This window comes from Clostridium sp. chh4-2 (assembly GCF_002899675.1).
Taxonomy (GTDB): domain Bacteria; phylum Bacillota; class Clostridia; order Lachnospirales; family Lachnospiraceae; genus CHH4-2.
Map to the genome: position 1 here is coordinate 56,666 of NZ_PKUU01000007.1, position 57,671 is coordinate 114,336.

57 protein-coding genes and 1 riboswitch (2 of these 58 running past the window's edge) are annotated in these 57,671 nt (G+C 46.4%); of the genes, 15 read left to right on the plus strand and 42 right to left on the minus strand.

Translation table 11 applies throughout. The features are described from left to right. On the plus strand, positions 1-447 hold the 3' portion of the coding sequence (locus C0033_RS09105) for a hypothetical protein (protein WP_103227546.1). 285 nt of this gene lie to the left of the window's left edge; only the last 447 of its 732 coding nucleotides appear in the window; the start codon falls outside the window, past its left edge; its stop codon occupies positions 445-447. A gap of 128 nt (positions 448-575) precedes the next feature. Here C0033_RS09105 and C0033_RS09110 read toward each other — a convergent pair whose 3' ends face one another. The 8 genes from C0033_RS09110 to C0033_RS09145 all read right to left on the minus strand — a co-directional run bounded on the left by C0033_RS09110 (position 576) and on the right by C0033_RS09145 (position 9,217). Continuing rightward, a complete protein-coding gene (locus tag C0033_RS09110; RefSeq protein WP_103227547.1) occupies positions 576-845 on the minus strand; it encodes a DUF4176 domain-containing protein in 270 nt (89 codons plus the stop codon). Between the two features lie 25 nt (positions 846-870). Next, complete coding sequence (locus C0033_RS09115; RefSeq protein WP_103227548.1) at positions 871-2,028, minus strand: hypothetical protein; 1,158 nt, start codon at positions 2,026-2,028, stop codon at positions 871-873. Between the two features lie 71 nt (positions 2,029-2,099). Next, the gene (locus tag C0033_RS09120) at positions 2,100-2,855 is read right to left on the minus strand and encodes a 5-oxoprolinase subunit PxpA (protein ID WP_103227549.1); all 756 of its coding nucleotides are present in this window, start codon (positions 2,853-2,855) and stop codon (positions 2,100-2,102) included. Positions 2,856-2,870: 15 nt separating this feature from the next. Continuing rightward, positions 2,871-3,836: a biotin-dependent carboxyltransferase family protein gene (locus C0033_RS09125; RefSeq protein ID WP_180994653.1), complete on the minus strand. Its 966-nt coding sequence runs from the start codon at positions 3,834-3,836 to the stop codon at positions 2,871-2,873. 2 nt (positions 3,837-3,838) lie between these two features. Continuing rightward, entirely contained in the window at positions 3,839-4,582 is a 744-nt protein-coding gene (pxpB, locus tag C0033_RS09130) for a 5-oxoprolinase subunit PxpB (protein ID WP_103227551.1), read from the minus strand. A 141-nt stretch (positions 4,583-4,723) separates the two neighbouring features. Beyond that, positions 4,724-5,638 (minus strand): mechanosensitive ion channel domain-containing protein, encoded by a 915-nt coding sequence (locus tag C0033_RS09135; RefSeq protein ID WP_103227552.1) that lies wholly within the window; start codon positions 5,636-5,638, stop codon positions 4,724-4,726. Continuing rightward, the gene (glgB, locus tag C0033_RS09140; protein ID WP_103227553.1) at positions 5,635-8,007 is read right to left on the minus strand and encodes a 1,4-alpha-glucan branching protein GlgB; all 2,373 of its coding nucleotides are present in this window, start codon (positions 8,005-8,007) and stop codon (positions 5,635-5,637) included. Before glgB ends, C0033_RS09135 begins: the two co-directional genes overlap by 4 nt. Before the next feature lie 145 nt (positions 8,008-8,152). Further along, positions 8,153-9,217: a DUF3810 domain-containing protein gene (locus C0033_RS09145; RefSeq protein WP_103227554.1), complete on the minus strand. Its 1,065-nt coding sequence runs from the start codon at positions 9,215-9,217 to the stop codon at positions 8,153-8,155. Between the two features lie 171 nt (positions 9,218-9,388). Between C0033_RS09145 and lepB the strand changes: the two genes are divergently transcribed. Continuing rightward, positions 9,389-9,961 carry a signal peptidase I gene (gene lepB, locus C0033_RS09150; RefSeq protein WP_103227555.1) on the plus strand — a complete coding sequence of 191 codons (573 nt, stop codon included), beginning with the start codon at positions 9,389-9,391 and terminating at the stop codon, positions 9,959-9,961. 124 nt (positions 9,962-10,085) lie between these two features. On the opposite strand, the gene C0033_RS09155 is transcribed toward lepB, so the two are convergent. The 18 genes from C0033_RS09155 to C0033_RS09245 form a co-directional block, all read right to left on the minus strand. Continuing rightward, positions 10,086-11,759 (minus strand): ATP-binding protein, encoded by a 1,674-nt coding sequence (locus C0033_RS09155; protein WP_103227556.1) that lies wholly within the window; start codon positions 11,757-11,759, stop codon positions 10,086-10,088. After that, positions 11,759-12,430 carry a response regulator transcription factor gene (locus tag C0033_RS09160; protein ID WP_103227557.1) on the minus strand — a complete coding sequence of 224 codons (672 nt, stop codon included), beginning with the start codon at positions 12,428-12,430 and terminating at the stop codon, positions 11,759-11,761. The genes C0033_RS09155 and C0033_RS09160 overlap by 1 nt, the downstream gene beginning before the upstream one ends. Positions 12,431-12,434: 4 nt before the next feature. Next, entirely contained in the window at positions 12,435-13,079 is a 645-nt protein-coding gene (phoU, locus tag C0033_RS09165; RefSeq protein ID WP_103227558.1) for a phosphate signaling complex protein PhoU, read from the minus strand. Position 13,080: 1 nt separating this feature from the next. Continuing rightward, the gene (gene pstB, locus C0033_RS09170) at positions 13,081-13,830 is read right to left on the minus strand and encodes a phosphate ABC transporter ATP-binding protein PstB (protein WP_103227559.1); all 750 of its coding nucleotides are present in this window, start codon (positions 13,828-13,830) and stop codon (positions 13,081-13,083) included. A gap of 11 nt (positions 13,831-13,841) precedes the next feature. After that, complete coding sequence (gene pstA / locus C0033_RS09175) at positions 13,842-14,708, minus strand: phosphate ABC transporter permease PstA (RefSeq protein WP_103227560.1); 867 nt, start codon at positions 14,706-14,708, stop codon at positions 13,842-13,844. Further along, complete coding sequence (gene pstC, locus C0033_RS09180; RefSeq protein ID WP_103227561.1) at positions 14,708-15,556, minus strand: phosphate ABC transporter permease subunit PstC; 849 nt, start codon at positions 15,554-15,556, stop codon at positions 14,708-14,710. Before pstC ends, pstA begins: the two co-directional genes overlap by 1 nt. A gap of 180 nt (positions 15,557-15,736) precedes the next feature. Beyond that, positions 15,737-16,711 (minus strand): substrate-binding domain-containing protein, encoded by a 975-nt coding sequence (locus tag C0033_RS09185; RefSeq protein ID WP_103227562.1) that lies wholly within the window; start codon positions 16,709-16,711, stop codon positions 15,737-15,739. A 249-nt stretch (positions 16,712-16,960) separates the two neighbouring features. Next, positions 16,961-17,272 carry a thioredoxin gene (trxA, locus tag C0033_RS09190; protein ID WP_103227563.1) on the minus strand — a complete coding sequence of 104 codons (312 nt, stop codon included), beginning with the start codon at positions 17,270-17,272 and terminating at the stop codon, positions 16,961-16,963. Between the two features lie 3 nt (positions 17,273-17,275). Continuing rightward, the gene (locus C0033_RS09195; protein WP_103227564.1) at positions 17,276-17,713 is read right to left on the minus strand and encodes an Rrf2 family transcriptional regulator; all 438 of its coding nucleotides are present in this window, start codon (positions 17,711-17,713) and stop codon (positions 17,276-17,278) included. Between the two features lie 29 nt (positions 17,714-17,742). Then, complete coding sequence (locus C0033_RS09200; RefSeq protein WP_103227565.1) at positions 17,743-19,332, minus strand: VanW family protein; 1,590 nt, start codon at positions 19,330-19,332, stop codon at positions 17,743-17,745. Between the two features lies 1 nt (position 19,333). Continuing rightward, positions 19,334-20,683, minus strand: a complete 1,350-nt coding sequence (locus C0033_RS09205; protein WP_103227566.1) for a cytochrome c biogenesis protein/redoxin — start codon at positions 20,681-20,683, stop codon at positions 19,334-19,336. 18 nt (positions 20,684-20,701) lie between these two features. Next, positions 20,702-22,075, minus strand: coding sequence for an FAD-dependent oxidoreductase (locus C0033_RS09210; RefSeq protein ID WP_103227567.1), 1,374 nt, complete (start codon positions 22,073-22,075; stop codon positions 20,702-20,704). A gap of 252 nt (positions 22,076-22,327) precedes the next feature. Then, positions 22,328-23,191: an NAD(P)-dependent oxidoreductase gene (locus tag C0033_RS09220; RefSeq protein ID WP_103227569.1), complete on the minus strand. Its 864-nt coding sequence runs from the start codon at positions 23,189-23,191 to the stop codon at positions 22,328-22,330. 73 nt (positions 23,192-23,264) lie between these two features. Beyond that, entirely contained in the window at positions 23,265-24,230 is a 966-nt protein-coding gene (locus C0033_RS09225) for a D-2-hydroxyacid dehydrogenase (RefSeq protein WP_103227570.1), read from the minus strand. Next, positions 24,227-24,667, minus strand: a complete 441-nt coding sequence (rpiB, locus tag C0033_RS09230; protein ID WP_103227719.1) for a ribose 5-phosphate isomerase B — start codon at positions 24,665-24,667, stop codon at positions 24,227-24,229. Before rpiB ends, C0033_RS09225 begins: the two co-directional genes overlap by 4 nt. Positions 24,668-24,782: 115 nt before the next feature. After that, positions 24,783-25,595, minus strand: coding sequence for a MerR family transcriptional regulator (locus tag C0033_RS09235; protein WP_103227571.1), 813 nt, complete (start codon positions 25,593-25,595; stop codon positions 24,783-24,785). Further along, positions 25,592-26,932, minus strand: a complete 1,341-nt coding sequence (locus C0033_RS09240) for an MATE family efflux transporter (protein WP_103227572.1) — start codon at positions 26,930-26,932, stop codon at positions 25,592-25,594. The genes C0033_RS09235 and C0033_RS09240 overlap by 4 nt, the downstream gene beginning before the upstream one ends. A 24-nt stretch (positions 26,933-26,956) precedes the next feature. Continuing rightward, the gene (locus C0033_RS09245; protein ID WP_347501069.1) at positions 26,957-28,396 is read right to left on the minus strand and encodes a cell wall-binding protein; all 1,440 of its coding nucleotides are present in this window, start codon (positions 28,394-28,396) and stop codon (positions 26,957-26,959) included. A gap of 525 nt (positions 28,397-28,921) precedes the next feature. Here C0033_RS09245 and C0033_RS09250 point away from each other — a divergent pair. Next, complete coding sequence (locus C0033_RS09250) at positions 28,922-29,935, plus strand: nucleoid-associated protein (RefSeq protein WP_103227573.1); 1,014 nt, start codon at positions 28,922-28,924, stop codon at positions 29,933-29,935. 197 nt (positions 29,936-30,132) lie between these two features. Here the strand turns inward: C0033_RS09250 and aroC are convergent, their stop codons facing one another. Together aroC and C0033_RS09260 are read right to left on the minus strand one after the other, a co-directional pair. Beyond that, positions 30,133-31,209, minus strand: coding sequence for a chorismate synthase (gene aroC / locus C0033_RS09255; protein WP_103227574.1), 1,077 nt, complete (start codon positions 31,207-31,209; stop codon positions 30,133-30,135). Between the two features lie 3 nt (positions 31,210-31,212). Continuing rightward, positions 31,213-32,277, minus strand: a complete 1,065-nt coding sequence (locus C0033_RS09260; RefSeq protein ID WP_103227575.1) for a beta-propeller fold lactonase family protein — start codon at positions 32,275-32,277, stop codon at positions 31,213-31,215. Between the two features lie 235 nt (positions 32,278-32,512). Here C0033_RS09260 and C0033_RS09265 point away from each other — a divergent pair, with 235 nt between their 5' ends. The 6 genes from C0033_RS09265 to C0033_RS09290 are packed head-to-tail and all read left to right on the plus strand — an operon-like array spanning position 32,513 to position 37,941. After that, positions 32,513-33,046: a helix-turn-helix domain-containing protein gene (locus C0033_RS09265; protein ID WP_103227576.1), complete on the plus strand. Its 534-nt coding sequence runs from the start codon at positions 32,513-32,515 to the stop codon at positions 33,044-33,046. 24 nt (positions 33,047-33,070) lie between these two features. Continuing rightward, on the plus strand, positions 33,071-34,147 hold the full coding sequence (locus tag C0033_RS09270; RefSeq protein ID WP_103227577.1) for an ABC transporter ATP-binding protein: 1,077 nt from the start codon (positions 33,071-33,073) through the stop codon (positions 34,145-34,147). Next, positions 34,140-34,952 carry an ABC transporter permease gene (locus C0033_RS09275; protein ID WP_103227578.1) on the plus strand — a complete coding sequence of 271 codons (813 nt, stop codon included), beginning with the start codon at positions 34,140-34,142 and terminating at the stop codon, positions 34,950-34,952. The genes C0033_RS09270 and C0033_RS09275 overlap by 8 nt, the downstream gene beginning before the upstream one ends. Further along, entirely contained in the window at positions 34,952-35,755 is an 804-nt protein-coding gene (locus C0033_RS09280) for an ABC transporter permease (protein WP_103227579.1), read from the plus strand. The genes C0033_RS09275 and C0033_RS09280 overlap by 1 nt, the downstream gene beginning before the upstream one ends. 28 nt (positions 35,756-35,783) lie before the next feature. Beyond that, a complete protein-coding gene (locus C0033_RS09285; RefSeq protein ID WP_103227580.1) occupies positions 35,784-36,797 on the plus strand; it encodes a hypothetical protein in 1,014 nt (337 codons plus the stop codon). A 31-nt stretch (positions 36,798-36,828) separates the two neighbouring features. Then, on the plus strand, positions 36,829-37,941 hold the full coding sequence (locus C0033_RS09290; RefSeq protein ID WP_103227581.1) for an ABC transporter substrate-binding protein: 1,113 nt from the start codon (positions 36,829-36,831) through the stop codon (positions 37,939-37,941). Positions 37,942-37,978: 37 nt separating this feature from the next. Here C0033_RS09290 and C0033_RS09295 read toward each other — a convergent pair whose 3' ends face one another. The 12 genes from C0033_RS09295 to C0033_RS09345 all read right to left on the minus strand — a co-directional run bounded on the left by C0033_RS09295 (position 37,979) and on the right by C0033_RS09345 (position 47,881). Next, positions 37,979-38,674 (minus strand): LytTR family DNA-binding domain-containing protein, encoded by a 696-nt coding sequence (locus C0033_RS09295; RefSeq protein ID WP_103227582.1) that lies wholly within the window; start codon positions 38,672-38,674, stop codon positions 37,979-37,981. 123 nt (positions 38,675-38,797) lie between these two features. Next, a complete protein-coding gene (locus tag C0033_RS09300; RefSeq protein ID WP_103227721.1) occupies positions 38,798-39,289 on the minus strand; it encodes a tRNA (cytidine(34)-2'-O)-methyltransferase in 492 nt (163 codons plus the stop codon). A 16-nt stretch (positions 39,290-39,305) separates the two neighbouring features. Continuing rightward, positions 39,306-40,475: an aminotransferase class I/II-fold pyridoxal phosphate-dependent enzyme gene (locus tag C0033_RS09305; protein ID WP_103227583.1), complete on the minus strand. Its 1,170-nt coding sequence runs from the start codon at positions 40,473-40,475 to the stop codon at positions 39,306-39,308. After that, entirely contained in the window at positions 40,472-40,954 is a 483-nt protein-coding gene (locus C0033_RS09310; protein WP_103227584.1) for an Lrp/AsnC family transcriptional regulator, read from the minus strand. The genes C0033_RS09305 and C0033_RS09310 overlap by 4 nt, the downstream gene beginning before the upstream one ends. A 15-nt stretch (positions 40,955-40,969) precedes the next feature. Then, complete coding sequence (locus C0033_RS09315; protein ID WP_103227585.1) at positions 40,970-41,542, minus strand: AIR synthase-related protein; 573 nt, start codon at positions 41,540-41,542, stop codon at positions 40,970-40,972. Next, positions 41,539-43,041, minus strand: a complete 1,503-nt coding sequence (locus C0033_RS09320; RefSeq protein ID WP_103227586.1) for a VanW family protein — start codon at positions 43,039-43,041, stop codon at positions 41,539-41,541. Before C0033_RS09320 ends, C0033_RS09315 begins: the two co-directional genes overlap by 4 nt. A 15-nt stretch (positions 43,042-43,056) precedes the next feature. Then, entirely contained in the window at positions 43,057-43,173 is a 117-nt protein-coding gene (locus C0033_RS27775) for a synaptobrevin-B (RefSeq protein ID WP_347501072.1), read from the minus strand. Next, positions 43,166-43,894: a 3'-5' exonuclease gene (locus tag C0033_RS09325; protein ID WP_103227587.1), complete on the minus strand. Its 729-nt coding sequence runs from the start codon at positions 43,892-43,894 to the stop codon at positions 43,166-43,168. The genes C0033_RS27775 and C0033_RS09325 overlap by 8 nt, the downstream gene beginning before the upstream one ends. A 1-nt stretch (position 43,895) precedes the next feature. Continuing rightward, entirely contained in the window at positions 43,896-44,561 is a 666-nt protein-coding gene (nth, locus tag C0033_RS09330) for an endonuclease III (protein WP_103227588.1), read from the minus strand. A 10-nt stretch (positions 44,562-44,571) separates the two neighbouring features. After that, complete coding sequence (locus C0033_RS09335) at positions 44,572-46,311, minus strand: B12-binding domain-containing radical SAM protein (protein ID WP_103227589.1); 1,740 nt, start codon at positions 46,309-46,311, stop codon at positions 44,572-44,574. A gap of 3 nt (positions 46,312-46,314) precedes the next feature. Further along, positions 46,315-46,809 carry a dCMP deaminase family protein gene (locus C0033_RS09340; RefSeq protein ID WP_103227590.1) on the minus strand — a complete coding sequence of 165 codons (495 nt, stop codon included), beginning with the start codon at positions 46,807-46,809 and terminating at the stop codon, positions 46,315-46,317. A gap of 16 nt (positions 46,810-46,825) precedes the next feature. Continuing rightward, complete coding sequence (locus tag C0033_RS09345; RefSeq protein WP_103227591.1) at positions 46,826-47,881, minus strand: L-threonylcarbamoyladenylate synthase; 1,056 nt, start codon at positions 47,879-47,881, stop codon at positions 46,826-46,828. Positions 47,882-48,358: 477 nt separating this feature from the next. On the opposite strand from C0033_RS09345, the gene asnA reads away from it, so the two are divergent. Next, positions 48,359-49,366: an aspartate--ammonia ligase gene (gene asnA / locus C0033_RS09350; protein WP_103227592.1), complete on the plus strand. Its 1,008-nt coding sequence runs from the start codon at positions 48,359-48,361 to the stop codon at positions 49,364-49,366. On the opposite strand, the gene C0033_RS09355 is transcribed toward asnA, so the two are convergent. Together C0033_RS09355 and C0033_RS09360 are read right to left on the minus strand one after the other, a co-directional pair. After that, positions 49,358-49,999 carry an ECF transporter S component gene (locus C0033_RS09355; protein ID WP_103227593.1) on the minus strand — a complete coding sequence of 214 codons (642 nt, stop codon included), beginning with the start codon at positions 49,997-49,999 and terminating at the stop codon, positions 49,358-49,360. The two genes, asnA and C0033_RS09355, sit on opposite strands and share 9 nt — an antisense overlap. Before the next feature lie 152 nt (positions 50,000-50,151). After that, positions 50,152-50,271: riboswitch (FMN riboswitch) on the minus strand. A 973-nt stretch (positions 50,272-51,244) separates the two neighbouring features. Further along, complete coding sequence (locus tag C0033_RS09360; protein ID WP_103227594.1) at positions 51,245-51,577, minus strand: Lar family restriction alleviation protein; 333 nt, start codon at positions 51,575-51,577, stop codon at positions 51,245-51,247. Between the two features lie 604 nt (positions 51,578-52,181). Here C0033_RS09360 and C0033_RS09365 point away from each other — a divergent pair. From C0033_RS09365 to C0033_RS09385, 5 genes are all read left to right on the plus strand, one after another. Then, positions 52,182-53,243: a sugar ABC transporter substrate-binding protein gene (locus C0033_RS09365; protein WP_103227595.1), complete on the plus strand. Its 1,062-nt coding sequence runs from the start codon at positions 52,182-52,184 to the stop codon at positions 53,241-53,243. Between the two features lie 202 nt (positions 53,244-53,445). Beyond that, entirely contained in the window at positions 53,446-54,381 is a 936-nt protein-coding gene (locus C0033_RS09370) for an ABC transporter permease (RefSeq protein WP_347501085.1), read from the plus strand. Beyond that, the gene (locus C0033_RS09375; RefSeq protein WP_103227597.1) at positions 54,378-55,901 is read left to right on the plus strand and encodes a sugar ABC transporter ATP-binding protein; all 1,524 of its coding nucleotides are present in this window, start codon (positions 54,378-54,380) and stop codon (positions 55,899-55,901) included. The genes C0033_RS09370 and C0033_RS09375 overlap by 4 nt, the downstream gene beginning before the upstream one ends. Next, complete coding sequence (locus C0033_RS09380; RefSeq protein WP_242984461.1) at positions 55,894-56,901, plus strand: ABC transporter permease; 1,008 nt, start codon at positions 55,894-55,896, stop codon at positions 56,899-56,901. Before C0033_RS09375 ends, C0033_RS09380 begins: the two co-directional genes overlap by 8 nt. Continuing rightward, positions 56,898-57,671: the 5' portion of an amidohydrolase family protein gene (locus tag C0033_RS09385; RefSeq protein ID WP_103227598.1), read on the plus strand. 129 nt of this gene lie beyond the right edge of the window; only the first 774 of its 903 coding nucleotides appear in the window; its start codon is at positions 56,898-56,900; its stop codon lies beyond the right edge, outside the window. The genes C0033_RS09380 and C0033_RS09385 overlap by 4 nt, the downstream gene beginning before the upstream one ends.

Below are 57,671 nucleotides of genomic sequence, written 5' to 3' on the forward strand. Positions count from 1 at the left end.
GTTAAGGGGAAAAACGGCATCTACACAGCCACCGTCACCAAAAACGGCGCGTTGGAGATTTCCGTGAAAAGCATAAACGGAATGGCCGCTTCCAGTTATGAATATATCAGCGTTTTGGATGATAATCCACCGGCAGTAAGCAGTTCTGCGTTTGAAGACGGCATTCTGACTTTTACCTTGGAAGACAGCCAGTCAGGAGTTAATTACGACTCCATTTACGCCACAGATTCCGTAGGAATCACAATCTACCCAACGTCGATTGATAAGAACACAGCTACCATCACCTTCCCTATGGACGCAGATGGTTTAACCGTATTCATCAGTGATATGTCCGGCAATCAGGGGCAGATCACCTTCACGCCTCAGTCCGTTTCCGACGGCAGTTCCGAAGAGACTTCCGGCTCCGTTTCTGAGTCCGAGGCAGAGACAAATCTTCAGGTCAACTAATCAAAAAGAGATTTTAAAGCTGCGGGAACGGCCTCCCCATTCCCACAAGCTTTAAAATCTCTTTTCCGACATCCAGCTCTGCTGTTATAAGCTTTCCCAAATCCTGACAATTCTATTCCCCATATTCGTTATTCATGGTAAGCTTTTGCGATTTCCTGTATAAATGTTTCCCGCTCCTGCGTATTATATCCTTCAAAATAAACGGTATCAATATCCTCGTGGTTAAACAGGAACTGGTAATCAGGTCCCATATTTCCCTCCGGATAAAATACACCGATATAATCATATTCGATCTCAGGATTCTTGCTGTCCAATTGTTTAATTCCGTAAATCATCAATTTTTTCTTCGCATTCTTCAGTAAAATCACTGAACCAATGGGCAATAAATCTTTTATCATATCTGCTTCTCCTCTATCTCTCATTTTATCCAAAGGACCACTTCCACTTGGGAAGGATATTCCCTATACTCCGGACCGCACCTGTAAATGTATCCTTAACCGCATTTCCCACGTTAGACACCACTTCCCTGGCCCCATTAATCACAGCTTCTCCAACATCTAAAATGGTATCCGAAACCAGTTCCGTCACCGCTTTCCCGGTAATCTGTTTACAAGCATAATCAAGTACCGCAGATGCCGCAACCGCTACGCCGCCCACTACAACTGCCGGCGCAGCAATTCCGAGGGCCGCTGCCCCAGCCGCCACGCCTGCTGCCAGGGCAGCTCCTTTTGCAATATCGACGCCTGTTTCCATCACAGTTTCAGCCACCGCTCTTCCTGCGGTAATTTCGCCTTTCGAATACTCCTCATAATTGCTGAAACCGTTGGCGACCAGGGCCAGCGTCCAGCCCGCTATCTTCGTGCCTTTTAAAACCTTTCCAGCAGTATCCCCGGTCATTTCGTATTTGAACGCCTGGCCGAACGTATCCTTGGCAGACTCCAGTCTTCCCATCCAGCCCGCAGTCTGGCTGAATGATGCCGCTTTATATGCATTAAGGCCTAATGCCTCGATCCAATCCACAGAACCGTTTCCGATCAACTTCTCTGAGCTCATAATAGTCTTTCCAAGACCTTTAATAATGCTGCCCGCGTCCTTATAGGACATTCCGTCATTGTCCATGAGCACTTTAATAACAGCATTGACAACCGCAGTGGCGCCACCTATATCACCGGCTTTTTCCACGATTCCCAGAATCATCTTGATTGTTTCTTTCGGCAGGTCTGCATACCACGGCTTTTCATCATCCGCACCGCCGCTGCCACCGCCGTTTCCAGGCGGTTCGGCCGTTCCTGTATTGGTTTCCTGAGCCCTGCCTGTGATACTGTCTTCACAGTCTATGTACAATTTATTTACCGCCTGCAGCGAGGTATACATAGCCCCCATCTTACGCTTTTCTTCCTCAAGCTCGCTTGCCAAAGCTTTAATTCTCCACTGAATCGAAGAATAGGAGGATGTGCTGATTCCCTCTGCATTTCTCACATTGCCCACTTCAGAGCTTAAATCGTCCAGCTTGCCTGAATATCCGTTTAAGTCTTCCGCTAAAGCGGACACTTTTTCCGGTTTAATATGAAAACCTGACACTCATCTGCCCCCTTATCTACATAAAGCCCGTATTTTCACATCTTTCTCCCCAAATTATAGCAATGGCCACATCAAAAAGCAACCACTTCCACACCTGCACTTTCCAGCCCTTTCCTTATCTTAGCCACAAATTCAAGCGCCTTAGGGCTGTCCCCATGAACACAGATCGAATCTGGTTTCAGAAAGATTTCTTTTCCGGTAACCGCCTCTGTTTTCCCCTCTTTTACCATTCGTATCACACGACTGACAGCCAGGTCTTCATCTTGAATTACCGCGCCCGGCTTCTTTCTGTCCACCAGCGAACCGTCCTCTTCATAGGCTCTGTCCGCAAATACTTCCTGCGCGCAGGAGAGGCCTGTATCCATGGCCGCCTCTATCATACGGCTTCCCGACAGACCCAGAAGCTTTAACTGTGGATCAAACTCATAGACCGCCTCACAGACGGCTTTTGCCAGACGGTAATCCCGTCCCGCCATGTTATAAAGGGCGCCATGGGGTTTTACATGAACCATCGGGACGCCTATAGCGCGGCAGAATCCATAGAGGGCGCCCAGCTGATAAGTCATATAAGCCTTTACCTCTTCCGAAGAAACACTCATTTCCCGTCTCCCGAATCCCATTAGATCAGGAAAGCCCGGATGTGCGCCGATACCCACGCCATATTTTTCAGCCAGCCTCACCGTCTTTTCCATAACCACCGGATCGGATGCATGAAAACCGCAGGCAATGTTAACGGAAGACACGTAAGGAATCACCTCTTCGTCTAAACCTATGGTGTATCTTCCAAAGCTCTCTCCCAAATCACAGTTTAAATCTATCCTATTCATGGCACTCTCCTGTAATTATCCAAATCTTTCATTTTTAATCCGTTCAAATTCCTCCTGCTGCGCCCTGTAAAGCCGTTGGCCCACTTCCACGGAACAGGCTGTAAATTTCACTTTTTCATTGGTTCGAAGCTGTACCAGTCTTGGAATGTCCACGGATATCACGTTGGCGATCTTGGCATATCCGCCCGTCGTCTGCCTGTCGGCCAGCATGATGATCGGCTGCCCCTCCGGCGTAATCTGAACCGCACCGAATGCGATTCCGTCAGAGAGAATATCAACTCCCTGCTTCGCCTCAACCGGTTCGCCGCTCAGCCGGTAACCCATGCGGTCTGAATCCACATCAACCTTGTATTCCGCATTCAGAAATGTAACCATTCCCTCTTTTGTAAAATAATCATCCTGCGGCCCCAGTATTACCCGCAGCAGTTCCGATGAAGCCTTCACCGCCCCATCCTTATATGTTTCGCTCCAATCGGACAGATCCCTCTTATTCATCCTTCTCAAACGTTTTCTGGGGTTTCTCAGCCGGATCAGCGCGCCCGCTTCCAGCCTTCCGCCCCGAAATCCTCCCATAAGCGATTTGGTGTGAGTGGAGCGGCTTCCCATAACCATCTGAATATCCAACCCTCCGGCAAAGGCGATATATGCATACCGGCCCGTCTTTGGATATCCAAATTTCAAAATATCTCCCCGCTTTACCTGTAGGGCCCGGTTCATTGAAACAGGCCGTTCATTAATACGCGGATCTACGGGTGCCCCTGTGACCGCAATTACCTCATCTTCTCCAAATTCAATGGACGGTCCCAGCATCATAATCTCCAGAACCGCTTCATCTGCATCGTTATCCACCAGCAAATTGGCGATGCGGTAGGAACGGGTATCCATAACCCCTGCCGGAGAAAAACCGGAACTCTGGTATCCTTTTCGTCCTCCATCCTGAACCGTTGTGAACATGCCCGGCGTTAATATCTTTATTCCCATCCTTACACCTCCACTTCTGATGTTTTGCATTTATACAGCCCAATGGACAGGTCCCTCTTGATCTGTTCGTACTCTCCTCTGCTGACCGGAACAAAACGGATGTAATCACCGGTTTGATAGAGAAGCGGACTTTTTCTTCGGAGTCTGAATGGGCGGACCGGGGTTTTTCCTATGAGATTCCATCCCCCCGGAGAGTCCAAAGGATAGATTCCGGTCTGCTTACCGCCGATTCCCACACTTCCGGACGGTATCCTGGGTCTCGGCACCGGAAGTCTCGGTATCTCCAATCTGGGGTCCAGCCCTCCAAGATAAGCAAAGCCCGGCAGAAATCCCATCATATAGATCAGGTAATCTCTGCCGGAATGAAGCTTAATTACCTCTTCTTCCGTAATTCCCGCATGTTCCGCAACATTTTTCAAATCCGGTCCCAATTCGCCTCCATAGCAAACCGGAACTTCGATCAACCGGCGTATTCCTCCCGCTTGGGCCGTTAAATCACGGTCCAAAAGGCTGCGAATCTGCTCTTCCAACTCCTCATACCAGACCACTTCCGGATCATAGCAGATCATAATGGAGCAAAATGCAGGAATCGTTTCTATAATTCCTTTCAGATGTCCGGCTTTCATCTCCTCCTCAATTACCTTTTGAAAACCGCTTACCTTGTTATTTACCTCCACACTGATTTCATTGCCAAACTCCACGCTTAATGCCGAATCTCCATTTAGTAATATTCGGGGATAGCTCATACCAGATCACCTCACTCTTCTGAAAACAAACGGCCAGCGCGCTTCGCGGGCCGGTCTTATGTTCAATCAAGGCGCAATATCACACGATATTACGCCTTTGTCCTATAGTTCCTATATACTCTTCCCCCTGTATACCTACCGTTATTTCATATGAACATCCAGCTGCTTGAATGGAATCTCAATGCCGGCATCGTCGAACGCCAGCTTGATCTGTTCCAGAATGTCCCATCTGACGGTCCAGTAGTCTTCCGTAGCCGCCCATCCCCGTCCGCATAATACGACGGAGCTGTCCGCTAAGTCATCTACAAATACAACCACATCCTCCTCTTTTAAAACCAGCGGATGATTCTCATAAACGCTTTCTATAATCGACTTGGCTCTTTTTAAATCCGAAGTATATCCGATTCCGATCCTGATATCCACCCGGCGTTTTTCCTGTGCCGTTACATTGGTCAGAGAATCGTTGGACAATGTGCCGTTTGGAATCACAATCAGCTTATTATCCACGGTCTTCAGCGTGGTGTAAACAAGGCCGATCACAGCGACGGTTCCCTCTCCGTCTTTGCTGATAATATAATCGCCCACCTTAAATGGCCTCATGAGCAGAATCAGGACACCTCCGGCAAAGTTTGCCAGGCTTCCCTGAAGCGCAAGACCGAGAGCGATACCGGCGGAACCTAATATTGCCACAATCGAAGCGGAATTAAAGCCGATCTTTTCGATAGCCATAAATACCAGAATTGCATACAGAATCGCATTGATCAGAGAGAGGAGAAATTTCCTCAAACTGATCTCCATCTCCATCCTCTGAAAGGAACGGTCCAAAATCCTTCTGACCAACCGGATAATTCTGCTGCCGACAGCCAGAATCAACGCTGCAATCAACAGCTTATATCCAAAAGCCAGCAGACCGGGCAGCCAGCTTTTTATCGTCTCCAACATCACATTGGGATTCAGCTGGGCCAAATCAGACTGTACTTCTTCTGCAATCGGAAGCGTCTCCGATGCAGTTTCCGCCAATGTTTCCGCCAGGGTTTCTACTGTATTCCAAATCATGATTTACTTCTCCTGGATCCAGTTTTCTTTTTTGTCTCCGCTGCCGGAGCTGCTTCTTTTACAGCGGTTTTGCCATCCGCAGCTTTTACCGCAGTTTTCTTTGTTGTTTTCACCGCAGCCTTAGCCTTTTCCTGTCCAGGCATGCAGGTGAAGATATGAATGCCAAGAGGCGCCAGCTGAATGGTGATAGAATCTTCTCTGGCATCGCATTCATCCTTTTTAGAGGACTTGGCGCGTCCGTTAATCAGGCCGCTTCCGCCAAATTCTGCCGAATCGCTGCAAAAGATCTCTTTATATTTTCCGGCAAACGGAACTCCCACCTTGAATTTCTGGTGAACCACAGGGGCGAAATTGCATACAAAGAGCAATGTCTCTTCTTTTTTCTTGGTTTTTCTTAAAAATACAACGATATTGTCTTCAGCCGCCGTACTGTTAATCCATTCAAATCCTTCCGGATGATAATCCATAGCAGCCAGTGCAGGATATTCCGCATAAAGTTTATTCAAACTCTTCACATATTCCTTCATCTGCTGGTGGATTGGATATTCCAAAAGATTCCACTGAAGGCTTTCATTTTCATTCCACTCGGCAACCTGGCCGAAGTCCTGGCCCATAAATAAAAGCTTCTTGCCGGGATGTCCCAGCATAAATCCATAGGCCGCGCGGAGGTTGGCGAATTTATCTTCCATCGTCTCTCCAGGCATCTTGCCGACCATGGAGCCCTTTCCGTGCACCACTTCATCGTGGGAGAATACCAGTATGAAATCTTCGCTGTAAGCATATAAAAGGCTGAATGTCAGCTCTCCGTAATGATGGCATCTGAAAAACGGATCATAATGCATATATCCGGTGAAATCATTCATCCACCCCATATTCCACTTATAATCAAATCCCAACGCTCCGTCCTTCACATCGCCGGTGATCTGAGGCCATGCGGTTGATTCTTCTGCGATCAGTATCGCTCCGTCTTTTCTCTTTTTAAACACATGATTTAAATGTTTTAAAAACTCCACCGCTTCCAGATTCTCATGTCCGCCGTAGATATTAGGAATCCACTCGCCCGGGTTCTTGCCATAGTCCAGATACAGCATGGAAGCGACCGCATCCATACGGATACCGTCTGCGTGATATTTATCCGCCCAGAATAATGCATTGCCGATCAGGAAATTGCTCACCTGAGGGCGTCCGTAATTATAGATCAGGGTTCCCCAATGAGGATGGCTGCCCTGTTTGGGGTCTTTATGCTCATAGACACAGGTGCCGTCAAAACAGGCCAGTCCGTGCATATCACGTGGGAAATGGGCCGGCACCCAGTCCAGCAGCACCCCGATTCCCTGTCCATGCATATAATCCATAAAATACATGAAATCATCCGGCGTTCCGTAACGGCTGGTAGGAGCATAATATCCGGTCACCTGATAGCCCCATGACGCATCCAAAGGATGTTCCATAACCGGCATGATCTCCACATGGGTATATCCCATCTCTTTCACATAAGCCGCCAGTTTTTCCGCGATCTCGCGGTAATTATAGAATTCGGAGCCGAGAACCGTATTGCCCTCTTCGTCCGTCTCCGCCGTTTTTCTCATCCAGGAACCCAGATGCACTTCGTAAATGGACATCGGCTTTTCTTTTGTATCTGTTTTAGCCCGCTGTTCCATCCATTCTTTATCATTCCACTGGTATCTGCTGATGTCCCATACCACGGAAGCCGTATTAGGACGCAGTTCACAGTAATTTCCGTATGGATCGGCCTTTAATAAAGGATCTCCGTTCGGACATTTCACTTCGTATTTATAGATGGAGCCAATCTCCATGCCCGGAATGAATAATTCAAAGATGCCGGAATCTCCCAGCTTCTCCATCTGGTGACGGCGTCCGTCCCAAAGGTTAAAATCCCCTACAACGCTGACTCTCATCGCACACGGAGCCCATACTGCGAATAAAACACCACTCACCTCTCCGATCTTCCACGGATGCGCACCCATCTTCTCATAAACATTGTAATAAACTCCGGCTTCAAACTGCTTTTGTTCTTTTTCGCTTATCACCGGTCCATATGCATATGGATCGTTAAGTTCTTCCTGCACTCCGTTATCATAGGTCACCACCAGCACATACTCAGCTACGGTCTTTCTCGGTATCAGCACTGCAAAGAATCCGGCTTCATCTGCCAGCTCCATGGGATAGCTTTTACCGGTCGCTTTCAATTTCACCGAAATATTAACTGCAGTTGGAATAAATGCCTGAATCAGCAAGCCATCTTTCGTAACATGAGGTCCGAGCAGCCTGCAGGGATCGCTGGCTTCTGAATATACCAATTCTTCAATACCAGCCCAATCCATCAAATCATATAAAATTTTGTCCATAATTCCTCCTCCATCCGCATGTTTTAATATTTCTATTTTATCATTCTATTTTTGTTTTTACAACGAAATTGTTTCACAACTTATCTTCATAATTCTTCCATTTCAGGTACAACCCGATCTATTTCTCCACCAAATGAAAGATTTCCTAATTCTCCGTCCGGTAATATGCCAGCATCAGATCCACCACCCGCCCATAGCTCTGGACGCCGTCTGCCTGGCTGTTGGCTTTTAGATAGGTATCGTTCATCTTAGTTGCTGTCTCAGCCACCTTTCCCTCATATCGGTCCCAAAACAGGTTATTGGCATTCAGGTCCATGAGCACCTGAGGATTCAGTCCTCCAACCAGTTCCCTGTAGGTTTCCATATCCGTTCTGGCCAGCGCGTTGCCCGCATAGATCCATCCGGCCAGGTAGCCGCTGTAGCGGAATTCTTTCATCTCCGAATTGATACAGGCCAGATAACCGATAAAATTGGCCTCATCTTCCCGCATATATCCCCTCAAATGCGACAATTCATGACAAATGGTATGTGGAATATTGTAAGCAGTCATATCCTTATTATAATTCGCTTCGATGGTAAATGGAGAATAGATTCCGCTTAACTGCTGGTAAGACAAGATCTGAGAAAACAACAGTCCCTTGGGAAGCGGATAAAATCCATCCAGCCCCGGATATTCATCACCCAGCGCCCTCATGGATTTCACGCCTTCCTTGTTAAGAACCGATATAGATGGAAAATGGCTCTGCCCTGCGTCTGCTTCCCCTTCCGGCACTGCATCGGGCACATTTTCATTGACACATTCCGTCAGATAGCGGCATAATTCCACAAGCTCTTCTTTTGAAGAAGGCTGAACCTTAAAATCCAGCGACGCGGAAAACGGCTGGCGGTAATAGTTGATGCCGCAGTTGATTGTATAAGAAAAAAACAAGGCCCCGGTTAGCAAAAAAGTCCCCCCGAGCAATTTTTTCGGCTTTCGTATATTTCGAACTCCATAGACCACACAAAAAATAACCAGCGCATAAAGCCCCAGTTCCACCACAGAAAATGGAAACAATCCGGTCAAACGTCCCAGTGTTCCCGTCAGAAGCGGATAAACCGTAACCGCATACCACTGGCCGAATCCCCCGATGTTGCGCGCCAGTAACTGCAGCCCCAAAGCCGCTCCAAAAAGTATTCCCCCAATGATCAATACCTTCTTTTCTCTCGCCATGTTCCCCTCTCATCTCATTTAAATTTTATATTATTATTTTACCTGCCTAATGTGAAGTTTTTATTACCATTTTGTGAAAACCCTTGCGGAAAGTAAAATTCTCATATAAACTCTTTATAGCAATCGTATCAGTTAAGAAACGGTTAGAAAATCTAAGAAGGTATGCAATATATGAAACAAGAAAATAAGAACGCTGAACTCACCCCGGAGGAACAACAGCCATTCAGCTGGAAACAGGAAATCTGGGACTGGGTTAAAATTATCATCACCGCCGCTGTTATCGCATTTGTGCTCAACAAATTTATCATTGCCAACAGCCGGGTGCCCAGCGGTTCCATGGAAAACACCATCATGACCGGAGACCGGGTAATCGGTTCCCGCCTCACTTATAAATTCCAGGAACCGGAGCGGGGCGATATCGTGATCTTCCACTGGCCGGATGACGAATCCGTCTATTTTGTAAAAAGAATTATCGGACTTCCGGGAGACATCATAGATATCAAAAACGGAAAAGTCTATCTCAACAACTCAGAAACACCTCTTGATGAACCATATCTCCTCGCCGACATGATCCCCGAGCCGCCGCTGCATTACGAAGTGCCTGAAGACTGCTACTTTATGATGGGCGACAACCGCAACGACTCTTTGGACGCTAGGCGTTGGGAGAATACTTATGTACACAAAGACAAAATTATCGCAAAGGTATTGTTCCGGTATTATCCCCGTATCAATAAGATTGAATAGGATATGCCTGTTCAAATCCGGTTAATCAGGAAGATTGTAAGCGGTCTTCGAATAGCTGTTTACCGGATTAAAAAAACAGCTCGGAAGACAGGCCCCCTATCTTCCGAGCATTACTTTTATCACTTTAAAACACAATTCGAACCACGGTACCCTCACCCACTTTGCTTTCCAGCTCCACTTGGGCGTCATGATAAATCGCTCCATGTTTTACAATAGAAAGTCCCAGGCCGGTACCGCCAATCTGTTTGGAATGGCTCTTATCTACCCGGTAAAAACGTTCGAAAATCCTGTCTTTATCCGCTTCCGGAACACCGATTCCCGTGTCGGCCACAGTCACTACCTTGCGCATTCCCTCATTTTTAACCGTAACCATGACTTTACCGTTGGTTTTATTATATTTAATCGCGTTGTCGCAGATGTTAAAGATCATCTCATCCAGAATCTGTCTTGCCCCATGGACAACAGCCGGTTCGCCCTGAAGGCTTATGGATACTTTCTGCTTATCGGCATTTCCCTGAAGGCGTTTTACCACGTCGGAGGACACTTCGTACAGATCCACCGCGCTTTTTTCCACCTCTACGGCATTTTCATCCAGCTGGGATAACTTGATGATATCTCCCACCAAAGTGATCAGGCGCTGGGCCTCCGTATAGATATTTTCCGCAAAGCGGGCCATGTCTTCCGGGCGCACCAATCCATTTTTCATGATTTCGGCGTATCCTGAGATAGAGGTGAGAGGGGTTTTCAATTCGTGGGACACATTGGCCGAAAACTCTCTGCGAAGCTCTTCTCTGCCCTGCTTTTCCGTTATGTCCAGGATAACGATGATAGCGCCTTTATTCCGCCCTTCATCAAGCACCGGATTGGCGATCATCTGATAGCAGTGGCCGTTCAGTTCCAGATTCTGTTCCGCATGACGTCCGGCCAGGGCATGATCCACAGCCTCACGAAATTCCGCGCTTCTGTTGAAGTTCAGAATATTCACTCTGGAATCGGGAACCAGCTGACGTTCCACCCCTAATATTCTCATGGCGCTGCTGTTGTACGAAACAACTTCTGCCTTACTGTCTACCACGATAAATCCCTCGCTCATATTCTCGGTAATGGCGGCAAACTCCATCTGTTTCTCCCTTAAAGTATCCATCTGTTTGTGGATTGTCAGGTTCTGCTTTTCGATCCTTCCGATTAACGGAGATAATTCGTCATAAACCGACGCCTCATCCGGGTTATCCAGATTCAGATTATTGATCGGCCCCACGATCTTTTTCGTCTGAATTTCAGCCAATACCATGGTAATGCAGAAAATCACAATGGTGAGCACCACAATCCACGGGATTGCCTGCATAAAGGACGCCCAGCCGCTTCTCGTCGTGCTGGCAACACGGATCACGGTATCATCGCTCAGCCTTACCGCATAGTAATAAGTCTGCTCCGCCAAGGTTTCCGACGGTCTTGTAATAGATCCGCTTCCCTTTTCCAGCGCTTCTTTAATCTCCGGGCGGTCCAGATGGTTTTCCAGGTTCTCACTGTTTTTAAAGCTGTCGTATAAAACCCTTCCGTCCGTATCCACCCAGGTAATGCGGTTAATGCGGTTGCCGTCTCCTCTGGTGGACAGAAAATCCAGATATTCTCTGCCTCCCATCTCCATGGCGGACTGGATATAGCGCACCTCGGTGGCCACTTCCCTTTTCATCTGCGTCTGCAAATCCTTGTAAAACATCCCAGTGGTCACCAAAGTGGCCAGAATCAGGGAAAATAAGGCTACCAGACACATATTCCAATATATTCTTCGTCTCATCATATCTCCTCAATCTTGTAGCCAACGCCCCGGATTGTCTCTATATAATTTCCGCCGATGCCCAGTTTTTGACGCAGAGTGCGGATGTGAACATCCACGGTTCTCGTCTCACCGTCAAAATCATAGCCCCATATCTTAGAAAGCAGCTGGTCACGGCTCAGCACAATCCCTTCATTTTCCATTAAATAACAGAGAAGCTCGAATTCTTTATAAGTCAGATTCACAGGTTCTCCGTTCACATGAACAGTGTGGCGGATGACATTCACCTTGATGGGCCCTATCTCGTAAAGTCTGGTTTTCTGTTCCGGCTCGGTGCGGCGAAGCACTGCTTTGACACGGGATACCAGTTCCATCATCCCAAAAGGCTTTGGAATATAATCGTCCGCGCCGCTGTCCAGGCCCACTACCTTATCGTATTCCGTTCCTTTGGCGGTCAGCATAATCACCGGGATTTTCGCTGTCTCTACCGTATTTCTGATCTTTTTTAATATGGTAAGGCCGTCCTCATCCGGCAGCATAATATCCAATAGGATCAATGACGGAAGCTCTGCCTTCATCCCTCCCCAGAAATCTTTTCCGCAGGCAAATCCGGCGGCCTCCAGCCCTGTGCTCTGAAGCGTATAGATCACAAGTTCCCGGATGCTGTTATCATCTTCCACAAGATAAATCATCTTTTTAATTTCCCTCCACGTGAACTCCGGTAATTGAAAATTCCACCCATTCTGCAATATTGGTGGCGTGGTCACCGATTCGTTCAAAATACTTGGCGATCATGAGAAGATCAATGCAGAATTCTCCGTCGCTGTTATCTTCTTTTATAAGGCTGATCAGTTCTTCTTTCACTTTAGAAAACAGGTCATCCACCACATCGTCGTACTGAATTACTTCCTGTGCGATCTTTAAATCCTTTTTCACAAAAGAATCCACACTTTCCGTAACCATCTTTATGGTAGCCTCCGCCATATCGCGGATGTGGATGTTGCTCTGTACCTTTCTGTCTTTGATAAATCCGGCAATTTCCGCGATATCGGACGCCTGGTCGCCAATCCGCTCCATATCCGATATCATCTTCAGCGCAGACGAAATCAGGCGCAGGTCCTTTGCCACCGGCTGCTGCTGAAGCAGAAGCCTCATGCACAGGCTTTCGATGTCCCGCTCCTTCTGGTCTATCTCTTTATCTGTTTTATAGACCTGCTCGCTTAAACTGCTTTCCCCCATCAGGGTTCTGGATGCATAAGCGATAGCATCCTCACATAACGCTCCCATGCGGATCAATTCCACATTCAAATACTCCAACTGCTCATCAAACCGATTGCGCATATCAACCAAACCTCCCCGTTATATAATCCTCTGTCTTCTGGTTCTTCGGCATGGAGAAGATCTGCTCCGTCTCACCGAATTCAATCACCTCTCCCAACAGGAAGAATGCGGTTTTATCTGAGATTCTGGCTGCCTGCTGCATGTTGTGCGTAACCATAACAATAGTATAATCTTTTTTCAGTTCCACAGCAAGATCTTCTATCTTAGATGTGGAGATCGGATCGAGAGCAGACGTGGGTTCATCCATCAAAAGCACTTCCGGCTGCACCGCCAATGCTCTTGCGATACAAAGCCTCTGCTGCTGTCCTCCGGAAAGTCCCAACGCGCTTTTCTTCAGACGGTCTTTTAACTCATCCCAGATCGCCGCATCCCTTAATGATTTTTCCACAATATCGTCCAGCCTGACTTTTGAACGGATTCCATGCGTTCTCGGCCCGAATGCGATATTATCATAAACGCTCATGGGAAATGGATTCGGTTTCTGGAACACCATGCCCACCCGCTTTCTCAGCAGGTTAATGTCCATATTTCCATAAATATCCTGTTCGTCCAAAAGGATTTCTCCTGTTATTTTACATCCTTCCACCAGATCATTCATACGGTTTAAGGATTTTAAAAGCGTAGATTTACCGCAGCCCGACGGGCCGATAAACGCGGTAATTTCATTGGACTGAATCTTTAAATTGATGCCCTTTAATGCCTTAAAATCACCGTAATATAATTCCATATTATTAATAGTGAGCTTATCCATAATCTATCGTTCTATCCTTTCGCGATTCTTTTGGCAATCAGGCCGGAAACCGCATTGATTCCCACCACAATTACTAAAAGTACAACTGCAGTTGCGTATGACTGGTTGGTGTACAGACCTTCATTTGTCAGCACATACATGTGCACAGCCAGAGTCCGCCCCGAAGACATCAGATTGGACGGCACGCCGGCCACCGTTCCCGCCGTATACATCAAAGCCGCCGTTTCCCCTACAATTCTTCCGACAGCCAGAATAATTCCGGCCAGGATTCCCGGCACTGCGGACGGCAGAACGATCTTAAATACGGTTCTCAACCGTCCGGCTCCAAGTCCAAAGCTTCCTTCCCGAAAAGAATCGGGAACCGATTTTAACGCCTCTTCCGTAGTTCTCATGATCAGCGGAAGAATCATAATCGCCAGCGTGAGAGCCCCGCCCATGATGGTGTAGGACCAGCCAAATGTGACCGCAAACAAAAGGAAACCGAATAAACCGTAGACAATGGAAGGGATTCCCGATAAGGTTTCCGCTGTCACCCGGATCACGGCAACCAGTTTATTGCCGCGCTTTGCATATTCCACCAGGTAAATCGCCGCAAAGATGCCAAGAGGCCCTGCGATCAGCAAAGAAAGAAAAGTCATAATAATCGTATTGATTAATGCGGGCATCAGGGAAACATTTTCACTGTTATATTCCCATGCGAATAAGCTTGGAGTCAGATACGGAACTCCTTTAATCAAGATATAAGCTACCAGAAACAGAAGGGTCAGAACGGTCAGCGCCGCTGATATGGTTACCAGCAGCATGAGAACCAGGGAAAGCGGGCTTCTTCCATATGCTTTCATCTTCTGTGAAAATGTCTGTTTATTAATTGGTTCCATTATTCAGACCTCCTTCGCAGCAGTGAAAATGATAAGTTTATGATGAGTATGAACACGAACAGCACAACTGCAGTAGCGATCAGCGCTTCTCTGTGAAGATCGGTGGCATATCCCATTTCCAGCACGATATTGGCTGTCATGGTTCTGACACCGGAGAAAAGCCCCTTCGGCATTCTGGCCTGATTTCCGGCCACCATGATCACCGCCATAGTTTCACCAATGGCCCGGCCCACTCCCAGGATAACGCCAGCCATAATTCCCGATTTAGCGGCGGGAAGCGTGGCAAAAAATACGCTCCTTTCATGGCTGGCTCCCAGCGCCAAAGCGCCTTCATAATAGGAAGCGGGAACCGCATTGATGGCAGATTCCGCCACTCCGATAATAGTTGGAAGAATCATGATGCCCAGCAGCACGGATGCGGTAGCCATATTCTTACCGCTGCCGCCAAACAATTCCGACATAACCGGAACAATCACCACCATGCCGAAGAATCCGTAAACAACCGACGGGATTCCTGCCAACAGGTCAATGGCCGGCTTAATAACCTGATACAGACGTTTGGGACAGAATTTGGAGAGATAGATGGCGGTTAAAATCCCTATGGGAACTCCCACCACAATTGCTCCTGCAGTTACATAGATGCTTCCTAATATCATAGGAAGAATTCCATATATATCATTTCCCGGTTTCCACTTCTCTCCCAGAAGGAAATCCAGGACACCTATTTTTCCAATCGCCGGAACACCATTGGCAAACAGAAAAATACAGATCATGACAACCGCCAGGATGGAGACACAGGCGGAAATTAAAAATACCAGTTCCATCCCCTTTTCTTTCACTTTTCTCATTCAATTGCTCCTTCATATTTCCTGCTTGGTAAACGCAAGGTAAATGCTGTGTTTCCATTCACGGTTTGCCCCAAGCCCGTCCTTATATAAGGAATAACTCAGGATGGGCTTGGGGCAGGCCGTGAATTTTAACAAGACAGGCGATTCTGTGGGGAAAACCGCCTGTCTCTGATTGACTTATTACTGAAGGTCTTCCCAGTCGGTAACTTCGCCTGTGAAGATTGTCTTTACATTGCCGCTTGTCAGTTCGTCTACAGGACTGTCGTTGTTTACGATAACTGCGATGCCATCCATTGCGATAACCTTTGCAGTTAAACCAGCGCCTGTTTCACTGTCTTTCAGCTCTCTGGAAGCCATACCGATGTCACAAACGCCTTCAATAGCTGATGTCATACCTGTTGTGGAATCGCTCTGCTGAACTTCGATTATCGCATCCGGATTCAAGGCCGTATAAGCTTCTTTCAGTTTTTCCATAACAGGAGTTACAGAAGAAGATCCTGCCACAACAATTTTTCCAGATACATTACCTGCTGTGTAAGCGCCTTCATTGCCCTGGCTGATATAGCCGTTGTCTTCCACAACTTTCTGTCCTTCTTCGCTCATTATGAATTTAATGAAATCCTGAGCTGCTTCGCTGACGCCTTCTTTGGTCGCGATGTTAAACGGACGGGCGATTTTATAAGCGCCGGATTTGATATTGTCCACAGTTGCTTCCGAACCGTCGATTTTCACTGCTTTTACCGTATCATTTAAGGAACCTAATGAAATGTATCCGATGGCTTCCTTATTTCCTGAAATTGTTGTCATCATAACGGAAGTGCTATTTGTGATTTCCGCATCCTCAGTGGTATTATCCACCTTTTCTCCGGCATCATTCTTCTCTTCAATTCCGAATAATTCAATAAATGCTCCTCTTGTACCGGATCCGTCTTCACGTGATACCACGGTGATCGGTCCCTCTGCCATAGCTGTTTTTTCTTCTGCTGTTGTAGTTTCCGCTTCGCTTGTCCCAGCCGTTGTTCCTTCTGTCGCTGCTGCCGCAGTTGTTGCCGCTGTAGCTGCAGCTGTGGTTTCAGGGGCTTTGCTTCCTCCGCATCCGGTTAAACTTGCTGCTGCCATACCTAATGCCAGAATTATTGCTAATGATTTTTTCATAATTTCCTCTCCTTTTGAACTCTGAGTTCATCGTTAAATTTTATATCTCTTTGTCGATTACAGTTCGTATTGTAAAGTTCCAATGTAAAATCCAAAAGAAGTGTTTTGTTAAATCCATGTAAAATATCATGCTTTACAAAACGCAAAATACCTGGGCAAGCAGAATTTTTCATCCGCTGCCCAGGTATCGTCTTTGTAAAATCTTCGTTATTTAATTGGAAACAATTGACCGGGTAAAATCACTTTTCTTTACTTATGAATGAATTCGAGCACTTTTCCTTTGGACTGTACCCCTACTAATTTATCAACCGCTTCTCCATTTTTAAAGAGAACCAGACTGGGTACTGTCATGATTCTGTATTTCTCCGCCAGTTCGGCCTGCTCGTCAATATCCAGTTCACCGATCTTTACATCCGTCACTTCGTTGGATAAAGCTTCCACTACAGGATGAAGCATCTTGCAGGGACCGCACCATGTTGCAAAAAAGTCAACCATAACCGGTGTTTCAGAATTCAATACTTCGCTCTCAAAATTTTCCTTTGTTATCTTTAAAATTGCCATCTTTTATTTCTCCTTTTTTCTTTTATTTTTATCCATAAATATTATTTTATCCAAATCTTCAATCGTAACATGAGTTAACCGTTCTCTGCACATCTGATCCAGATCACCATACAGATTATCCAGCACGCCTGCCATACCTGACGCCACCATACAATCCTTATTGGGATCGCCGCTTTTCCAGGATGCGGAAACAAATTCTGTCTCCAATGCGTCCGCTACCATGCAAAGGGTGATATCCGCAGCATTCTTATCAAACAGATATCCGCCTTCCAATCCCTCTTTCGTGGCAAGAAGACCGGCTTTTTTAAGCTTGGCCATGATTTTGCGCACTCGGGCCGGGTTGGTACAGATATTATCCGCCAGCTGTTCGCTGGATACGGTTTCCGCCTTATGATTTAAAAATACTAATGCATGAACTGCTACGCCAAACTCACTTGTCATCTCATTCTCTCTCCGATTTCTGATTCTATTCACTCGGCCTGGGGAACTGCTGTTTCTGCAGGAATCTGCTCCTCTGGTCTGTCTGTTGGTTCACTGGTTGGTTCATTTACCGTGTCACCGGCCGGTTCTTCCGCCGGTTCGGCATCTGGTGCTTCGCCTGTTCCGATATCCGCAGCTGCCGGTTCGGACGGCTGGGTTTCCGCTTGGGAATCCCGGGTATTATCCGTGAGTGTATTTCTCTGGATGGTGGACGGCTTTCCTTTATATCTGCTGGAATGGATATAATCCTCTTCCAACACCTTGCCGTCTTTGCTCACAACCCGGTAGGTTTTCCATACAGCTCCTGTCTGTGCCTTTACAACCTCCTGCTCTGTTCCAAACGGCAGGTTAGGATTTTCCACAAATTCGGGAGCCGGCGGATTTACATCCTGGGTCTTTTCTGACCGCATAGTTATTTTAACACCTTCCTCCAGGAGGGGCAATCCCACAATTGATATTTTCAACTGATTATCCTGGAAAGAAGCCCGTATGGCAACGCTTGTATTCTCCGTATTCCTGAATTTCAGGTCCGGGCCGCTGTAGCCGTCAAAGCTGACCATGGCGTCCTGTCCCGGCGGGATATAGCTTGGAGTAAAACTGTGATGGTTGCGCTCGGTTGTCTCGAATCCGGACGTCACCACCGCATTGTACAACGTGGTCGATACCTGACACACACCGCCTCCCGGCTCTTTAATCAGGATTCCATTTTTATAAGCGCCGGCCGGACGGTATCCCTTTTCCGTGGTCCGGTTGCCTGTAGCGTTGTTAAAGCTGAACTCTTCTCCGGGCTGCAATACCAAGCCGTCAATCGCCTGGACAGCCAGCCGGATGTTTTCATTTCTGTTGGCATTATTGGTAGTCTTCGTGGTAAATGTGCCGATTACCTGATACTGTTCCTTAGCCTGAGCCTGTGTCCGCTCCGGCCGGATAACGGTAAATCCGGCCTGAATCCGGGCGGTAAAATCCTTAGACTTTACCGCAGCCATAAAATCTTCTGCCAGCCGTTCCTGATCCAGTTCACGCCCTTCCTGCTCTTTTGTATAGACAAATTTACGGGCTTCCTTATCGTAAGACTCCAATTGGGAGCTAACCGGCTTTTTATTCCATTTCTGAGCCAGTTCTCCGGCCTTTTCCTTAATCTTTGCCTCCAGTTTGTTATCATCGATTCGATAAGAACCTTCTTTCAGGTCATTTGTGGAGTAAACCTGTTCTAAAATATCTGCAAGCTCCGGTTCCAGCCAGTTTTCCACCGAAAGCTCTTCCTCCCCATTCACAATCTTCATGCTCCAGGGATAATATTCTCTCAGCTTCTTCTGTGCCTCTTCCTTTGTGAGACCGGTGATCTCCACCTGCTCTACAGTAATCTCCGGAGCATTCACCGCTTTCAGACGTTCCTCATCCGGTCGGATGTGGGGGCTTACTTCCGCTTTCGCTGTCTGGATATCTCCCGTATTCTTAAACACTGTCCTCTCCAAAATCCCTATGGACACTGCCATAACAGCCGTAACGATCACAACCGACAAAAATACTTTCGAACCATCCCTGCGTCTTCTCCTTCGTTTTCTGTATCCGCTGCTCATTCTATCTGCGCTTTCCTTCCATCGTCTGCTGTATAATGCTCTTCATGGTGTCTTCATTCAGCTGCCCCGACGCATATCCGAATACATTGCCTTCTTTATCAATCATAAATGTGGTCGGCAATGAATAAACGCCGTAAGCTGCAAACTGTTCTCCTGTGGTGTCCATTAAAACCGGATAGGTATAGCCGTTATCCTCTAAGAACTGCTTAATTCCATCTTCCGATTTCTCTCTTCCCTGATTCGGTCCCGCCACTCCCAGCACGATCAGAGCGTCGTCGCCTTCTGTGCTGTAAGTTTCATAGATCTTTTGAATATCCGGCATCTCCGCCCGGCATGGCGGACACCAGGTTGCCCAGAAATTAAGAAATACTGTTTTTCCTTTGTAATCGGACAGCGTATGGGTATTGCCATACTGATCCGTCAGCGTAAAATCAATTGCCGGCAATGTCTCCGGCTCTGCGGTTGTGGTTTCCTCGATCTCTGCCTGAGATTCTGCTTCCGTCTCCGCTGTTCCCGCCGTGCTTTCTGCCGCGGTTTCTTCGCTGGATTCTTCTGTCGTATTTTCAACCACAGCTGTCGGTTCCGGCGTCTTCTGTCCGCCGCTGTTCTGGCTCTGTGTCGTATATTCAGATAAATAACCGGTTACCGCATTCATTTTTCCGGTAAACATCAAGAGTCCCATGATAATCATCAGAATTCCGCCGATCTTTACCGTGTATTTTACAAACTGCCCATGCTTTTTAAAGAAATCCAGCAGGGTTGTTGTAAACAATCCAACGATGAGAAACGGCAGGATAAATCCTAATGTATACACGCCGATCAACGCATACCCGGTTGCCTTCGTCGCCGCAGAAGCTGCCATTATAAGCACTGTCGCCAAAGCCGGTCCCACACATGGAGTCCACGCAAAGCTGAACGTAAAGCCCATAATCAATGCGGTAACTGGCGACATCGCCATCTTATCCAGCCGGAACGGAAGCCTGTGCTCTCTTCCAAGGACGGTTGATGTGCCCAGGAATCCCAGTTGGTAAAGGCCGAATAAAATCACGATGATGCCGCCGATTTTAGCGAATAACAGCTGTCCCCGGTTGAAGAAATGTCCCAGTGCAGAGACGCCAAAACCCAGCAGGAAAAATGCAAAGCTGACACCGACTACGAAGAAAATGGTATTAACCATAACCTTGCTGCGTTTATAGTAGATTCTGCCGTCCTCGCCCACGCTTCTCGTTCCGCCTGATAAATAGCCGATATACAATGGTAACAGCGGCAACACACACGGTGAGAAAAAACTCACCAGTCCCTGTAAAAATACGGTAAGCGCCGGAACACTTACATCTAATGAAAATCCCACTCAATCGTCCTCCTTTATTTATACTGTCAATAATACGTTGAATACTTCGCTCATGGTTGGATGGGTGTAAATCGTGTCTCTAAGAACTGTATAAGGGATCTTGGCATCCATAGCCATCTTTGCCAGATTAATCATCTCATGTGATTCGGCACAGAACAGATGCATACCCAGGATCTGATTTGTTTTGGCATCGATAACCGCTTTTAACAAACCGTCTGTCTGTTCCATAACCTTTGCCTTTGGAATTGCAGATGCCAAAAGTCTGGCAACTTTCACTTCATAACCTGCTTCCTTCGCATCCTTTTCCGTCATTCCCACTCTCGAAAACGGCGGATCGATAAATGTGCTGTATGGAACCGCGCCCCGCTTATCCACGGTATAGCTGCCGTCTCCCAACACTTTGGAACGGACAATCCTATAATCATCCAGGGAAATATAAGTAAACTGAAGTCCTCCAACCACATCTCCCATGGCGTAAATGTCAGGTGTTGAGGTCATCCGGTGCTCGTCGGTTATGATACCGCCTCTTTCATTCGTCTTAACGCCAGCCGCTTCCAGATTTAATTCGTCTGTAGCCGGACGCCTTCCTGTTGCAGCCAGTACTGCATCTGCCATAAATATCTGCTGTCCATCCTTGCCTGTAACAAGAACCTTCGCCTGGCCTGCTTCCTGTTCCACGGCTTCAATCTTAACGCCTGTGACAATCTGAATGCCCTGTTTTGTCAGCTGCTCTCTCACCGCATCCGCCATTTCCTCATCTTCTCTTGCCAGGAAACGGTCGCTGTCCTGAAGAATCGTCACCTCAGAACCAAACTGTCTGTATATGGAAGAAAACTCAATTCCAATATATCCGCCGCCGATGATTACCAGATGCTTTGGAAGTTCTTTCAGCTGTAACATCGTTTCGCTGACATATACATAAGGATTATCCTTCAGCCCTTTGATCGGCGGAACTACAGGCACTGCGCCGGTATTGATGAAAAACTGCCCCGCTTCCACGGTAAATACTTCACTTCCGTTATCCACCTCGATCTCATGAGGGGATAAGAATCTGGCTTTTCCATCTATTACTGTAATATTCTCATTTTCAGCCAGGTTATTATAATTGGCTTTATTTAATTTAGCGATCAGGCTGTCTTTCTGGATCATCACGTCTTTGTAGGCTGCAGCTTTTTCTTCAAAGCTGCGGCATGAAGAAGCCAGCTTCTGTGCGCTGTGCACCAGATACTTGGTGGGGAGGCAGGCCACATTGATACAGGTTCCTCCATACATCTTAGGTGATTTTTCCACCATTGCAACCGTTTTACCGGCCGCTGCTAAAGCGGAAGATAGGGTCTTTCCGCCTTTTCCAAAACCAATGATAACCGCATCGTATTGTCTCCTTTGCTCCATTCTATTTCCCTCCGTAACTGTATTTTTATTTGTTACTGTAACTTTACAATATACAGTTAGTTTTGTCAAGGGGTTTTTTGAATTTTTTTACATCAAGGGTGAAGGCATTTTCGGAAAAGCCTTGAGGCTTTAAGTTAAAGGGTGAAGGCTTTTCCGAAAATGCCTTCACCCTTGATGTAAAAAACAGCCGGAATGACCGTTCCCATCCGAACGGAATCACATCATCCCAACTGTTTTCACCATACGATTCTATTACCACTTATAATACTTCACCAAAGCCTGAGTCCCCAAATCTCCCATTCCCTCTGCTTCCAGATCCTGATACATGGAAAGTATGTACTCCAGAACTCCCAGCTCGATTCCCGCTCCCTGAGCCTCCTCATCCGCAAGCTTCATATCTTTAATAAAATGTTTGATAAAGAAACCCGGATTATAATCTTCTTTCAGGACGCGCGGAGCCACATTGCTCATCTGTGCGCTTCCCGCCGCCCCTGTAGAAATGGAATCCAGCATCTGCTGTACATCCAGCCCTACATTCTTCGCATATACCATCGCTTCACAGGCGCCGCTCAACGCTCCGGCTAATGCGATCTGATTGCACATCTTGGTATGCTGTCCATTGCCCGCCTGGCCTTCATAATTGATATTCTTTCCCATTGCTTCAAATACCGGCATACACGCATCAAAAGCGTCTTTATCACCGCCCACCAATATGGTAAGCGTCCCCGCCTTAGCGCCTCCGTCGCCGCCGGTCACCGGCGCATCCAGAGAAGAAAGGCCTGCTTTTCTGGCTTCTTCATAGATTCTTATGGCTAATTTAGGGCTGCTGGTGGTCATATCGATTAAATATGCGCCTTTTTTCGCATTGGCAATGATTCCGTCATCTCCGAAATAAACTTCTTCCACATCTTTCGGATATCCGACAATGGTAATCACCACATCCTGATCTTTGGCACATTCTGAAACAGTCCCGCACCAGACAGCGCCTTCTTCGATTACATCTAAAACCTTTGACTTGGTTCTCGTATAGATGGAAACTTCAAATCCGGCCTTCATCAAGTTTCGCACCATGGATTTGCCCATAATTCCAACACCAATAAATCCGATTTTCATCATATTACTCCTTTCACCGCAAACGCCGTTTTACCACAGACAGGCATATTTGCAGCAAGATTATATTCTTTCCGTCTTAATTCTGCCTTTCCCTGTACCCGGTTTCAAAATTCACAAGATTGTCCAGCCTTGTTCCATTTAAAAATTTCTCCAGGTTTGAACCTGAAATCCGTATAATGCGCTCCAATGTCTCCTGAAGGTGATAATGGCCTGAAATGTGAGGGGTAATTATCACATTGCCTGCCTCCCACAGAGGGTGATCGGAAGGAAGTGGTTCCGGATCGGTAACATCCAGCGCGCATCCACCCAGATGACCGTCGTTCAGCACTCTGCATAAAGCATCCGTATCGATAGCGGTTCCTCTTCCAACATTAATCAGATACGCTCCTTTTTTCATGCTGCGGAGCCGGTCTTCATTAATAATCCGGTACGTTTCCGGCGTGTTTGGAAGGGAAAGGGAGATAAAATCTGCTCTCGGAATCAGCTCATCCATCTTATCATTGGTATACAGCTCATCCAGATAATCCGGCTTATCGCCCGGCTTTCTTCTGATGCCGATGGTATGGCTTCCCAAAGCCTTCATCCGTTTGGCAAATTCTCCGCCGATATCGCCAAGGCCGATTACAAGCGTGGTGGAGCCCCATATAGAAGTAACGCCGCCTTCATCTTTCCACAGATGTTTTTTCTGGTTGTCATGGTATAAATTCAATTTTTTCTGAAGCATAAGAGCAGCTCCCACCATGAATTCAGAGATGGCCAGCCCATAAGCGCCGGTCGCATTGGTAAGAAGCGTTCCCGGCTTTAAGATACCCGGTTTGCAGTACAGATCAGCGCCTGCGGAGTTCAATTGCAGCCATTCCAGCTTCTCTGCAGCAGGCAGCATCTCAGCAGGAACATTGCCAATTATAATAGAAGCATCCCTTACCTGTTCCTGGGATACATCAGAAGACTGCACATACTCAAATGCGCAGTCTTTCCCTATATTTTCAAAATATTCTTTATGACGTTCTTCTATCGGAATTGTTATCAATACTTTTCTCATCTGTTTTCAATCTCCATCACCATATCCACACGTCTCTGGTGTCTTCCGCCTTCATATTCCGCATCCAGCCACTCATCAGTTATCATCTTAGCCATCTCCACTCCAATTACACGGGCTCCAAAGGATAGGACATTGGAATTATTGTGCATTCTGGAAAGTTTGGCCGTATAAGGTTCACTACACACGCAAGCGCGGATTCCCTTCACCTTGTTTGCCGCCAATGAGATTCCCACTCCGGTTCCGCAGATCGCGATTCCTAAATCAGCTTCTCCTGATACCACCGCGCGGCCTACCTTTTCACCATAGACAGGGTAGTCACAGCTCTCATGTGAATTGGTGCCCAGATCCAGCACTTCGATCCCTTTTGACTGCAAATGTTCTTTAATTGCATCCTTCATTTCTATTGCTGTATGGTCATTTCCTATTGCTATCTTCATAACTTCCTCCATATCTACTGCTGTCTGCAATGTTTTCATCTTTTTAAACATATCATACCTGACATGTTTTATCAAGATATGGGGAGTAAGAATATTGTGATTACGTTCCTGCTTATTAATGTTCACAGCCCCGGATCGGAAGATAGATTTCGATATAATAGACCATTTTGCCTTCCGCGTTGCAGTTAATCGTATATTGGGAATAGGCTTTTCCTTCCAGTTGGAAACTGTGCTTTCCAGCCCATTCCACCGCACGTTTTAAAGCTTCCTTTCTGGGTGAACGCGTTTCTGATGTATCCACGGTAAAAATGCACCGCTTATAATCCAGACACGGCATCTCTTCCAGCTTCTTTTTCATCTTCATTTTCTTGGCAATGGATTCCCTCAGACTCAGAAATGAATAGACCGGTTTGTCATATCCTACATTTAACAGATCGTATTCTTCCATAATATTGGAAACCTCATATACGCTTTTTTCCTGGATCAGCTGAAACCATTCGTCTCTGACCTTATCCTTTTCGGTTCTCTTTTCAGACAAAATATAAAAACGCTGAAAGGGAAGAACCGAGCAGATATCCAGATAATCTTTTATATTCTGACAGCTCTGATGGCTCATCTCCAGCTTTGTCAGATAAAACTGATGTTCCCGAATGCTCTTTTTTTCCTCTTCGATCTTCTGGCTGATTAAATTCTGCATGGCCTCACAGTTATTGTGGTAAAGGATCTGTTTCACGTCATGGACGCTGAAATTCACTTTGCGGTAGTAAATAGCATCCAGAAGAAGCCATACATCGTCCGCCGTATAACAGCGGTAGCCATTTTCCGCTTTATATGGCTTAATAATCTCTTTTTCCTCATAAAATCTCAACGTATCCTGGGTCACGCCTAAAAGCCTGGCCACTTCACCAATCCGGTATTCCCGCTTCATATACTTTCTCCTTTCCCCACTTCACCGTTTATCTGCAGATTTCTTGATAACTCTTCTTTTTTTCTCAACAGCAGCGCTGCGCCGGCCACCGTCAGCTGGGATAGAGGCACTGCCAGCCAGATGCCCGTTACTCCTATAACATGCGGCAGAATCAACAGCCAGACCGCCACACCGGCCGGTTCCCCATATGCCAGAATATAAGCCTGAAGGTTCTGTCTCGTCGCATAAAAGTAAGAAGCCGTGACGCGGATAAAACTGTACGGAATCAGGCCGGCACAGAAAATCAATATCACCTTACCGTAAGTCTCCATCACCTCCGGCGATGCGCCGAACATCAGCGGCACCTCTCTTCTGAACAGATAGAGGGATGCCATGCCGGCCGCTCCGATAGCGGCCGCAAACCAATAGGCCATTGACCGATACCGGCCGCAGGACTTCACATCTCCCATTCCGAGACAGAGGCTGAAAAGGGGCTGGCTTCCATCGCCCACACCCTGTAAAAGCAGCTGGACAACCACAATCACATAGCTGATCACCGCGTAAACGGCCACCTCATGATCGCCGGCATAAACAGTCAGGCTTTTATTCATCACCAAAAGAATCAGATTTGGAGACAGGGTCAGGCCAAATGGAGACAGGCCGATCACAAGCATCCGTTTAATTCTGTCCCATTGAATCAGTCTTCCCTCCTCAGAGGCCCCGCCGCGTTTTAAAACGCTCTTTTTCAACAAGTATAACAGGCTGGTTACCGCCGTCACTCCCTGTCCCGCCGCAGTGGCGAGGGCAGCGCCGAACATCCCCATAGGTATCACTTCGATCAGCAGATAATCCAGGATCATATTGGTAAAAAAACCGGACATCATAAAAATCATAGCTAAAAATGCCCGGTCCATATTGCGCAGCACCGGAATCAGTCCCGTTCCCAAAAGCTGAAAAACAGCTCCCGTCAGAATAATCCTCAGGTAAATCCGCCCCAATTCATAGATCTCCCCGCGGGCCCCCAGCATGTGCAGAACCGGGTCTTTTACGGCGCTTCCAAGTACCGTCATGGCCGCAGCCGCAAAAAGCAGGAGCAGAAGAATTCTCTTCTGATCCTGCCTGATCTTTGCTTCACTTCCGGTTCCCTCCGATACCATCAGCACGGAACCTCCCACGCCGATTCCGGTGCCCAGCGCCTGCAAAAGCGCTGTGACCGGATAAGCGATATTGATTGCCGCGAGGCCGGGATCTCCCAGATTCCTTCCTATAAAAAATCCATCTACAATTGCATAAACGCCGGAACATGCAAATGCGAGCATAGACGGCAGAACGCATCTCCAGAAATTACCCTTTCTCATACAGCAGCCTTATTCCTTTACTATCTATTTTTCCTTTTCGTATTTATCGGTTCCCTGATAGGTTACCACACCATCTTTATCGGTGCAGTAATAATTTTCATCCGCATCCTTCACATTTTTCTTATTCTTCGCAATTGTGCCGGATGTATTTACCAGGTATTCCTTATCATTATACTCTACAACCTTTAATTTGTCTTCTTTATCCGCTTTTAATTTGCGCCCCTTGATATAAATGGAGTTCTTATGGATTCCGTTATAACCGGCGCCCTTCTTGCTTCCTGAATCCTGGAAGCTGTAAGCATACACCTCTCCATCCACTTCCAATGTGGCGTTGCCTGTTTCGATGGCGCCTGCCGGTGAATTTCCAAAATAGAATACTTCACAGCTGTCAAATTCATCCGGAAGATCTTCCTCATTTTCAATCTCCGTGCTGGACGCGATCTTTGTTGAACTGTTTTCTTCAAACTCGATCTTGAAAAGTCCTTCCAGCATCTCGCCCTTGTCGTTAAATGCGTATTTCTTGCCGTTAATAGTCTTGATCTGGCTCTTCACAAGATCGCCGTCCTTTTCCGCATAGAACCAATAAGCTTCATCATCGTTATAAGCTTCCTGATCCACATCTTCGTCCGGAACTACATAGAACCAGCCGTCCGCTCTCCAACACTGCTCAGGCAGGTTGAAATACTGATAGCTGTTGGAAGACGAAGCGTTCTGCTTGGTAGCGACCTGATACCATTCATACTGAGCTGCGCCGTATTCGTTAAATGTATAGCGCTTTCCATTGATCTTCTTTGTTTCATCATCTATTTTCTTGCCTGAACCGTTGAAATAGAACCAGTAATCCTGGTCTGAATCGTCCTCATTTTCCTCGTCTTCTACATGGATCTGCGCCCAGGAAGCAATCACCTGCGCACCATCGTCCGATTCTCCGCAGTAATAGACTCCCTCTTTCCATGCATCGTCTCCTGTCAGACGGGTGGACTCTTCATTTACCCAGCCATATAACATGCGTCCGTCGTCGTCAAACGCATATTTTCTGAGACTTCCATCCGCCTTTTTAATGGAACGGAATGTGGTTCTATCGGATGACGCCTTATAAGCCTTACCGTTGGACTGGAAATAATACCAGTATGAGTCCGGTTCGTCCTCGTCGCCGGCATCTTCATTTTCCACTTCTCTCCACTCATTCATGACCATAGCGCCCACTGAGTTTACATAAAACACATCATCATCTGATTCCACCAGAGAACTAGTCAGCATTATACCATCATCATCCAGATAAAACCAGTGACTGCCTGATTTTTTCCACTCACCGGTGACTTTACTTCCGTCTTTTTCGTAGTAAACCCAATTTTCACCTTCCTGTTTCCAGCCCTTTGTGGCTGCCATGGATGGAATAGCCACCCCTATAGAACATGCGGTCATTACACACATTGCCGCTAATATCTGCACTTGTTTTTTCACTTTTTTCCTCTCATTCCGCTGTTTAAAAACAGCCTGGATTTATCTCTGCAATCACAGATTTTTCTATGCGCGCATATCTTTTCTTCAAGACTTTTCCAGAATAAACCATGGTCAAAGACCAGGGTCAACGGTTGGGAGAAATATGTCAGAAAATAGTAAAGTTACTTACAATTTCTTACGTTTTAGCGCCAAAAAAAGCAAAAAAATACCCGGTGAAAGGCGAAGAGTGCGGTGGCCATTTCCCCGGGCAGTGATGTCCAAACACTATATTACACCTTGGAGCTGCTCCAATGTCAACTATTTTATGAATAACGTTATGAATAACGTTTAGTAGCGCTTATGCCCGAAACCGGAACTGGAAAATTCCTGCATACTGCCAAAACCCGCACGGACGGCAGAGGCCGCCGGGGCTGGGAAGCGTAACGAAAATCAAGCATTGATTAAACTTTGATATTCGTTTAAAATAGTTGGGAACCGCAATTTTGATTGTACCTGCCGCTGTCCGGCGGCGAAATGGAGGAAATAATGTTAAAAGACGATATGATTATGAAAACCGGTATTATACATATTCTGGATTCAACCATGGGCATGCCGGTGCTCTCAGACTATGAATTTGATTTAGGCTCCGACTTATGCGACTTTCTGAAAGCCCACATAGAAAAATTTACGGAAAACGACGATGTTAAGCACTGCCAGTTCTCCGAGGAATCCGAAGTCTGCGCCGCAATCCGGGAATGTACCCCGGAAAACTTTGTGGAGACCAGCAAGGTCATCGCCCAAAAGCTGTTCCAGATCATGAATTCCAATATCGCCATCCCGCCTGCCGACATGGCCATGGTGATATTCAGCTGCAAGGGAAACGATTATCTGGGCGTCTTAAAGCTCAACTATAAAACTTCCTATACCCATATCACCCAGCCGTCCGAAGACGGAAGCAACAACAACGACATCATTTTACAGCGCGCCATCCTGCCTTCCGAAGGCCAGAAATTGTCAGAGGCATTTGTAGTAAACCTGCTGGACGGCGAACTGCTGCTGACCGAGAAAAAATACGAAGTAAACGGTGAAAAACGCCTCTATTTCTCCGAACTCTTCCTGGAATGCCACGCTCCCCTCTCCCAAAAAAGCAAACTGGACATCGTAACCAAGGCGGTGGAACAGGTCAACAAAAAATATTACGGAGACGATGACGCAGAACGCAAGATGGAAACCAAAAGCGTGATCTATCAGGAACTGGAAGAAGAAGGCTGCATCCATATCGAAGCCCTCAAAGAAAAAGTCTTCAAAGACAGCCCTGAGATGCAGGAAGAATTCGTAGAAAAGATGGAAAAATACAACATGGTCACCGAAGTCGTGGAGCCCAAAAACGAACAGACCGTTAAAAAATTCCAGACCCAGTATCTGACCACCGACACCGGAATCGAAATCAAAATCCCCATGGAAGAATACGGAAACTCCGATCATGTGGAATTTATCACAAATGTAGACGGAACCATTTCCATGCTGATTAAAAATATTGGAAAATTGACTACCAGGTAGCTTTTACACCAGGTATACGCGTAAAAAACGGGCCCGGAGGTCTGCCTAAAAATGCATGTCCCGATAAACTTGTCTGAGCGGCTTCACCGCCGGATGTTCACCGGAACCTGTATTTTCAGCAAACTTCCAGGCCCTTCGTGTATCTCATATCTCTATTCTTCCAGGCATGCCCCTGAAATCAAATAATCCCAAATCCTTTAAATCCGCGCCCCTCTGCCCTGAAGCAGCAGATCCGCCACCGTAAACGCAGCCATAGTTTCCACCACAGCCACAGCTCTCGGCACCACGATCGGATCGTGACGTCCTTTTATCTCAATCTTAACATCCTCCCCATCCCTGTTCACAGTTTCCTGCTCTGAGGCAATGGAAGGGGTCGGCTTGAATGCAGCCCGGAATACGATCTCGCTTCCGTCGCTCATCCCGCCCAGAATTCCGCCGGAATGATTAGTCTTTTTGCATACCTTTCCATCCGGTCCCATATAAAATGCATCGTTATTCACAGAGCCTGTTGATCTTGCGGCGGCGAATCCGTCGCCTACCTCAAATCCCTTCACCGCTCCGATTGACATAATCGCACCTGCCAGGCTGGCGTCCAGTTTATCAAATACCGGTTCCCCGATTCCCGCCGGAACGCCTGTAATACAGCATTCCACGATTCCGCCAGCGGAATCCTTTTTCGCCATCAGTTCTTCCAGATAGGCTTCCGCTTCCCTGGCGGCCTGAGCATCCGGCATATATAAACGGTTATTCCCGGCTTCTTCCATAGAAAAGCGTTCCATCTGAATCTCCACAGGGCCGATGGACTTGGTATATGCGTTCACTTCGATTCCATAATGTCCAAGAAGCCTGCATGCCACAGCTCCGGCGGCCACACGGCCAATGGTTTCCCTTCCGGAAGAGCGCCCGCCTCCCCGGTAATCGCGAAAGCCGTATTTGGCATCGAATCCATAGTCCGCATGTCCCGGACGGTATACGTTCATAATATTACCGTAATCGTGAGAACGCTGGTCCTGGTTTCTTATCATCATAGAGATCGGCGTGCCGGTAGTCTTTCCTTCAAAAATTCCGGAAAGGATCTCCACCCGGTCGCCCTCCTGGCGCATGGTCGTAAACTTGCTCTGTCCCGGTTTTCTCCTGTCCAGATATCTCTGTATATCCTCTTCGCTGAGCGAAAGCCCGGCCGGGCATCCGTCAACCACCACTCCCACTCCCTTACCATGGGATTCTCCCCATGTGGTCATGGTAAGCAGCTTTCCAAATGTCGATCCTGCCATGCTTTAATCCCCTACCTTTACGATCACACAGCTGTTCGGCTCGTTAACGCGGATCGGATTCGCACTCATAACAAGAAGCCCTTTTTCATAGTCCACATGGAAAAATGTGATGCTTCCGCTTTCATGATTAACCACCGCAATATGCCGGTTGTCCGGAAATACAGCGATATCCTTTGGATAATCCCCGCTGATCGGAAGACAGCAGAGCAGGGAAAGAAGTCCCGTTTCCTTATCTCTCTTATAAACGCTGACCGTATTGTCGCCGGCATTGCCGCAGTACATGTAGCTCTGATCCCCGTCATTGGAAAAACGCATGGAACATGCTGCCGTCAGTTCGCTGAGTTTCTTATCTCCCACCGTGGAAATGGTCTGAATCTTTTCAATTACAGGCGTTCTCTCTCCGGTTTCATACGTAAATACTTCGATCACATTTTTAAGTTCATACATCAGATAGAAGAACTTGCCATCATCGCTGAAACGGAAACATCTGGGCGCAGACTCCCTCTCACAGCGGATCGCGTCCACCAAAAACATCCGTCTCTCCTTCTGGTCAAACCGGTAGATCTTAACCTGGTCGATTCCCAGATCAGCCACCATCACATATTTACCGTCCGGAGTAAGGCGGGTGCAGCTGACATGAGGGCGGAAATTACGCTCTGCCACACTGCCAAGACCCTTATGAAATACGCCGGTCACAATATTTCCCACCGATCCGTCTTTGTTGAGATCCAGAATCGTGGCCTTTCCGTCATGATAGCCTGAGACAAAGATGTACTTATCATCCTTATCCGTAGACAGGTGGCATCCTCTCATTCCCTTAATATTAGCGCTGTTTAATCGGGTAATGCTCCCGTTTTCATGTATCTTAAATGAAACGACTCCTTCATCTGCAATCGAATACAGGGTTTTGCAGTCACTGGATGGAATCACATAAGAGGAGTTGTCCACCTCCATCTCACACCGCGGAATAAACACTCCCTTTTCCACATCCACATCGTATACCGTAATTCCCTTTGCCTTTCCTGTGTAGGAATAGGAGCCTACATAGGCCATGTATTTACCTTTCATACTGAAATGTCCTCCTCAAAATACTGCAATTTTTAAGTTAAAGATATCATATCACACAATCATTGAAAAATCTATTGACAGTACAGGATTTTTCAGTATAATGAATCTTGTCGTTTGTTTATTATTACTAAACTTTAAGTTAAATATATCGTAATCATTCAATGCGTCATAATTATGGGCACAAATCCATTGAACAGTTACGGTATATCCTATAAAAGGTGAGAGGGAGGTATGCATGGATATCGGGGCTAAGGTTAAAGAACTTCGAACGCTCAAAGGTCTTACCCAGGAAGAACTGGCGGACCGGGCCGAATTATCAAAAGGATTTATCTCACAGTTGGAAAGAGACTTAACATCGCCATCGATCGCCACCCTGATGGACATCTTACAGTGTCTCGGAACCACCTTGGGAGAATTTTTTAACGAAACTGCCGAGGAACAGATCGTCTTCGGAAAACAGGATTATTTTGAAAAATACGATGCTGAATTAAAGAATGAAATCAAGTGGATTATACCCAATGCACAGAAAAATATGATGGAACCGATTATGTTAACATTAGAGGCGGGCGGTTCCACCTATCCTGACAACCCACATGAAGGGGAAGAATTCGGTTATATTCTTCAGGGAAGCATATCTATCCACATCGGAAGCAAAATATATAAAGCAAAACGAGGAGAATCCTTCTATTTTACTCCCGACAAAAAGCATTATCTTACCAGCAAAACCGGCGCTTCGCTGATTTGGGTCAGCTCACCGCCAAGCTTTTAATCACACACTTCAGGAGGATAAACCATGGGTCAGCCATTGATTGATTTAGTAAATATTACGAAAAGTTTCGACGGTACCGTTGTTCTGGACGATCTCAATCTGTCAGTTAAAGAAAACGAGTTTGTCACATTATTAGGCCCAAGCGGATGCGGCAAAACCACAACTCTCAGGATCATCGGCGGTTTCGAGACTGCCGACACCGGAAAAGTGATTTTTGACGGCCAGGATATCAGCAGGATTCCGCCCAACAAACGCCAGCTGAACACCGTATTTCAGAAATATGCCCTTTTTACACATATGAACATCGCCGAAAACATCGCGTTCGGCCTTAAAATTAAAAATAAACCAAAAGCTTACATTCAGGATAAGATAAAATACGCGCTGAAACTTGTGAATTTAGACGGATTTGAAAACCGAAGCGTGGATTCCCTCAGCGGCGGCCAGCAGCAGCGTATCGCCATCGCGCGGGCGATCGTCAACGAGCCCAGAGTTCTTCTTTTAGACGAACCGTTAGGCGCTCTGGACCTAAAGCTCCGCCAGGATATGCAGTATGAGCTGATCCGTTTGAAAAATGAACTCGGAATCACCTTTATCTACGTTACCCATGACCAGGAAGAAGCCCTTACCATGTCGGACACCATCGTAGTCATGAACCAGGGCTACATTCAGCAGATGGGTTCGCCGGAACAGATTTACAATGAACCGGAAAATGCTTTCGTAGCCGATTTCATCGGCGAAAGCAATATCGTTCCCGGCCTGATGCTCCACGATGAACTGGTGGAAATCTTCGGCGCCAAATTCCCCTGCGTGGACAAAGGATTTGGAAACCGCAAGCCGGTGGACGTGGTAATCCGCCCGGAAGACATCGATCTCGTGGAACCGGAAGCCGGCACTTTAAAAGGCGTCTGCACCCATTTGATCTTTAAAGGCGTCCATTATGAGATGGAAGTAACCACTCCGGATGGATTTGAATGGCTCGTTCACAGCACAGACATGTGCCCGGTTGGAAAAGAAGTTGGTATTCATGTTGATCCGTTTGACATTCAGATCATGAATAAACCGGCTTCCGAAGATGAAGAGGCGGTGGGTGTGAATGAATAAAAAACTGTTAGCAGGACCGTACCTTCTGTGGATGACTGCATTTACCCTCATCCCGCTGGCCCTCATCGTATATTACGGCATGACCGATAAAACAGGGGCATTTACCTTGTCCAACATCATCGCCATCACCACCGCAGAGCACGCGAAAGCCCTCTGGCTGTCCCTGGGCTTATCCCTGTTCAGCACCATCGTGTGCCTGATCATGGCCTATCCGCTGGCTATGATCCTCAGAAACCGGGGCGTCAATCAGGGAAGTTTCGTGGTATTTATATTCATCCTGCCCATGTGGATGAATTTCCTGCTGCGCACCCTGGCATGGCAGACACTGCTTGAGAAAAATGGAGTGATCAACGGAATCTTATCCACACTCCATCTTCCCACCCAATCACTTATCAACACTCCGGGAGCCATTATCCTGGGCATGGTGTATAACTTCCTGCCGTTTATGGTTCTCCCGATTTACAATGTTCTCTGTAAAATTGATGACAACACCATCAACGCGGCAAAGGACCTGGGCGCTAATTCGGTGCAGACATTTTTCCGCATCTGGCTCCCGCTCAGCGTTCCGGGAATCATCAGCGGAATCACCATGGTATTCGTTCCCGCGCTGACCACCTTCGTCATCTCCAATTTGCTGGGCGGCAGCAAGATCCTGCTGATCGGCAATGTGATCGAACAGGAATTTACAAAAGGAAGCAACTGGCATCTGGGCTCCGGCCTTTCCTTAGTGCTTATGGTATTCATCTTAATCAGCATGGCGCTGATCGCCAAATATGATAAAAATGGGGAGGGGACATCATTCTAATGACAAAGATAAGAAGAAACTTACAGAAAATATGGCAGAATTTTTATCTGGCCCTCATATTAATTTTCCTGTACGCCCCCATTGCAACCATGATGGTGCTGTCCTTTAATAAATCAAAATCCCGAACACAGTGGGGCGGTTTTACCCTGCAGTGGTACACCCAGATGTTCGAAAGCCGCAATATCATGGACGCACTTTCCAACACTCTGGTGATCGCCGTGCTCTCCGCGCTGATCGCAACCATAATCGGCACCGTAGCGGCAATTGCGATCAACAGTATGACGCGCACACCCAAAACGATCATTATGGGAATCACCAATATTCCCATGCTGAACGCGGAGATCGTAACCGGTATTTCCCTGATGCTGACTTTTATCGCATTCGGAATATCCCTTGGTTTTAAAACCATTTTGATCTCCCATATAACATTTAACATTCCATACGTTATTCTGAATGTCATGCCAAAATTAAAACAGACCGACCGCTATACCTATGAAGCCGCCCTGGATCTGGGCGCGGCGCCGCTGCCGGCATTTTTCAAGGTGGTATTCCCGGATATTCTGCCGGGCGTGCTTTCCGGTTTCCTCATGGCATTCACCATGTCTCTGGATGATTTCATCATCACCCATTTCACCAGAGGCGCGGGAATCAATACCTTATCGACCCTGATTTACAGTGAAGTACGGCGCGGAATTAAACCGTCCATGTATTCTCTGTCCACGGTCATTTTCCTGACCGTACTGGTACTGCTGATTATTGTCAACTTTAAATCCAATAACAACAGCCGCCGCCACACTGCATAGACCGCTTTCCGAAGGGATGCGAATTATTATGAAAAAACAGCTTAAACTTATCCTATGCCTGTCAGCGGTTCTGCTTGGTATTATCTGTGCCGCCCTTATTTTGTTTTTTACCAGTCCAAAACAGCGGCTAGGCAGACAGATGACATTGGGAGCAAAGTATCTGACTGAGAATAATTACGAAGAGGCGGTTATCGCCTTCACAGCCGCTATCGAAATCGCACCAAGGGCGGCAGAAGCTTATATAGGTCGTGCAGAAGCCTACATGGGCCTGGCCGCTGCCCCGGAAAACACTTCCACGGCAGGGCCGGAACAATGGTATGCCGATGCAGAGAATGACTATCTGACTGCTCTCTCTATTGATGAATCCATCGGAGAGGCTTACTACAAACTGGCCGGCTTATACACAGACCAGAGCCGTTTGGATGACCTTATCCACATTTTAAGAGATGGTTATAACGCTACGGGGGATGAGGGTTTCCGGAAACAGCTGGATGAACTGGATAAACCGGCCGGAGATGATATCGTCCAATGGAGCGACCCGGTTATGGAAAAAATGGTGCGGGAAGCTATCAATATCGAGAGCGGCCCGGTTTATGTAAAAGACTTGGACAGTATATGGTCCTTGGATATTCTTGGGGACCGGTACATCTTTATAAGCAAGAGACCTGAAAATAATACCACAGAAAGCGAATCCAACAGCAATTGGGGCTATCGCATCCTCTCCCGGGCATCAGCCGGTGACGATAACAGTTGGAAGCTGGAGGCGTTTTTTTCCCTTTCCGAAGACTCTGAAGAGATCACCGTAAAGGGTAATATCCAAAATATAGATTCTCTCTGGTATTTTCGTGATTTACAGACCGTGCAAATAATAGCCAACCACATTTCCGACGTTTCGGTACTGAAACGCTTGAATCTGATCAGTGCTAATTTCTGGGCTAATGATATCACAGATACCAGTTTACTGGAGCAATATAACGCTTTCAAACACAATCCCGAACAGTTTGTAGAAATCGGAGATATTATGTCTTCCTCTAAAAATTAAAGTCTAACACCACACGAAAGGAACTCTGATTATGAAAAAGAAAGTATTAGCACTGGCAGCCCTGACCGTTTCTGCTGCCGTAGCCACATTAAGCGGATGCCAAAACAGCGGCTCCGGCAGCAGCGGAAGTAGCGAAGCAAAGGCCGAAAACAACCAGTTATACGTTTACAACTGGGGCGAATACATTGACGAATCGGTTATTGACATGTTTGAAGAAGAAACCGGAATTAAAGTAATCTATGACATGTTCGAGACAAATGAAGACATGTACCCGGTAATCGAAGCCGGCGCCGTTACTTACGATGTTGTCTGCCCTTCCGACTACATGATCCAGAAAATGATAGAAAATGACCTGCTGGCCGAGATCAACATGGATAACGTGCCCAACATCAAGGAAATTGACCCACAGTACTTAGAAGACTCCAAAAGCTTTGACCCGGAAAACAAATATTCCGTGCCTTATTGCTGGGGAACCGTAGGAATCCTTTACAACACCTCAAAAGTGGCTCCTGAAGACGTTCCTACCAAATGGTCCGATTTATGGAATGACAAATTCAGCGGTGAAATCCTGATGCAGGACAGCGTAAGAGACGCTTTCATGGTAGCGTTAAAATCAAAAGGCTATTCTATGAACAGCACCGACGAAGCGGAATTAAAGGAAGCCAAAGACCTTCTGATCCAGCAGAAACCTCTTGTCCAGGCCTATGTAATCGATCAGGTCCGCGATAAGATGATCGGCGGAGAAGCTGCAATCGGCGTGATCTATTCCGGCGAAATGCTGTTCATTCAGGAACAGGTTGCCGAACTTGGTCTGGATTACGACTTAAATTATGTCATTCCACAAGAGGGAACAAACGTATGGATTGATTCCTGGGTTATCCCTAAGAATGCAAAGAACAAAGAAAATGCTGAGAAATGGATCGATTTCCTCTGCAGACCGGAAATCGCCAAGATGAATTTTGAATACATCACTTATCCTACTCCAAACAAGGGAGCCTTTGATCTCTTAGATCCGGAACTGCAGAATAATAAAGCCATCTTCCCGGATAAGAGCGATCTGAATAACTGTGAAGTATTCCAGTATTTAGGAGACGATGTGGACAGCATTTATAATGAGCTTTGGAAAGAAGTTAAATCAAATTAGACACAAAAGGCAGAGTGATCCGGGGCAAGGAAACGCCCTAGATAAACTCTGCCTTACGTTTAATCTCTCCCCGATACTTTCTCCCTACCGGAATCGTAGCCCCGTCTTCCATCACCACGTACCCGGACCGGAATTCACGGACAAACTTTTTATTCACCAGATACCCCCGGTGCACGCGCATAAATCCTTCTTCCTTTAACTCCTCTTCCAGCTCCATAAGCGAAGCATAGAACCGGTAAACCGCATCTCTCACATGGGCGTATACAACCCGGTTCTCCACAGAGAGAAAGCGTATTTCAGAGATCGGAAGCTTCTCCGGCATCTTCTTAATCATCACTTCCAGGCTTGTCAGCCGCTTTTCCTCATATTCTCCGCACGCTCTTAAAAATACCCGTTCAAACTCATCTTCTGTAAACGGACACTGCAGATAATATGCTCCGGCCTTGGCATATTCCTCCTCACGGCATCCATTTCCATATACCACAAAAATCGCCCGGCTTCCCATCTCTCCTGCTTTTTTAATAACCTCCGGACAGTCAAAATTGCGGCCGTCCGCCGTCATAAATATATGGTCCGCCTGGCGTGGATTCTTTTTAATATGCTTCAGCATGGTATTCCTGTATGTAAACGTTATAATCTTTCCTTCAACCTGATACTTTTCCACCGCCTTCTGCAGCCGTTCTGCATAAGCAGCCTGGTTTGGCGTATCATCATATAAATAAAATGTAACCATGATCTTTCCTCACCGCGTCTAAAGACAATCATTCATATTGTCTTTATTATACACGATTTTCCGTCTCATGGTTACATTTATTTTCTTTTTCTGCTATTATTTTTTTCTTTGTAATGCAGTCAACTATTTCCAGTCATATTTTGTCAGATGTCCCTGCAGCGTCATCTTCTCAAACCCATTTTGCCTCAGCGCCTCATATAAAACAATGGCCACCGAATTGGAAAGATTTAACGAGCGGATATCTCCCCACATGGGGATTCTGACACAGGTTTCCTGGTTTTCCAAAAGGATCTCCTCCGGTATCCCGGCGCTTTCCTTTCCGAACATGATGTAACAGTCCGGCTCATAGCTGACGTCCGAATAGACCTGTTTGGACTTAGTGGTTGCCATATAGATCTTGGCTCCCGGATTCCGGTTCAGGAAATCCTGATAATCACAGTAAACCGTAACATCCAGCTTATCCCAATAATCCAGTCCGGCCCGTTTCAGCGCCTTTTCATTGATCTTAAAGCCAAGGGGCTCGATCAGGTGAAGCCTTGTTCCGGTTGCAACGCATGTCCTTCCGATATTGCCGGTATTCGCCGGCATCTCCGGCTCAAATAATACTACATTCATAGCTGTTCTCTTTTCTTTATGCTTTTTCATCCAGCCTGCGGATGAACCGTTCGATTCTTCCCAAAGCTTCCTTTAAGTTTTTTAATGAGTATGCATAAGAGATACGAAGATATCCCTCTCCGCAGTCGCCGAACGCCGTTCCAGGCACAACTGCCACCTTTTCTTCCTGCAAAAGCCGGGTTGCAAACTCATCCGATGTCATGCCGAAACGCTTGATGCTCGGAAATGTGTAAAATGCGCCGTGAGGTTCGAAACACTCCAGCCCCATCTCCTTAAATGCATGCATCAGATAACGCCGTCTCTGGTCATAAGATTCCCGCATATGAACCACATCCTCATCCCCGTTGCGGAGTGCGGATACGGCTGCATACTGGCTCGTGGTTGGAGCACACATGATGGCAAACTGGTGGATTTTAACCATCTGTTCCAGAATCTCACGAGGTGCAGCTGCATAACCCAGCCTCCAGCCTGTCATGGCATATGATTTGGAAAATCCGTTGATTAAGACGGTGCGCTCCTTCATTCCAGGCTCAGCCGCGATGGTGGCGTGATGGTCTTTATATGTGAGTTCTGAATAAATCTCATCGGAAATGACAAACAAATCCTTTTCAATCACAATTTTGGCGATCTTCTCTATATCGCTTTTTTCCATGATTGCGCCGGTAGGGTTATTGGGAAACGGCATGATTAAGATCTTGGTCTTATCCGTAATCTTTTCCAGAAGCTTTTCCGGCGTCAGTTTAAACTGGTCTTTTTCCTCCAGTTCGATCACAACCGGCACACCGTCTGCAAGCACCGTACAAGGCACATAGGAGACATAACTTGGCTGAGGGATTAAAACCTCATCCCCAGGGTTTAACATGGCTCTGAGGGCGATATCGATGGCTTCAGAACCGCCTACGGTCACCATCACCTCGCGGTCAGCGTCATATGTAATCTTGTATTTTCTGTTCAGATAATTGCAGATTTCCACTTTCAGTTCTTTCAGGCCTGCGTTGGATGTGTAAAAAGTGCGCCCTTTTTCCAGGGAATAGATTCCCTCTTCACGGATGTGCCATGGAGTATCGAAATCAGGTTCTCCAACGCCAAGTGAAATTGCGTCTTTCATCTCACTTACAATATCAAAAAATTTACGGATTCCCGAAGGGGGGATCACTGTTACTTTATCAGCTAATGGATTTCTCATGGGGTTATTAACATCCTTTCGTCATGGACCTCGTCAACGAGAACTGTGCCGTGATCCTTATATTTTTTCAATACAAAATGGGTTGCTGTGCTGAGCACTGATTCCATCGGTGATAATTTCTCCGATACAAACTGCGCCACCTGTCTCATCGTCTTGCCTTCGATGAAAACAGTGAAATCAAATGCGCCTGACATCAGGTAAACGGAGTTCACTTCACTGTACTGATAAATACGTTCTGCGATTTTGTCAAATCCCATGCCCCTTTGAGGAGTTACTTTAACTTCAATTAATGCTACAACCTTCTCGTCGCTGGTATTATCCCAGTTAATCAGGGTGTGGTAACCACAGATAATATTCTCTTTTTCCATCTCGGCAATCTCATTGGCGACCGCGACTTCACTTTCTCCTAATAGAATCGCCAGATCTTTGATGTCGATTCTGCTGTTTTTTTCCATAACCGCCAAAATTTTCTCTCTCATAAAATTGCCTCCTGATTAAATGATTTTTAATACTTTATATATTTCATCTCTCTGGGGCCGGTCGAGAAAGCCTCTGCCTTCCCCATTGTAGATTTCACGTTTTAGGCCGCGGTTCACAGTTCCGATCACCGCCGCCGGGATTCCCGCCCTTTTTAACTCAGTGACGGACTGGTATCCGTTATTGCATACCAGGATAACGCAGTTTTCCGATAACAGGCGGTAAGGATTCAAATCATAATATTCACAAATCTCAATGGTCATTTGCCGAACAGGAATCTGACGCAGCCAAAATTCGATGCCGACTTCATATGCCCCGGAGAGATTCCAAAGCGCGGCCATAATGCCGCCTTCTCCCACCGCTTCACATTCCGTTGCGCCGAACCGTTCCCACTGCTCCAGATTCCCGCCTATCCTGTTCTCTTCTTCTGCTTTCTGATCTAAAAATAACGGGGAAAAATGGCTGAGCAGTTCCTGCCTTTTTTCAGAAATGATTCCGGCAGTCCCTGCTTCCCCAATATATCCTGCTGTTACAAGATCCTGCCCCGGTTTCATGACACCGAGGCGTTCCCTGTCTGTTTTTCCTCTCATGACGGCACATCTCCCGGTCCGTTAGGGATCTCCTGTGCCGGCTGGTTTGATGGAGAATTTCCTCCCAGACTGCCTCCCGGCCCTTCAATCTTTGGTTCCTGCGGCTGTGTCTCCGCAGGTGTTTCCGGTATACTTTCCACCGGCGCAGCTACCGGAGGTGCTGCCGGCCCTACTTTGACAATCGCTTTTGAAGCGTTATAAGTGTCTGTGTGTAAAAGTGTCTTCTCTTTTTCCACTCCGTCCACATAAACATACTTCCATAACCTTGATTTCATCCCTCTGTGGGCCGACTGAACCTGTTTCCTGGTTCCTGGCGCCATCGTTGGGTCCACCTGTTCCGTCGGAGCGCCGGGATCCGATACGCTCAGCGTTTCCGACACGTATTTGATCGTGCGGTTCGCCGGCCTTGTTTCCTTGCCGTAGATGGAAAAGGTTAATGACTTTCCTGAAGTATACCCTTCCACATAAACCGGAGTATCATATGGATTGGTAATCTTAATATCCTTAAATGTTCCTGCGATCGCCGCGTCCATGGAAGGTTTTACATACGTAACGATCATGGAATGATTCTGTCTCTGGGTGATCTCCATCTCCGCTAAAAGCGAAGTGTTATAAAGCGTGGTGGCAATCTGGCATACGCCGCCGCCCACACTGTCTACAACCTGGCCGTTTTCATAAGCGGCCGCCGTAGCGTAGCCGTTGGCCGTTGTAAACGGCTGCATACACTCATAACCTGACAATGTTTCTCCGGGCATCAGCACATGGCCGTTGATCTTTCCTGCTCCAACCCTCAGGTTGGTGGATCTGGAAGCTCCGCTGCTGCTAAAATCCGTCGTATACGTTCCAAGCAGATCCTGAATTGTCTCCAGGTCTTCGGTCTTTCTCGCCGGTTCCTGCTTTGTCACGACGGCAGCGGCCGTTATCGGCTGCTCCAGTCCGGAAGCGATCGCTTCATTCAATGCGCCCGTGGTGGCCTGTGAATCGATCATAAGCCCGTCTACGGACGGTGTAACGATAAATTGTCCGTTTTCCCTGGTGATCACCGCATCCTGCGGCTCCGCAACAAGGCCCGCACATTCTGTCTCTACAAATTCTGCAACCTTCGCTTCATCCACCTGAGTGCTCAAAGCCAGTTTTTCCGGCTTGGCCTCCAGATCTGAGATTGCAAAAAAACGCTGTATAATATTGCCGCTCTGATAAGATTCGGCTGTTTCTTTCACTATTTCCGGGTTATTCCAATAAAATCCCAATGCCTGTGCTGTTGTATCTACCGGTGTTCCGTCCACATCAAGGGTTATCTTTTGATTCGAGAGTCCATTCACATAATCTTCAACTATTTTCTCAGCTTCTTCGACTGTTTTTCCTCCAAGATCCTGTTCCCCTACGTATAAACCGTGCGGAATCGTCTCCTCCGCCTTCGCAGATACCGGCATAATAAAGCTAAAGCCAGCCGCTAACACAATGGCCGGCAAACCAGTAAGCCACGTCTTCTTTTTCATAATATGCTCCCCATTCTATCCAATCGCTGAAAATGCCCCTGCCAATGTAGGGATAATCATAGCCAGAACCAACAAAATAATGATAACAGAAGATACGATCTTCTTTGTCTTTTTATTACTGAAATTAAACATAATCTTTCACCTCTTTTATTCTTCCATACTGAGAAATAATCTTATCCGTCATTCTGGAAACCTCATTGCGTGACATGTACTCAATCTGCACAGTTACACATATTTTATGATATTTTATCAAATCACGCAAGAGTTCTTTTTGCCTTTTTGTCGCCGGCTGTTCTTTTTTCACTTTATAAACCAGGGTTTTAGGTTCAAACACCTCTAATTCCCCTTCCGGGCATCTTTTTTTAAGTTCCTGAAAGAGTTTATGAGCCGCCCATGCGTCAGAAAGCGCCCGGTGCGCATTCTCATTCTCAATCTCAAAGTAGCGGCAGGCGGCAGTCAGGTTCTTTTTTTCTTCTTCCGGCATGAATTTCCGGCATAAAGCCAAAGTGTCAATCCCCTGAGATTCAAATTTAAGCCCCTGATTGACGGCAGCCCGTTTTAAAAAGCTGTAGTCGAAAATAACATGGTGCCCTAAAAGGGGCAGTCCCCGGCAGAATGCCAGCATCCCTTCAATCACATCTTCAATTCCCGGCGCGTCTGTCAGCATGCTGTCATTGATTCCGGTGATTTCCAGAATCCGCTCCTCCAGCGCCCTTCTCGGATTGACCATGGTATGAAACTGGTCCGTCACCTGGCCGTCTTCCACCTTAATTGCTCCGATTTCAATGATCTTATCCTGTTTCGGGTCCAGCCCCGTGGTCTCAAGATCGACGGAAACATAAGAATCAAACATATTACTTACCTGTATTCCCTTCACCGGCCGGACAGTAATCCCTTAAAAAGCACTCTCCGCATTTCGGGCTTCTGGCCGTACATATGGTACGTCCCAGCGTGATGATATGAATATTCCACAGAATCCAATGATCCTTTGGAAGCACCTCCATCAGCTCGTATTCGATTTTTTCAGGATCTTCTGATTTGGCCAGACCCAATTTTCTGGAAATCCGCTTCACATGGGTATCCACCACAATGCTGGGCTGGTTATAAATATTGCCCCTGATTACATTGGCCGTCTTCCGTCCAACGCCCGCCAGGGAAGTTAAGTCCTCCATCTCACTGGGAACCTCTCCGTTAAACTCATACAGAAGCCTTTTGCAGCATTCTATAATATTTTTCGCTTTCGTATGGTAAAAGCCTGTGGGCCTGATATCCATCTCCAATTCTTCCAGATTGGCTTTGGCAAATTTCTCTATGGAATCGTATTTTTTAAATAAATCCGCAGTCACGATATTAACCCTGGCATCCGTACACTGTGCGCTCATGATAACGGCAATTAAAAGCTGCCATGGCGTTTCATGGTTCAGATAACAGCGGTAATCCGTACCGTATTCTTTATCCAGCAGCTCCAATATGGTCTGCACCCGCTTTGCGCGCTGCGCTTTTGTCTCTTTCTTTCCCATTCTTATCCTCTCATGCTTTTGTATCCGGCGTCAGCAAAAATGTCTTTGCATTATAGGTCAGCGGATCTCTGTTCTTATAATCAAACAGCACCATCGTCCCATCTGCCATTCCTTCGATATGGGCCATCTTGCTGATCTGCCGTGAATCGTATCCTTCATATTCCTTTAAATACTTAAACTCCCGGGCTTCCCGGATGAAAAAGTCCCTGATCTGCGTTTTGATCTCTCCCTGATCCCTGGCAAAGGACGGGCGGCTCTTGACATTTTCACGAAGATACAGATCATAGACCAAAAGATCCCGGAATTCTTCGGTCAAATCCTCAAATCCCCGTTTTTTAGCCTCTTCGCAGATAAAATCATACAGAACTTCATACCGGGCCGGACGGTTGTGGCTGATCTCAGACAATCCTCTTTCTTCATAATATAATGCAACCGCTTCGTACATATGATAAGGACTGCCCATCTTCTCTTCCAAACGCTTTAACGTGTTCTGAAACTGTCCGCTGTTGTAATAAACTTCCACCATCTCTTCCACGGCTTTCAGCCTGAGTACATCGTCATATCCAAGCCACCTGGTAGACAGCACCTCATAGGGCGGTTCACTCTTATACAAAAGGCCATATTCTGAAACCATCTCCTGCATATAGGAGCCTTTCAGCACCTTCAAAAATCCCAGCTGCAGCTGTTCCGGCCTCATGGAGTAAACGTCGTCAAAGGACTGTTTAAAACGTTCCAGCCCTTCATAGGGCAGGCCGGCGATCAGGTCCAGATGCTGATGGATATTGTGATAACCGTTCACCCGGTCAACTACCCGGCGCAATCGGTCCAAGTCCATCTTCCTCCGAATCTCAAAAATGGTTTCCGGATTGGTGCTCTGCACCCCGATCTCCAGCTGGATCAGCCCAGGACGCATCCGGCTCATCAGTTCCAGTTCCTCTTCCCCCAGAAGATCCGCCGATATTTCAAAATGAAAATTGGTGATACCATTATCATGCGCAAGAATGTGCTTCCATATAGCTATTGCATGACTTTTTTTACAGTTAAATGTGCGGTCCACGAATTTCACCTGTTTTACCTGATTCTGCAGGAAAAAATCCAGTTCCGCTTTCACCAGCTCCACATCCCTGAAGCGCACCGATTTGTCAATGGACGACAGACAGTAGCTGCAGGAAAATGGGCAGCCGCGGCTGCTTTCATAATAGATAATCCTATTTTCAAAGTCTTTCAAATCGTGATAGACAAACGGTATCTGGCTCATATCCATCACCGGACGCAGCTTTCCTTCCACCACGGAGCCGTTATCATCCCGGGCGGCAATTCCATCCATCCCGGCAAATGACCGTTCACCGCGGCTGTAAGCACAAACCAGGTCCGCATACGTCTCCTCGCCTTCGCCCATCATGATCCCCAAAACATCCGGCTCCTGTTTAAGAAGCCGTTCGGCGTCATAGGAAACCTCAGGGCCGCCCAGCCAGATATCCGTATCCGGCAGAACCTTATGAAGATCCCGCACAATCTCCAGCACATAACTGATATTCCATATATAGCAGGAAAATCCAACCACATCCGGTTTTCTCAGATAGATATCTTTTAATATGGTTTCCATCTGGTGATTAATGGTGTATTCCCCGATTTCAATCTGAATCCCCGGCTGTCCTTTTGTCTTTTCCTTCGCATATTCCATCAGGCTGTAGATTCCCAGATTTGAATGGATGTATTTTGCGTTAATCGCAGCCAATAAAAACTTCATAACTTAAACTTCAACCTCAATCTTTCTTCCGGTAGGCTGGTATTGGTAATACCGGACGCCCGCCGCATTCAGCATCCGTTTAGACGCCCGTACAGCCGGTGTATCGGCATATTTATCGCTGCCATAGATAATCGTCTTGATCCCGGCTTGGATAATCGCCTTGGCGCATTCATTGCAGGGAAACAGCGTCACATAAAGCTTGCTGCCTTCCAGACTTCCGCCCCGGTAATTTAATATCGCGTTCAGTTCGCTGTGGGTGGAATAAAAATATTTAGAATTATAAGGGTCCTCTTCCTCCTGATCCTTTCCCCATGGAAATTCATCGTCCGAGCATCCTTTTGGAAATCCGTTATATCCCATGGACAAGATCTTGTTGTCCTGGCTCACAATACACGCCCCAACCTGTGTGCTGGGGTCTTTGGAACGCTTTCCGGAAAGCAGGGCAACTCCCATAAAATATTCATCCCATGTGATATAATCCGACCGTTTTTGTGTCATATCTTCTTCTCCTTTTTTATACGTGTATAATGTGATATCCGGCAGCCTTGGTTAAACGGTTCATAATTGCCTGTCCCAGGCTCGCGTCAGAAAAGCTTTCCGAATAGATGTAATCGACCTGAAGATCGTCAAATTCCCTCAATACTGCAAACAGGTTATGAGCGATGGTTTCCTCTTTCGCCCGGATTCCCAGGCTGCGAAGCTCTCCGCTTGGATAGCAGTTTTTCGTTTCATCCGTACAGATTACGCCTACTTTAAATCCCTGTTCCAGCTTTTCCCTAACTCTACGGTTGATCTCCGAAACCACGGTCTCCTGTTCCCCTTCCACCAATGTCAGATTGGCTTTGGGCGCATAGTGGCGGTATTTCATTCCCGGCGCTTTAGGCTTAACGTCTTCTTTTAACGGTCCCAGTATGGCAGGGTCCATCTTCACGTCTCCCAGCACCTTTTTTAACATCTCCATAGTGACCGCGCCCGGCCTTAAAATTGTAGGAATCTCCCCCGTCACATCCACAATTGTGGATTCCAGACCGATTCCAACCGGACCGCCGTCCAGGATCATCTCAATCTTCCCTTCCATATCCTGCCACACATGCTGGGCGGTTGTTGGGCTTGGACGTCCCGAAGTGTTGGCGCTGGGAGCCGCAATTGGCACCCCCGCCAGGCTGATCAGCGCCCTTGCCACAGGATCGCTGGGCATGCGGACCGCAACTGTATCAAGACCTCCAGTCGTTCCATACGGCACCACGCCGCTTTTCGGAAATATCATGGTCATAGGGCCGGGCCAAAATGCATCCATCAGCTTTTTCGCTGCTTCCGGAATCTCCTTAACCAATGGTTTCAGCTCTTCCAAAGAGGATACGTGGGCGATCAGCGGATTGTCCGAAGGGCGTCCTTTTGCTTCATAGATCTTTCTTGCCGCCTGTTCGTCCAAAGCGTTGGCTCCCAGTCCGTAAACCGTTTCCGTCGGAAACGCCACAAGCCCGCCGTCCCGGATAATCTGAGCTGCCTCCTGCAGTTCTTCTTCCTTTATATGATCAGTATCTTCAATTTTTACTAATTTAGTTCTCATCACTGCCTCGATTCCACCGCCGATGCGGCATATATTTACAGAAAGTGGCCAAATTACGCCATTTTTCGCGTTTACATATAGATTTTATCATAGCACAACAGTTATTCCGGTGCAATGCTCTTGAAACATTTTCCTATTGATGATAACATAAAATGTAACAGTTCAGCCTTCCGATGTCTGTGCCGGCTCCGGCCGTTTCCATGGCCTTTCCTGTGACTTTGCAGGGTATTAGCAATTCTTAACGCGCAGAATTTTTCGTTCAAGGGAAATGTCCATTTGTTTGAGCGGGCATTTTGCCTGTACGGAGCGAGTTTGGGCATTTTCCTTGGCTTTTAGAAAAATCCTGCACGTTTAGAAGTGCTTATGCCCGAAACCGGAACTGGAAAGGCCATGGAAACGGCCGGAGCCGGCGCAGGCATCGGAAGGCTGAACTGTAACCATAAAATAGAATTTGACTTAATATAGGAGGAAACTAATATGCCGATCATTGTACCTGATAATTATGACCCACACCTGTCGGTCCGCCAGACTCAGGAAGCCATAAAATATATCAGAGATACTTTTCAGAAAGAATTCGGACGTGAGATGAATTTAGAGCGGATTTCCGCCCCTCTGTTCGTGGAAAAAAGCAGCGGATTAAATGATAATTTAAGCGGGGTTGAGCGCCCGGTAGCCTTTGACATCGCCGGGATTCCCGGAGAAGAGGTGGAAGTCGTACAGTCCTTAGCCAAATGGAAACGTATGGCGCTTAAAAAATACGAATTTGAAGTCGGGGAAGGCCTTTACACCAACATGAACGCCATCCGCCGTGACGAAGAACTGGATAATCTCCATTCCTGTTATGTGGATCAGTGGGACTGGGAAAAGGTAATCGCCAAAGAAGACCGCAACATGGATACGCTGATGGAAACAGTCAAACATATTTTCAAAATCATCAAACATATGCAGCATGAAGTGTGGTACAAATATCCCCAGGCAGTAAAACACCTTCCAAAAGATATCTATTTCATCACCGCTCAGGAGCTGGAAGACAAATATCCGGATAAAACTCCAAAGGAGCGCGAGAACTTAATCACCAAAGAACACGGCTGTGTCTTCCTGATGCAGATTGGCGATAAACTGGCAAGCGGAGAACCTCACGACGGACGCGCGCCGGACTATGATGACTGGAGCTTAAACGGCGACATCCTGTTCTGGTTTGAAAACTTAAACTGCGCGCTGGAGATTTCCAGCATGGGAATCCGCGTGGATGAAAAAGCATTGGATGAGCAGCTGAAAAAAGCAGGCTGCGAAGATCGCCGCAGCCTGCCTTATCATAAAATGCTGTTGGATGGCCAGCTTCCATATACAATCGGAGGCGGTATCGGCCAGTCCAGGCTCTGTATGCTGCTGCTGGACCGCGCCCATGTGGGTGAAGTTCAGGCGAGCATCTGGCCTGAAGAGATGCGCAGAGAATGCGCAGAACATAAAATCTTTTTACTCTAATGTGGTTTTCGGCGCTTTCACGGCACGTCTTGAAGATGTGCTGTGAATGATAACGCTGACTCTCTTATATACCAAAGCAGTAATCAAAGATACAATCACACCTTTTACGATATTGAACGGTCCGACTGCCAGTATCACAAATGTCCATACATTAGAGATGGCCGGGTTAATGGCCGCGCCAGCCGCAATAATCGTATCTAAAGGCATAAAATTGGAGTAGAACGGAAGCATAACCAGCGCATTTAAAATTACGCCCACAACGGTCATAATGGCGGTGCCGGTTATCATGCCAATAACTGCTCCTTTTTTGGTCTTCTTAATTTTATAGATGATCCCCGCCGGGAGCACAAAAGCACATCCGATACAAAAGTTTGCCAGCTCTCCCACAAATCCTGTGCTGGTCGGTTTCAAAACCAGTTTTACAAGGATTTTCACAAGTTCCATCACCGCGCCCGCTACCGGGCCTAAAGCAAAGGTTCCCACCAAAACCGGAACTTCACTGATATCCAGCCCATAAAAGGACGGCGCCAGAAATGGAAGCGGAACCTCAAATAGCATGAGCACCGCGGCTAAAGCGCCGAACATGGCCATAAGCGTTACATTTTTAATGCTGAGCAATTCTTTTTGTTTCATATCATTTTCCTCCTACATGTTTGTAAGTTCATCTTGTCTGAGGAATTGCAATTACGGAGTGCCTTTATTCCAGGGGCGATCACCCTAAAGATAAAAAAGCCCCGGATACGAAAAATATCCGGGGCCTGTAGTATACACTCTTACCACTCTTGCAATTTCTTCTCTCATCCAGACTATACTGTCGGTTCCGGAATTTCACCAGATCAGCCACAAAAAGTGGGTCGCGGACTTTGACCGCCGGTAGGGAATTACACCCTGCCCCGAAGAACTTATATTTATTTTATAGGTGCATAATAGCATATATATGCGGGAAATACAAGTATTTTGCGGGATTTTTAGGGTTTTACACATATTTTAGTTTTATCTTTATTTTAATTGAACTTATTTTTCACACTCTCCCCACACTTTGGATAATTTTTGTTTATTAACAGTGAACGAAAAGTATTATTCTCCTCCCTTCATTCTGTTTATATCGGCGCTTGTTTTGATTGAACGTCAGTTCTCCATATGCTATAATACTCTCGTATAATTTAATTAGGAAATAAAGGATGCGATTTTCCGATCGATGCCCTCTAGTCTTACGAAAGAGGGTGACGCCCTATGGACACTATAGAAGTACTTACACTTTTACTGGTAGTTTTCACGGCTCTGTCTTACTTAGATAATCATAAAAAGAAATAAGCATCCCTACCGTCCAAAGTAAGATGCTTATTCTTTAATCATCATTCATTTACTGAGGTTATCGGAAATTGCTTCCGATAACCTTTCTACTTAGATTATATACTAGGGCCGTTTTTTTTCAAGCGGCTCTTTTTAATTGTCAAAAAGTTGTCCTTATAATATATCTAAATTATTCTCACTGTTTTCCTTCTGAATCAATCCACTGTTATTGCACACTTTTATATTATCACAGACATACCGTTATTCAATTGTTGTCCAAAATAAAGGAGCCTTTTGGTTATGTACTCCATTTTCAATATAGGATATATCAATATGCTATGTAGTAAATGATTTAAACAATAACAAGGGGGACAATATGTTTAAGTAAAATTATTTGCTCCTAAAAATTTAATTAGAGAATATAAAACCCGATTTTCTGGAAGAAGTGAATATGACCTTGATTTGATAATTACAGGTTATTAATTAAAAGCATATTAACATTTGATAAGCAACAGGCCCAAATAGTCAGATTAAAACTATTAGGCTTGTTGCTTTTTTATTCAATCATACATCAAGTCTGAATTTTCATGCTATAGGCCAAAATCTTCTTTCCGATAGACTATTCCATTTTTCAACTACCTCTTTCGGCTCGTGCATCGCATTTCCCCTGGCACGACAATTCTTGCAGCAAATCCTAAACAACCTATAGTATTCATAATACTTGTTGCCAGGATTGAACCTATGGCGGGAACCGCTGAGCGTATTGTAGTAACCGTCATTAGTTTCATCCACTTTAAGATTTAACGAACCACAGAAGGGACATGGCTTTAGTTTATATTGTTTTCCAGAAATTGTTGCTATACCATTAGGGGACACTTTTCCCTCACGAGGTACATTTTCTTCTCCGATCGATTTCATGAATAAATTCGCTCCTTTTTTGTATGGCTAACGTTCTTGCAGTGGCGTGATCGTTTCATATGATAATGATAACAGAGTAATAACGTTGAAGCAATCTTTCTGACTAATATTCCCCGGCTTCACGAACGATGGAAGTATTTAAGACGCGGCACAGCATTCCGAGAATGCTGTGTGATCTCACCATTAACCGCGAATCAATACAATACCCATGCTTTTGTATCAGTTAATTCATTATCACGCTGCACTTACAGCGGATCTATTCAATGAAAACGTGCATGATATAGGAAAAGTGTGTTTGGGAATGTATCAAATAAACTGATGGTTTTGAATCGCAGGAGTGTTTTGTATATATAATACATTATTACGAAATATATTTTTATTTTTTAGTATATTATACATAATTATTTTTTTACAAAAATTATTTTTATTTAAAATATGTATATTTTATACTTTACAATTCATATTTTAATGTTGAATTTATACAAATTATATGTTATAAATAATATAAAGTATTATATATCTAATATATATATAACTTATATTTATTTTGCAACGTCCACCAGTCAAAAACAAATCAAGCTACAAACACAAGGGAGGAAAAAAGATGAGAAAGACACTTGCTACAACACTGGCGCTTACTGTTGCAGCTTCCATGATGCTGTCTGCATGCGGAAGCGTTTCAACCAGCAACCCTGCTGCATCGCAGCAGACGGAAACAGCAGCTCCTGCCGGGAATGCGGAGAGCACTGCTAAGGCAGAAACAGTCAAAAAAGTAAAAGATCCCTACAATGATGAGTTAAAACTGGGCTTTATTATTGACAATATCGGACATCCTGTAGGAGCAGCGTGGAAGACCGGTATGGAACGTGAAGCAGAGGCATATGACAATATTTCCGTACAGTATTTCGATGGTAAGAGCCAGGCTGAGACTCAGATCCAGCAGATGACGGATTTAATCAATCAGCAGTATGATGGTATTTTCCTTCAAGCAGCGGATTCAGCGGCACTCGCTAATTCGGTAAAAGAAGCGGAGGCGGCAGGTATTCCTGTTATCACCCTGAATCTGGATGCGGATACCCCTCATACCGCTTTAGTTGCAATGGTTGACTACGAAGCCGGAAGGTTAGTTGCAGAGGCCATAGCCAAGGAATGCGGAGGCAAAGGAAATGTAGTGATCATCCAGGCTTCTCCTGGAGCTAGCCGTGGTATTAATCTGGAGGCAGGTTTTGAGGACGCTCTGGCAAAATATCCTGACATGAAGCTCTTGGACAAACAGAGCGGTGAATGGCTTACAGAAAAAGCAAATGAGGTTATGCGTGACTTCCTTACAAAATACGACCAGATAGACGGCGTATTCTGTGACAATGACGCAATGGCAGAAGGAGCTTCCCAGGCGGCAGAAGCTATGGGACGTCTGGAAGGAATGAGCATTTGGGGTGCTGACGGCGAGACAAAGGCACTGGAATACATCGAACAGGGCAAGATGACCGGAACAATCTATACCAACTGTTACGATCAGGGAGCTACTGCTTTCCGTCTTATGCTCTTTGCATTGAGCGCTGAGATTGAGCCGAGCCAGTTTACTGAGACTCCGGTTGTGAAGATGGGACCTATTGTTGTGACACCGGATACCGTAGGGCAGATTTCGGATGACATGCGCTGGTAAATGAATAACGGAATGATAGATAATAAATAAAAGCAGGGGATGATACTCTGGCAAACGGTACAATTTAGGTGGAACTGTACCAGTCTGCCGGAGTCATCCCTTTAAAAAAATCCGAATTTAAGGAGGGAACACATTGAGGCAGGAAAGAATCAGACGCTTAATTTCTGCCGGTCTACTGGCACTGCTTATTCTGATTTTCAGTTTGACCAGCGAATATTTTTTAACTCCTAATAATATTTTTACATTTCTGAGGGATGCCTCTGTGACAGGGATTATAGCTGTCGGGGTGACCTTTGTCATAATCACTGCTGGAATTGATTTGTCCACCGGAGCCTTGGTAGCGGTTGTATGTATGATAGCTGCTAATATATTATATTACATGCCCCAGGTACCGGTTTGGGCAATTTGTATTTTATGTGTTCTTCTGGGTGCTGTAGGCGGTTATTTTAATGGAAACGTGGTAACCCGTTTGAAACTGCCGGACTTTATCGCCACACTTGCCGGACAGGGAATATTCAGAGGCCTGGCTATGTTGTTTGCGATCCGCGAAGCAGGCCGAATCAGCAATAAGGTTATTAAAAATGACAGTTTTACATTGCTTAGCGGTCATATCAACGGAATCTATCTGGTAACTATGGTCTTTTTTATTATGGTAATTATCGGACAGCTGATACTGAAAAAGACAAAGCTTGGCGTTTATACTTATGCCGCCGGAGCTAACCGCAAATCAGCGGATCTGTCAGGAATTGATACTGGCCGGATAAAACGGACTGCATTTGTTTTTTCAGGAATCTGCTGTGGAATAGCAGCTATTTTCCTTTTAGCCCGTACCGGCGCGGCTACGGTTGAATTGGGAACCGGATTAGAGTTTGATGTTATTGCGGCCGTTGTGGTTGGAGGCTGTGCGTTCAGCGGAGGCCGAGGCGACGTAGTCGGCAGTATGCTGGGGGCGCTGTTCATGGCAGTATTGACCAACGGAATCTATAAATATCATTTAGGAAGTGAATATCAGGTTATTATCAAAGGCGCAGTCATTATAATCATGGTACTCTTCGATTCTGTTTATCAGAGATATATGGAGAACAAGACTTTGAGCTCAGGCAAACGGGCTGAACTGGAAAAGGGGGCACAAGCATGAATGATGACATTTTATTATATGCCCATAACATAGAGAAAGAATTTTCCGGTGTAAAGGTTTTAAAGAAGGTGAATCTGGAGGTCCGCAGAGGTGAAGTTCATGCTCTGATGGGTGAAAACGGGGCCGGAAAATCTACCTTGATCAAAATTATCATGGGCGTTTATCCGAAAGATGGCGGGGAGATCTATTTTCAAGGAAAAAAGGTGGAGATCAACAGCAGATCTGATGCTCAAAAACTGGGGTTATCCGTTATTTATCAGGAACTGAGTTTAATTCCAACCCTTACAGTCATGCAGAATATACTGCTTGGACAGGAAATGGGGCGATTCGGATTCCTGGATAACAAGGCAATGAGAAAACGGACTATGGATTTGATGGAACGTTTCCATCTCAAGTTGGATCTGGATGCGGTGGCTGAAACGCTCAGTATTGCTCAAAGGCAGACCGTGGAGATTTTAAAGGCGCTGACTGTGGACGCTCCTTTGATCGTCATGGATGAGCCAACTGCTTCTTTAAGCGCTTCTGAATCGGAAAGTCTCTTTGAAATCATCCGCAATCTGAGAGAAAAGGGAGTTGGAATCCTCTATATCACACACCGGTTGGAAGAGGTATATATGCTTGCCGACCGGCTCACCGTACTAAGAGACGGCGTCAATGCGGGTATGGTTGAAAAAAAGGATATTAATCCGGCAGATACTATACGTATGATGATTGGAAAAGAGTTAAAGGATACGAGCGACCGGTTCGTTATGAAAAAGACGGATAAACCGGTTAAACTAAGTGTTAAAAATCTGTGCCGCAAGGGGGTCTTCAGGGATATCTCCTTTGATGTTCATCAGGGAGAGATCCTGGGAATCGGCGGTCTGGTGGGTTCCGGGCGGACTGAGGTGCTGCGCTGTATCTATGGGATAGATAAATATGACAGCGGTGAGATTACATTTGAAGGAAAAAAGATTTCTTGCAGTGTGAAAAAAAATATACAAAACGGTTTCGGATTGGTTCCTGAAGACCGAAGGACGCAGGGATTTGTCCCTCTTCTCAGCATCCGTAAAAATATTGCGCTTACCAACTATGACCAGTTAAAAAAGCACCTGGGATTTATCAGGCTTTCAAAGGAAGGTGACATGTCCAGGGACGCTATAAAACGGCTGGACATACGGCCGGATAATCCGGATCTTCTGGTGGGCAATTTATCCGGCGGAAACCAGCAGAAGGTCGTAGTAGGAAAATGGCTGATGCGCGATCTGAAAGTGCTGATGGTGGATGAACCCACTGCCGGAATTGATGTGGGCGTTAAGGAGGAAATTTACAATATCCTGGAGGAACTGGCACCAAAAGGAGTTGTGGTAATTGTGGTATCCTCGGATCTTCAGGAACTGATACGGGTATCCCATAGAATCCTGGTCTTCCGTAAGGGAACAATCTTTAAAGAGTTCGACAGCGGAGCCGTGACGCAGGAAGATGTGCTCGCTGCAGCTTCGGGTCTGACACAGGAAGAGGAGGTGGCAAACGGTGAATAAAAAAGATCTTGGAAAACAGATTTCTAAATTTCAGAAACCATTAATTCTTCTGGTGGTCATAATCATCATGACAATTCTTCAGCCGAAGGTATTTCCTACATGGAACAACATGTTGAGTATTCTCTATGCTATCTCTATCTACGGCGTAATGATTTGTGGTATGATCTTCACGGTATTGCTGGGCGGTATTGATTTATCCGTGGGTCCGGTAGCAGCTTTAAGCGGCGCGGTAGCCGTGGTTGTAATGAATTCCATGGGGAAAACTCCGGGGGCTGCCCTGACGGGAATTTTACTCGGTCTTTTGGCCGGTATTGGAGTGGGGTTGGTAAATGGTCTGATTATCTCAGGCTTTTCCGTACCGGCATTTCTCATCACCTTGTCCGCGCAGAATATTGTGAATGGCCTCGCTCAAATTACAACAGGAAACAACACGATCGCCGCAATGGAGCCAAAACTCTTTACAGTAATTGGAAGCGGCCGTGTGTTCGGTATTCCTATTCCCATATTTATTATGGGAGGCATGATGCTGCTCACCTATATTGTGCTTAATAAAACAGTTTTTGGCCAGTATGTATATGCGGTTGGCGGTAATGGAGATGCATCCGAACTTTCGGGTATTTCAAAGAAAAAAATCACCGTTATCTGCTATATCATTTCGAGCTTTACTGCCGCTATGGCGGGAATTGTACTGGCTTCCATGAACCAGCAGGCCATCGCCAAAGCGGCTTCAGGATATGAAAATGATGTGCTTACTGCTATTGTGGTTGGCGGCACAAGTCTGATGGGAGGAGAAGGCTCTATTCAGGGAGCGCTGTTCGGTGCAATGCTGGTAGGACTTCTTAATAACGGTATGCGGCTTATGGGAGTGCCTTCCACCTATCACACTCTGGTGAAGGGAATTATAATTATCTGCGCTGTTGCGGTTGACGTTTACTCAAAGAACAAAGGAAATGGCCTGCAGCGGTCATTGTTTAACAGGAAAAGAGAGGTGAAAGCATGAAACTATTTGATGCACATGCACATGTCGTAGAACGCTTAGCCGGCTATGGCGGCCGGGGAGAACTCAGGGCAATTGGCGGCGGAAAAGCGCGCTGGGCCAATGGTGACGAAATTACCATGTTTCCGGCAGAACTTGGTGAGAAAAATGTAACCGGAGAAGCGCTGAAAGCATTTCTGGACCGGGAAGGTGTGGAAAAAGCGGTTTTGCTGCAGGGCGGATTTTACGGTTTTCAAAACGATTATACACTGGAAGTGGCCGCCAAATATCCGGACACCTTTATTCCTGCATGCACCGTTGATCCCTTCTGCCTGGAGGCGGTTCCGATCCTTGAAAGGTATCTGGACGCCGGAGTAAGGGTTCTAAAGTTTGAAGTCAGCACCGGCCCCGGCCTTATGAGTTACCATGAAGCATTTGAATTGGACGGAAGCCGGTTGTCGGGTCTTATCCAAATGGCTGCGCAGCGGGGATGCGTGCTTACACTGGATCTGGGAAGCCCGGGAATGGCCAGCTTTCAGCCTCAGGCAGTTGCTAATATTGCAGAACGCCATCCATCCATGAAAATTGTAATATGCCATCTGTTAGCTCCCACTCTTAAAGACGGGGAGGCATTGGAACAGGGATTAAAAACCTTGAAAAAAGAGAATATATGGTTTGATATTTCAGCACTTCCCTGGAATGTTTACCCGGAACAGTATCCTTATCCTACGGCAATTCAGTATCTGAAGACAGCCAAAGAGATTGTAGGCGCAAAAAAACTGATTTGGGGCAGT

Excerpts from the sequence above, each read along its gene's own strand:
- C0033_RS09110 (WP_103227547.1), bottom strand. The coding sequence starts at position 845 with ATGATAAAAGATTTATTGCCCATTGGTTCAGTGATTTTACTGAAGAAT.
- C0033_RS09120 (WP_103227549.1), bottom strand. The coding sequence starts at position 2,855 with ATGAATAGGATAGATTTAAACTGTGATTTGGGAGAGAGCTTTGGAAGA.
- C0033_RS09125 (WP_180994653.1), bottom strand. The coding sequence starts at position 3,836 with ATGGGAATAAAGATATTAACGCCGGGCATGTTCACAACGGTTCAGGAT.
- pxpB (WP_103227551.1), bottom strand. The coding sequence starts at position 4,582 with ATGAGCTATCCCCGAATATTACTAAATGGAGATTCGGCATTAAGCGTG.
- C0033_RS09135 (WP_103227552.1), bottom strand. The coding sequence starts at position 5,638 with ATGATTTGGAATACAGTAGAAACCCTGGCGGAAACATTGGCGGAAACT.
- glgB (WP_103227553.1), bottom strand. The coding sequence starts at position 8,007 with ATGGACAAAATTTTATATGATTTGATGGATTGGGCTGGTATTGAAGAA.
- C0033_RS09145 (WP_103227554.1), bottom strand. The coding sequence starts at position 9,217 with ATGGCGAGAGAAAAGAAGGTATTGATCATTGGGGGAATACTTTTTGGA.
- lepB (WP_103227555.1), top strand. The coding sequence starts at position 9,389 with ATGAAACAAGAAAATAAGAACGCTGAACTCACCCCGGAGGAACAACAG.
- C0033_RS09155 (WP_103227556.1), bottom strand. The coding sequence starts at position 11,759 with ATGAGACGAAGAATATATTGGAATATGTGTCTGGTAGCCTTATTTTCC.
- C0033_RS09160 (WP_103227557.1), bottom strand. The coding sequence starts at position 12,430 with ATGATTTATCTTGTGGAAGATGATAACAGCATCCGGGAACTTGTGATC.
- phoU (WP_103227558.1), bottom strand. The coding sequence starts at position 13,079 with ATGCGCAATCGGTTTGATGAGCAGTTGGAGTATTTGAATGTGGAATTG.
- pstB (WP_103227559.1), bottom strand. The coding sequence starts at position 13,830 with ATGGATAAGCTCACTATTAATAATATGGAATTATATTACGGTGATTTT.
- pstA (WP_103227560.1), bottom strand. The coding sequence starts at position 14,708 with ATGGAACCAATTAATAAACAGACATTTTCACAGAAGATGAAAGCATAT.
- pstC (WP_103227561.1), bottom strand. The coding sequence starts at position 15,556 with ATGAGAAAAGTGAAAGAAAAGGGGATGGAACTGGTATTTTTAATTTCC.
- C0033_RS09185 (WP_103227562.1), bottom strand. The coding sequence starts at position 16,711 with ATGAAAAAATCATTAGCAATAATTCTGGCATTAGGTATGGCAGCAGCA.
- trxA (WP_103227563.1), bottom strand. The coding sequence starts at position 17,272 with ATGGCAATTTTAAAGATAACAAAGGAAAATTTTGAGAGCGAAGTATTG.
- C0033_RS09195 (WP_103227564.1), bottom strand. The coding sequence starts at position 17,713 with ATGACAAGTGAGTTTGGCGTAGCAGTTCATGCATTAGTATTTTTAAAT.
- C0033_RS09200 (WP_103227565.1), bottom strand. The coding sequence starts at position 19,332 with ATGAGCAGCGGATACAGAAAACGAAGGAGAAGACGCAGGGATGGTTCG.
- C0033_RS09210 (WP_103227567.1), bottom strand. The coding sequence starts at position 22,075 with ATGGAGCAAAGGAGACAATACGATGCGGTTATCATTGGTTTTGGAAAA.
- C0033_RS09220 (WP_103227569.1), bottom strand. The coding sequence starts at position 23,191 with ATGATGAAAATCGGATTTATTGGTGTTGGAATTATGGGCAAATCCATG.
- C0033_RS09225 (WP_103227570.1), bottom strand. The coding sequence starts at position 24,230 with ATGAGAAAAGTATTGATAACAATTCCGATAGAAGAACGTCATAAAGAA.
- rpiB (WP_103227719.1), bottom strand. The coding sequence starts at position 24,667 with ATGAAGATAGCAATAGGAAATGACCATACAGCAATAGAAATGAAGGAT.
- C0033_RS09235 (WP_103227571.1), bottom strand. The coding sequence starts at position 25,595 with ATGAAGCGGGAATACCGGATTGGTGAAGTGGCCAGGCTTTTAGGCGTG.
- C0033_RS09240 (WP_103227572.1), bottom strand. The coding sequence starts at position 26,932 with ATGAGAAAGGGTAATTTCTGGAGATGCGTTCTGCCGTCTATGCTCGCA.
- C0033_RS09250 (WP_103227573.1), top strand. The coding sequence starts at position 28,922 with ATGTTAAAAGACGATATGATTATGAAAACCGGTATTATACATATTCTG.
- aroC (WP_103227574.1), bottom strand. The coding sequence starts at position 31,209 with ATGGCAGGATCGACATTTGGAAAGCTGCTTACCATGACCACATGGGGA.
- C0033_RS09260 (WP_103227575.1), bottom strand. The coding sequence starts at position 32,277 with ATGAAAGGTAAATACATGGCCTATGTAGGCTCCTATTCCTACACAGGA.
- C0033_RS09265 (WP_103227576.1), top strand. The coding sequence starts at position 32,513 with ATGGATATCGGGGCTAAGGTTAAAGAACTTCGAACGCTCAAAGGTCTT.
- C0033_RS09270 (WP_103227577.1), top strand. The coding sequence starts at position 33,071 with ATGGGTCAGCCATTGATTGATTTAGTAAATATTACGAAAAGTTTCGAC.
- C0033_RS09275 (WP_103227578.1), top strand. The coding sequence starts at position 34,140 with ATGAATAAAAAACTGTTAGCAGGACCGTACCTTCTGTGGATGACTGCA.
- C0033_RS09280 (WP_103227579.1), top strand. The coding sequence starts at position 34,952 with ATGACAAAGATAAGAAGAAACTTACAGAAAATATGGCAGAATTTTTAT.
- C0033_RS09285 (WP_103227580.1), top strand. The coding sequence starts at position 35,784 with ATGAAAAAACAGCTTAAACTTATCCTATGCCTGTCAGCGGTTCTGCTT.
- C0033_RS09290 (WP_103227581.1), top strand. The coding sequence starts at position 36,829 with ATGAAAAAGAAAGTATTAGCACTGGCAGCCCTGACCGTTTCTGCTGCC.
- C0033_RS09295 (WP_103227582.1), bottom strand. The coding sequence starts at position 38,674 with ATGGTTACATTTTATTTATATGATGATACGCCAAACCAGGCTGCTTAT.
- C0033_RS09300 (WP_103227721.1), bottom strand. The coding sequence starts at position 39,289 with ATGAATGTAGTATTATTTGAGCCGGAGATGCCGGCGAATACCGGCAAT.
- C0033_RS09305 (WP_103227583.1), bottom strand. The coding sequence starts at position 40,475 with ATGAGAAATCCATTAGCTGATAAAGTAACAGTGATCCCCCCTTCGGGA.
- C0033_RS09310 (WP_103227584.1), bottom strand. The coding sequence starts at position 40,954 with ATGAGAGAGAAAATTTTGGCGGTTATGGAAAAAAACAGCAGAATCGAC.
- C0033_RS09315 (WP_103227585.1), bottom strand. The coding sequence starts at position 41,542 with ATGAGAGGAAAAACAGACAGGGAACGCCTCGGTGTCATGAAACCGGGG.
- C0033_RS09320 (WP_103227586.1), bottom strand. The coding sequence starts at position 43,041 with ATGAAAAAGAAGACGTGGCTTACTGGTTTGCCGGCCATTGTGTTAGCG.
- C0033_RS27775 (WP_347501072.1), bottom strand. The coding sequence starts at position 43,173 with ATGTTTAATTTCAGTAATAAAAAGACAAAGAAGATCGTATCTTCTGTT.
- C0033_RS09325 (WP_103227587.1), bottom strand. The coding sequence starts at position 43,894 with ATGTTTGATTCTTATGTTTCCGTCGATCTTGAGACCACGGGGCTGGAC.
- nth (WP_103227588.1), bottom strand. The coding sequence starts at position 44,561 with ATGGGAAAGAAAGAGACAAAAGCGCAGCGCGCAAAGCGGGTGCAGACC.
- C0033_RS09335 (WP_103227589.1), bottom strand. The coding sequence starts at position 46,311 with ATGAAGTTTTTATTGGCTGCGATTAACGCAAAATACATCCATTCAAAT.
- C0033_RS09340 (WP_103227590.1), bottom strand. The coding sequence starts at position 46,809 with ATGACACAAAAACGGTCGGATTATATCACATGGGATGAATATTTTATG.
- C0033_RS09345 (WP_103227591.1), bottom strand. The coding sequence starts at position 47,881 with ATGAGAACTAAATTAGTAAAAATTGAAGATACTGATCATATAAAGGAA.
- asnA (WP_103227592.1), top strand. The coding sequence starts at position 48,359 with ATGCCGATCATTGTACCTGATAATTATGACCCACACCTGTCGGTCCGC.
- C0033_RS09355 (WP_103227593.1), bottom strand. The coding sequence starts at position 49,999 with ATGAAACAAAAAGAATTGCTCAGCATTAAAAATGTAACGCTTATGGCC.
- C0033_RS09360 (WP_103227594.1), bottom strand. The coding sequence starts at position 51,577 with ATGAAATCGATCGGAGAAGAAAATGTACCTCGTGAGGGAAAAGTGTCC.
- C0033_RS09365 (WP_103227595.1), top strand. The coding sequence starts at position 52,182 with ATGAGAAAGACACTTGCTACAACACTGGCGCTTACTGTTGCAGCTTCC.
- C0033_RS09375 (WP_103227597.1), top strand. The coding sequence starts at position 54,378 with ATGAATGATGACATTTTATTATATGCCCATAACATAGAGAAAGAATTT.